The 43,829-nt window shown below is 41.7% G+C and carries 41 protein-coding genes and 2 pseudogenes (1 of these 43 only partly in view); 25 read left to right on the top strand and 18 right to left on the bottom strand.

The annotated features are described in order from the left end of the window. From IM475_RS14285 to IM475_RS14255, 7 genes are all read left to right on the top strand, one after another. The coding region (locus tag IM475_RS14285) for a thiamine pyrophosphate-binding protein (RefSeq protein WP_287727991.1) at positions 1–1,792 on the top strand (1,792 nt) is incomplete at its 5' end. A gap of 56 nt (positions 1,793–1,848) precedes the next feature. Beyond that, the gene (locus tag IM475_RS14280; RefSeq protein ID WP_004163421.1) at positions 1,849–2,673 is read left to right on the top strand and encodes an aldolase/citrate lyase family protein; all 825 of its coding nucleotides are present in this window, start codon (positions 1,849–1,851) and stop codon (positions 2,671–2,673) included. Continuing rightward, a complete protein-coding gene (locus IM475_RS14275) occupies positions 2,648–3,331 on the top strand; it encodes an SDR family NAD(P)-dependent oxidoreductase (protein WP_287660336.1) in 684 nt (227 codons plus the stop codon). Before IM475_RS14280 ends, IM475_RS14275 begins: the two co-directional genes overlap by 26 nt. Before the next feature lie 25 nt (positions 3,332–3,356). Beyond that, positions 3,357–4,421, top strand: coding sequence for an AroB-related putative sugar phosphate phospholyase (cyclizing) (locus IM475_RS14270; protein ID WP_287727990.1), 1,065 nt, complete (start codon positions 3,357–3,359; stop codon positions 4,419–4,421). 59 nt (positions 4,422–4,480) lie between these two features. Then, a complete protein-coding gene (locus IM475_RS14265; RefSeq protein WP_287660338.1) occupies positions 4,481–4,906 on the top strand; it encodes a GtrA family protein in 426 nt (141 codons plus the stop codon). Further along, positions 4,903–5,835 carry a glycosyltransferase family 2 protein gene (locus IM475_RS14260; RefSeq protein WP_287660339.1) on the top strand — a complete coding sequence of 311 codons (933 nt, stop codon included), beginning with the start codon at positions 4,903–4,905 and terminating at the stop codon, positions 5,833–5,835. The genes IM475_RS14265 and IM475_RS14260 overlap by 4 nt, the downstream gene beginning before the upstream one ends. A gap of 33 nt (positions 5,836–5,868) precedes the next feature. Next, the gene (locus IM475_RS14255) at positions 5,869–7,581 is read left to right on the top strand and encodes a glycosyltransferase family protein (RefSeq protein WP_287660340.1); all 1,713 of its coding nucleotides are present in this window, start codon (positions 5,869–5,871) and stop codon (positions 7,579–7,581) included. Between the two features lie 339 nt (positions 7,582–7,920). Here IM475_RS14255 and IM475_RS14250 read toward each other — a convergent pair. Beyond that, positions 7,921–8,078, bottom strand: a pseudogene (locus tag IM475_RS14250) (ISKra4 family transposase); the annotation flags it as partial. Positions 8,079–8,204: 126 nt separating this feature from the next. On the opposite strand from IM475_RS14250, the pseudogene IM475_RS22990 reads away from it, so the two are divergent. Continuing rightward, a pseudogene (locus IM475_RS22990) lies at positions 8,205–8,479 on the top strand (hypothetical protein). A 186-nt stretch (positions 8,480–8,665) separates the two neighbouring features. Here the strand turns inward: IM475_RS22990 and IM475_RS14240 are convergent. Both IM475_RS14240 and IM475_RS14235 read right to left on the bottom strand, forming a co-directional pair. Beyond that, complete coding sequence (locus tag IM475_RS14240; RefSeq protein ID WP_287660341.1) at positions 8,666–9,061, bottom strand: hypothetical protein; 396 nt, start codon at positions 9,059–9,061, stop codon at positions 8,666–8,668. A 286-nt stretch (positions 9,062–9,347) separates the two neighbouring features. Then, positions 9,348–9,662 carry a hypothetical protein gene (locus IM475_RS14235; RefSeq protein ID WP_002786368.1) on the bottom strand — a complete coding sequence of 105 codons (315 nt, stop codon included), beginning with the start codon at positions 9,660–9,662 and terminating at the stop codon, positions 9,348–9,350. Between the two features lie 290 nt (positions 9,663–9,952). Between IM475_RS14235 and IM475_RS14230 the strand changes: the two genes are divergently transcribed. Further along, a complete protein-coding gene (locus IM475_RS14230) occupies positions 9,953–10,456 on the top strand; it encodes a hypothetical protein (RefSeq protein WP_002798683.1) in 504 nt (167 codons plus the stop codon). A 131-nt stretch (positions 10,457–10,587) separates the two neighbouring features. On the opposite strand, the gene IM475_RS14225 is transcribed toward IM475_RS14230, so the two are convergent. The 3 genes from IM475_RS14225 to IM475_RS14215 all read right to left on the bottom strand — a co-directional run bounded on the left by IM475_RS14225 (position 10,588) and on the right by IM475_RS14215 (position 13,074). Further along, positions 10,588–11,676 carry an isocitrate/isopropylmalate family dehydrogenase gene (locus tag IM475_RS14225; RefSeq protein WP_287660342.1) on the bottom strand — a complete coding sequence of 363 codons (1,089 nt, stop codon included), beginning with the start codon at positions 11,674–11,676 and terminating at the stop codon, positions 10,588–10,590. A gap of 440 nt (positions 11,677–12,116) precedes the next feature. Beyond that, on the bottom strand, positions 12,117–12,353 hold the full coding sequence (locus IM475_RS14220; protein WP_002779291.1) for a NifU family protein: 237 nt from the start codon (positions 12,351–12,353) through the stop codon (positions 12,117–12,119). Positions 12,354–12,426: 73 nt separating this feature from the next. Then, on the bottom strand, positions 12,427–13,074 hold the full coding sequence (locus IM475_RS14215) for a DUF3386 domain-containing protein (protein WP_072927656.1): 648 nt from the start codon (positions 13,072–13,074) through the stop codon (positions 12,427–12,429). A gap of 187 nt (positions 13,075–13,261) precedes the next feature. On the opposite strand from IM475_RS14215, the gene IM475_RS14210 reads away from it, so the two are divergent. The 10 genes from IM475_RS14210 to purF all read left to right on the top strand — a co-directional run bounded on the left by IM475_RS14210 (position 13,262) and on the right by purF (position 22,010). After that, on the top strand, positions 13,262–13,498 hold the full coding sequence (locus IM475_RS14210; RefSeq protein WP_002753114.1) for a type II toxin-antitoxin system HicB family antitoxin: 237 nt from the start codon (positions 13,262–13,264) through the stop codon (positions 13,496–13,498). After that, positions 13,491–13,733, top strand: a complete 243-nt coding sequence (locus tag IM475_RS14205; protein ID WP_002735126.1) for a type II toxin-antitoxin system HicA family toxin — start codon at positions 13,491–13,493, stop codon at positions 13,731–13,733. The genes IM475_RS14210 and IM475_RS14205 overlap by 8 nt, the downstream gene beginning before the upstream one ends. 97 nt (positions 13,734–13,830) lie before the next feature. After that, positions 13,831–15,675: an SUMF1/EgtB/PvdO family nonheme iron enzyme gene (locus IM475_RS14200; protein WP_287727989.1), complete on the top strand. Its 1,845-nt coding sequence runs from the start codon at positions 13,831–13,833 to the stop codon at positions 15,673–15,675. Between the two features lie 189 nt (positions 15,676–15,864). Beyond that, positions 15,865–16,116 carry a GUN4 domain-containing protein gene (locus IM475_RS14195; RefSeq protein ID WP_287665292.1) on the top strand — a complete coding sequence of 84 codons (252 nt, stop codon included), beginning with the start codon at positions 15,865–15,867 and terminating at the stop codon, positions 16,114–16,116. Continuing rightward, positions 16,110–16,460 carry a type II toxin-antitoxin system RelE/ParE family toxin gene (locus tag IM475_RS14190; protein ID WP_287727988.1) on the top strand — a complete coding sequence of 117 codons (351 nt, stop codon included), beginning with the start codon at positions 16,110–16,112 and terminating at the stop codon, positions 16,458–16,460. The genes IM475_RS14195 and IM475_RS14190 overlap by 7 nt, the downstream gene beginning before the upstream one ends. Before the next feature lie 30 nt (positions 16,461–16,490). Beyond that, the gene (locus IM475_RS14185; RefSeq protein ID WP_002737427.1) at positions 16,491–16,820 is read left to right on the top strand and encodes a helix-turn-helix domain-containing protein; all 330 of its coding nucleotides are present in this window, start codon (positions 16,491–16,493) and stop codon (positions 16,818–16,820) included. A 134-nt stretch (positions 16,821–16,954) separates the two neighbouring features. After that, positions 16,955–17,215 (top strand): ribbon-helix-helix domain-containing protein, encoded by a 261-nt coding sequence (locus IM475_RS14180; protein ID WP_287658660.1) that lies wholly within the window; start codon positions 16,955–16,957, stop codon positions 17,213–17,215. A gap of 2 nt (positions 17,216–17,217) precedes the next feature. Continuing rightward, a complete protein-coding gene (locus IM475_RS14175) occupies positions 17,218–17,517 on the top strand; it encodes a type II toxin-antitoxin system RelE/ParE family toxin (RefSeq protein WP_287658661.1) in 300 nt (99 codons plus the stop codon). A gap of 621 nt (positions 17,518–18,138) precedes the next feature. Continuing rightward, positions 18,139–20,409 (top strand): phosphoribosylformylglycinamidine synthase subunit PurL, encoded by a 2,271-nt coding sequence (purL, locus tag IM475_RS14170; RefSeq protein ID WP_287727987.1) that lies wholly within the window; start codon positions 18,139–18,141, stop codon positions 20,407–20,409. Between the two features lie 137 nt (positions 20,410–20,546). Further along, positions 20,547–22,010: an amidophosphoribosyltransferase gene (purF, locus tag IM475_RS14165; RefSeq protein ID WP_287658663.1), complete on the top strand. Its 1,464-nt coding sequence runs from the start codon at positions 20,547–20,549 to the stop codon at positions 22,008–22,010. 8 nt (positions 22,011–22,018) lie between these two features. Here purF and IM475_RS14160 read toward each other — a convergent pair whose 3' ends face one another. Next, positions 22,019–23,758 carry an ABC transporter ATP-binding protein gene (locus tag IM475_RS14160; RefSeq protein ID WP_287727986.1) on the bottom strand — a complete coding sequence of 580 codons (1,740 nt, stop codon included), beginning with the start codon at positions 23,756–23,758 and terminating at the stop codon, positions 22,019–22,021. Between the two features lie 290 nt (positions 23,759–24,048). Next, the gene (aroA, locus tag IM475_RS14155; protein ID WP_287727985.1) at positions 24,049–25,389 is read right to left on the bottom strand and encodes a 3-phosphoshikimate 1-carboxyvinyltransferase; all 1,341 of its coding nucleotides are present in this window, start codon (positions 25,387–25,389) and stop codon (positions 24,049–24,051) included. Between the two features lie 225 nt (positions 25,390–25,614). On the opposite strand from aroA, the gene IM475_RS14150 reads away from it, so the two are divergent. After that, the gene (locus tag IM475_RS14150; protein WP_024970938.1) at positions 25,615–26,157 is read left to right on the top strand and encodes a peroxiredoxin; all 543 of its coding nucleotides are present in this window, start codon (positions 25,615–25,617) and stop codon (positions 26,155–26,157) included. A gap of 169 nt (positions 26,158–26,326) precedes the next feature. Further along, positions 26,327–27,139 carry a hypothetical protein gene (locus IM475_RS14145; protein ID WP_287658667.1) on the top strand — a complete coding sequence of 271 codons (813 nt, stop codon included), beginning with the start codon at positions 26,327–26,329 and terminating at the stop codon, positions 27,137–27,139. A 192-nt stretch (positions 27,140–27,331) separates the two neighbouring features. Here the strand turns inward: IM475_RS14145 and IM475_RS14140 are convergent, their stop codons facing one another. Then, positions 27,332–27,496, bottom strand: coding sequence for a hypothetical protein (locus tag IM475_RS14140; RefSeq protein ID WP_287658669.1), 165 nt, complete (start codon positions 27,494–27,496; stop codon positions 27,332–27,334). 145 nt (positions 27,497–27,641) lie between these two features. On the opposite strand from IM475_RS14140, the gene IM475_RS14135 reads away from it, so the two are divergent. Continuing rightward, positions 27,642–28,982 (top strand): AAA-like domain-containing protein, encoded by a 1,341-nt coding sequence (locus tag IM475_RS14135; RefSeq protein ID WP_287727984.1) that lies wholly within the window; start codon positions 27,642–27,644, stop codon positions 28,980–28,982. A gap of 45 nt (positions 28,983–29,027) precedes the next feature. On the opposite strand, the gene IM475_RS14130 is transcribed toward IM475_RS14135, so the two are convergent. Next, positions 29,028–29,966 carry a WD40 repeat domain-containing protein gene (locus IM475_RS14130; protein WP_287727983.1) on the bottom strand — a complete coding sequence of 313 codons (939 nt, stop codon included), beginning with the start codon at positions 29,964–29,966 and terminating at the stop codon, positions 29,028–29,030. 463 nt (positions 29,967–30,429) lie between these two features. Between IM475_RS14130 and IM475_RS14125 the strand changes: the two genes are divergently transcribed. Both IM475_RS14125 and IM475_RS14120 read left to right on the top strand, forming a co-directional pair. After that, positions 30,430–31,560 carry a glycosyltransferase family 4 protein gene (locus IM475_RS14125; protein ID WP_287658674.1) on the top strand — a complete coding sequence of 377 codons (1,131 nt, stop codon included), beginning with the start codon at positions 30,430–30,432 and terminating at the stop codon, positions 31,558–31,560. A 16-nt stretch (positions 31,561–31,576) separates the two neighbouring features. Beyond that, positions 31,577–32,647 carry a glycosyltransferase family 4 protein gene (locus tag IM475_RS14120; RefSeq protein ID WP_287727982.1) on the top strand — a complete coding sequence of 357 codons (1,071 nt, stop codon included), beginning with the start codon at positions 31,577–31,579 and terminating at the stop codon, positions 32,645–32,647. A 268-nt stretch (positions 32,648–32,915) separates the two neighbouring features. Here the strand turns inward: IM475_RS14120 and IM475_RS14115 are convergent, their stop codons facing one another. From IM475_RS14115 to IM475_RS14105, 3 genes are all read right to left on the bottom strand, one after another. Beyond that, positions 32,916–33,488, bottom strand: a complete 573-nt coding sequence (locus IM475_RS14115; protein WP_104397286.1) for a BglII/BstYI family type II restriction endonuclease — start codon at positions 33,486–33,488, stop codon at positions 32,916–32,918. Between the two features lie 13 nt (positions 33,489–33,501). After that, entirely contained in the window at positions 33,502–34,455 is a 954-nt protein-coding gene (locus IM475_RS14110; RefSeq protein WP_024969612.1) for a DNA-methyltransferase, read from the bottom strand. 307 nt (positions 34,456–34,762) lie between these two features. After that, entirely contained in the window at positions 34,763–35,545 is a 783-nt protein-coding gene (locus tag IM475_RS14105) for an MBL fold metallo-hydrolase (RefSeq protein ID WP_287727981.1), read from the bottom strand. Between the two features lie 311 nt (positions 35,546–35,856). On the opposite strand from IM475_RS14105, the gene gnd reads away from it, so the two are divergent. Beyond that, positions 35,857–37,284, top strand: coding sequence for a decarboxylating NADP(+)-dependent phosphogluconate dehydrogenase (gnd, locus tag IM475_RS14100; RefSeq protein ID WP_016515095.1), 1,428 nt, complete (start codon positions 35,857–35,859; stop codon positions 37,282–37,284). A gap of 137 nt (positions 37,285–37,421) precedes the next feature. Here gnd and IM475_RS14095 read toward each other — a convergent pair whose 3' ends face one another. From IM475_RS14095 to IM475_RS14075, 5 genes are all read right to left on the bottom strand, one after another. Beyond that, complete coding sequence (locus IM475_RS14095; protein WP_287727980.1) at positions 37,422–39,083, bottom strand: GUN4 domain-containing protein; 1,662 nt, start codon at positions 39,081–39,083, stop codon at positions 37,422–37,424. Between the two features lie 111 nt (positions 39,084–39,194). After that, positions 39,195–39,680: a hypothetical protein gene (locus IM475_RS14090; RefSeq protein WP_287727979.1), complete on the bottom strand. Its 486-nt coding sequence runs from the start codon at positions 39,678–39,680 to the stop codon at positions 39,195–39,197. Positions 39,681–39,731: 51 nt separating this feature from the next. Continuing rightward, entirely contained in the window at positions 39,732–41,744 is a 2,013-nt protein-coding gene (locus IM475_RS14085; RefSeq protein ID WP_287727978.1) for a phospholipase effector Tle1 domain-containing protein, read from the bottom strand. A gap of 250 nt (positions 41,745–41,994) precedes the next feature. After that, positions 41,995–43,164: a DUF6014 family protein gene (locus IM475_RS14080; RefSeq protein ID WP_287727977.1), complete on the bottom strand. Its 1,170-nt coding sequence runs from the start codon at positions 43,162–43,164 to the stop codon at positions 41,995–41,997. A 61-nt stretch (positions 43,165–43,225) separates the two neighbouring features. Then, positions 43,226–43,829: the end of an ABC transporter ATP-binding protein/permease gene (locus tag IM475_RS14075; protein ID WP_287727976.1), read on the bottom strand. 1,466 nt of this gene lie beyond the right edge of the window; only the last 604 of its 2,070 coding nucleotides appear in the window; its start codon lies beyond the right edge, outside the window — the gene reads right to left on this strand; the stop codon is at positions 43,226–43,228.

The following is a 43,829-nucleotide window of genomic DNA, read 5'->3' as shown; positions in this document are numbered from 1 at the left end:
CGACTATATCGCCCAAACCCTTGTAGAACATGGCATCCATGATGTTTTCTTGCTGACTGGTGGTGGGGCGATGCACCTGAATGATGCTTTCGGGCGCTGTCCAGGACTATCCTACACCTGTTGCCACCACGAACAAGCTTGTGCTATGGCGGCCGAAAGCTACTATCGGTTAACCAATCGCCTGGCCGCCCTGAATGTAACCACAGGACCGGGGGGAACCAATGCCATTACCGGAGTCTATGGAGCGTGGACAGATTCCATCGGCATGATCGTTATTTCCGGACAGGTGAAATGGGAAACCGTGGTCAGAAGTACAGACTTACCCCTCAGACAATTGGGAGATCAGGAAATTGACATTGTTAAATTGGTGGAACCGATCACTAAATACGCGGTGATGGTGACAGAGCCCCAGTCAATTCGCTACCATCTCGAAAGAGCGTTACATCTGGCTCAATCTGGCCGTCCCGGTCCTTGCTGGTTGGATATCCCGATGAATGTTCAAGGAGCTAAGATTGATCCCACATCTCTACCGGGCTACGACCCTAAAGAAGATGCCATCAACTATACTACTACCAATCTAGCGGCCACCTGTGAACAAGTTATCAACCGACTGAAAACCGCCGAACGCCCGGTTATCTACGCTGGATCGGGAATTCGTTTAGGGAGGGCTTATGAAGACTTCCTGCGCTTAGTGAATACTTGGAAAATCCCCGTAGTTACAGCTTGGAACGCTCACGATCTGATCTGGAACGATCATCCTTACTATATTGGTAGGCCCGGCACGGTCGGCGATCGCCCTGGTAATTTTGCCGTCCAAAATGCTGATTTCTTATTAGTTTTAGGTTGCCGGCTCAACATCCGCCAGGTGAGCTATAACTGGGAAAATTTTGCCCGGGAAGCCTATAAGATTATCGTGGATATTGACGAATCAGAACTGAAAAAGCCAACGCTCAAGCCGGATCTACCTGTTCATGCTGATGTAGCCGACTTCTTGGCGCATTTACTGCAACATCAAGTTGAGCCAACACAACACCATCAACAGTGGCTAGACTGGTGTTTGCGTCGTAAGGAAAAATATCCCACTGTCTTACCCGAATATTGGCTAACACAAGGAGCAGTTAACCCTTATTGCTTTGCTCAAGCACTCTTTAAGGAACTCCCCCCGGGAGAAATAGTCGTGACCGGTGATGGAACTGCTTGTGTGACGACATTTCAAGCGGCATCAATCAAAGAGGGACAGCGCCTCTATACTAACTCTGGTTGTGCCTCCATGGGATACGATCTACCGGCGGCGATCGGGGCCTGTATTGCCAGTGGTAAGCGGCGAGTGATTTGTATTGCGGGAGATGGCAGCATTCAATTAAACCTACAAGAATTACAAACCCTGGTGGGATATCAACTGCCTATCAAGATTTTTGTCCTCAATAATCAAGGCTATCACTCGATTCGTCAAACTCAGCAGAATTTCTTTGCCGATAATATTGTCGGTTGTGGACCGGAAAGTGGCGTGACCTTTCCCAGTTTTGAAAAGTTAGCGGCGGCCTATGGGATTCCTTACCGACTTTGCCGAGAACATTCAACTATGCGGGAAGCTATTCAAGAAACCCTTGCCGGGGAAGGTTCTCAGATCTGCGAGGTGTTTCTTGACCTCAATCAACCCTTTGCTCCTAAGTTGTCTTCTCGTCGCTTGGATGATGGGCGCATGGTATCTTCTCCCTTAGAAGATTTATCCCCCTTCCTAGATCGGGATGAGTTTATGAGTAATATGATTGTTGCGCCCTTGACTGAATAGGTTATACTCCTTTCAAGTTCAAACTTAAAACTAGCTAACCAAGGAGCAGAAAAACTATGAACTCGATGGAAAAACGAATGGTGGAACTTTTATTGGAATTAAAGGAGAACTATAACGTTTGTGGAGTCAAGGCCGAATTTGAAGCGGAAGGCACCCGCATGGAAGAAGCAATGCGCCTCAAAGAGGTTAGTCTTACAGCCGGCTTGGGTTTAAACTTAAAAATTGGTGGCTGTGAGGCCATCAAGGATATGTTTGATGCTACTAGCTTAGGGGCTGAACGGGTAATTGCTCCCATGGTAGAAACGGCCTACGCCTTGAAAAAATACCTGAATGCGATCAATATTGGCTTTAGCAGTGATCAAAAACAAGATGTAGAATTTCTGATTAACTTAGAAACGATTACAGCTTTCAAAAACTTTGATGAAATGTTATCCTTGCCCGAAATCAAGTCTTTAAGTGGGGTGGTGATTGGGCGAGTTGACTTGTCTGGTTCTATGGGATTGACTCGTGAAGATATTAATAGCGATCAAGTCCTAGATATTGCCTTGAAAATTGCTGAAAAAGCGAAATCAGCGGGGTTAAAGGTGGTTGTAGGCGGTGGGGTTTCCGTTCATTCATTACCTTTCTTTAAAGCCTTTCCTGAAGGACATCTTGATCGCTTTGAAACCCGAAAGGTTGTCTTCCGTTGTCCGGAAGCCATCAATAACCCGGAGGAGGCTTTTTTGAAGGCGGTTGAGTTTGAGCTTATGTGGCTGAAGAATAAAAAGAATTACTATGGGGCAATTCATCGAGAAGATGATAGTCGCTTAGAAATGATGGAAGAACGCTACCGCAGTTCAATTAATAAATTACTCTATGGTAAATCTAACAAAGCATCATAAAGCCTTGATTACTGGAGGTTCTCGCGGACTTGGGTCCGCCATGGCCTCATTATTGGAAGACCAAGGCGTTGAAGTAATTGCCCCAACACGGGATGTCTTGGATCTTTCCCGCATGGAGTCCATTGCCGCTTATATCGCTTCCGAGCAGGGGACGGGGTTTGACATAATCATCAATAATGCTGGGATTAATCTTCTCAATGAACTTACCCATGTCAAAGATGAGGACTGGCAAATTATGCTTCAGGTGAATTTGACTGCCCCCATGGCCCTAATTAGAGGGTTCTCTCCCTATATGAAAGCCCAAAAGTGGGGAAGGATAGTCAATATAAGCTCTATCTTTAGTTTAGTCACCAGAGAAAACCGCTCTGCTTACTCGGCAACTAAAGCAGGGTTAAACGGTTTGACCCGGACTGCGGCAGTGGAATTGGCTCCCTATGGTATTCTCGTAAACGCGGTTTGTCCGGGATATGTGGAAACCGAGTTAACCTTTGTCAATAATTCCCCTGAACAGTTAGCGGCAATTACTGCTACCATTCCCTTACAACGTCTTGCCCAACCCCATGAAATTGCCAAGCTAGTTATTTTTTTGTGTTCGGAAGAAAATACCTATCTCACCGGACAAAATCTAGTGATTGATGGCGGCTTCACCTGTAAATAAACCCTGATTTTAAGGTCTTTGAGTTATGCTAGAAATCCAAAGTCAATTTCACCCCTACTGTGTTGAAGTCAAGGAAGGCTTAAAAGATGCTTTAACACAAGCTGTTAAAGACAAGACCGTTTTTACTTTAGTTGATAGTAACGTTTTTCACCTGTACTCACAGCCAATAGAAGAAGTTTTGTCTGATCGCCCTCTCCTAAAAATAGAGGCTACGGAGGAACAAAAATCTTTTGAACGACTCACACCAATTTTTTTAAACCTCTTGGAATTAGGTTTTAGGAAAGACTGTACCTTGCTAGTAATTGGAGGTGGAGTCATTCAAGATATTGGCTGTTTTATAGCTTCCGTTTTATTTAGGGGGATTAAATGGATATTAATTCCTACTACCTTATTAGCTCAATGTGATAGTTGTATTGGCAGTAAAAGCTCCATCAATATTCAAAACTTCAAAAACCAAATCGGGACATTTTATCCCCCCCATGAGATTATTCTCGTTTTTTCTGTATTGAAGACCTTACCCTCTGATGAAATTCGCTCTGGGTTGGGGGAAATTATCAAGCTAAATTTACTGGCTGGTGAATCTGAAGTTCAACAAATGAAAATTAATCTTCAAAAACTATCGGCAGATTTTTTAGAGATTCAAAATCTAATTTTAGATGCTCTAAATATCAAGAAACGTTACATTGAGCGGGATGAGTTTGACAAGGGAATTAGAAATATTTTAAATTATGGGCATACTTTTGGACACGCTTATGAATCGGCCACTAACTATAAAATTCCCCATGGAATTGCTGTAACTTTAGGGGTGCTTACGGCTACCTTCTTTTCCGAAAGACTAGGAATGGTAGAATCGGGATATTTTGAGAATTTGCAAGAGTTTTTGAAACCTTATTATGAGCCTTATAACCAAGAGTTAACCTCCAATATTTTAGAGCTTATTTTAGGAGCAATTAAACTGGACAAGAAAAATACTGGAAGATCAATTAACTGCATCCTAACACGAGGAGAAGGTAAAATGGAGAAGGTTTCGCTAGAGTTAGAGAATCAAGTGAGACCTCTACTCAAGGAATTTTTGACAGTTATCTGTTAAAATTTGGCAACAATAATCTAATCAATAATTAATAACTTGTGGGGGAATGAACTAAGAAAATGTATCTGATCAAAAAGCATAGATTGGTTAACCTGATTAAAAAATATAAATTTGTCCGTTTCTTGCTAGTTGGCGCACTAAATACCCTGTTTAGTTATTTTTTATATGGTAGTCTTATACTGATAGGACTGAATTATAAGTACGCTGTCCTGCTGGCCACTATTCTGGGAGTTTTATTTAACTTTCAAACCACGGGAAGACTGGTTTTTGGCAGCAAAAACAACAAATTGATGTTTCGTTTTGTCTTAGTTTATGTGGTGACTTTCTTGTTGAACGTTGAGGCCCTGAGAATTGTTGATGCTATTGATATTGGCATCGAGCAAAAAACTAAGATGTTAATCGCTGGTGCTATCTTAGTTTTTCCTTTGGCTGTCATCTCTTTTATTTTAATGAAATTATTTGTTTTTAGAGAAGGATCACAATGAAAAAAATTACGATTATGACTCCTTGTTATAATGAAGAAGGAAATATTGAAGACCTTTACCTGCGAGTTAAAGAAGTCTTTAATCAGTTACCTAACTATGAGTATGAACATCTTTTTATCGATAACGCTTCCCAAGATAAAACTGTAGATGAATTAAAAAAAATTGCTCAAAAAGACCCCAGGGTAAAAGTCATCGTTAATGCTAGAAATTTTGGTCCTGTTCGTTCTGGTTACTATGGGATTCTTCAGTGTTATGGAGATGCGGTTATTCCTATTGTGGCAGATCTGCAAGATCCTCCCGAATTAATCCTAGAATTTGTCAAGAAGTGGGAAGAAGGCTATAACGTTGTTAAAGCGGTTAAAACTCCGATGAAAGAAGGAGCTTTTTTCTATTTTGCCAGACAAATTTTTTATTATTTAATGGATAATCTTTCAGATATAAGAGTTACTAGAAATTTTACAGGTTTCGGGTTATACGATCAGAAAGTCATCAATGTTCTACGAGAGATTAACGATCCCTATCCCTATTTTAGGGGACTCATTGAAGAGTTGGGTTTTGAAAGTTTCTCTTTTGAGTATCAACAACAACGGCGAAAACGGGGTATTAGTAGTTACAACTTCTATCGATACTATAGCGAGGCGATGCTGGGTATTACCAGTCACTCCCAAGTTCCCCTCAGACTGGCCACCATGTTAGGCTTTGCTTTGTCCCTCTTGAGTCTGGTAGTGGCGTTAGGTTATTTAATCGCCAAATTGTTGTTCTGGGATTATTTTCCTTTAGGAACCGCACCAATCATGATCGGACTATTTTTACTCGCTTCGGTGCAATTATTTTTTATCGGTATTATCGGTGAATATATCGGATTAATGCACATGAGAATTTTAAAAAGGCCTTTAGTTGTCGAACGAGAACGGATTAACTTTTATTAATCTATAACTGTCGAACCAATGCCCTGATTCATCATGGAAAATTTTGACTTACGCTTATCTTTATTAAATACAATAGAAAACCAATCTGGATTACCTAATCTATATAGGATAAGTCTAACCATTGTATTATTCATATTTGTCGTTCTAGCACTTTCTCCTACAATCTTCAACGAGTCGAAGATTAGTAGATTTGTCTTGCGGGTTTTCTCGGAACCTGTTTTTTTAGCGTGGACGGGGTTAGCGATTCTCGCTGGTCGTTGGCCAGTTTTACTCGCTCCCTCTATTAATTCGGATGAAAATCAATTCATTGCCGCCGCGATGACACTGGTTAAGGAGCCGGCTTTCTGGCGTTCGGTTGATACTGGTACATCGGGTCCGCTGAATATTATACCCCTGACTATTCCTAGACTATTGAATATTCGCATCGATTACGCCAGCGCTCGACTTATCGGCTTATTTTTAGTGATTCTGTCCGTTATCTTTTTTTATTACTCGCTTAAATATTTATACGATAATCGAGTCGCCCGTATTGCGACTATCCCGGTTGTTTTATTTTTCTCCTTGGCAGTCCATAGTAACTTTGTTCACTATAGCAGCGAACATTTCCCGATCGCTATTTTAAGTACTGCTCTTTGGATTACCTGCTACGTTTACACCCGCAAGTTTAGCGATCGCATGGTTTTTATCTTTGGTGCAGTTATCGGAATGATGCCCTACGCAAAAATGCAAGGTCTTCCCGTTGCGCTGGCAATCACTTTAATTTTCGCTCACATACTTTGGACCAGAAAAGAAAGTCTCCGACAATTTCTCAAAAGTTTAGCTACGCTCGCATTGGGCTTATTGCTGTTTTCTGCCATCAATCTCTTTTTTTTAATTCTTTTTTCAACGTTTGGGGATTTCTGGAGAAGCTATATCCTCCAGAATTTTTTATTTTATGCCAATCTATCGAACCTAACCTTCGGGGAAAAGTTCAGCCAATTTATATCAATGGCTAGTAGTAAACGATTAAACTCAAGTTCACTATTTCAAATTACCTCGATTTTTCTCATCGCCGCAACGATTTTGTTTTTTAGGGAAAGTATGGTGCGGCGAAAGCTATTGTTTACAAATACTTTTATCTTCTTCTTCTACAGCCTATTTATCGTAGTAGTTTCTATTTATGTCGTAGTTCGCCCCGGTAATCTTTTCCCGCATTATCTTCTTTTTCTTGTCTTCCCCTGTGGTTTTTTGATCGGTGTGGTAATCGGAGAAATTTTTAAATTGTCGGAGAATAATGCTTTTTATAAACAGATAAAGTTTTTGATATTGCTATTGATGATTGCGGCCAGCCTCCTACAGAGCTATAACTTGATCAAAAGCGAACACCCCTATCTCTCTCAACGCCAAAAATATCTTCAGGATTATCAAACTCCCCTCGTGCGGACAATCTTGCAATACGCTTCACCAACTGATTCAATCGCGGTCTGGGGCAAGAGGAATGATCTATATATCGAGACTGGACTGTATCAGGGAGTCAGAGGCAGTGCGATGGAACGGGCGCTTTATAATAATCCCGATGAGGCTTATTATCTAAAACTCTTCGCCGACGATCTATTAAAGTCAAAATCAAAGGTTTTTGTCGATGCGATGGCTGGCGAGAAGAAGATTTATCGTCACGATGCCTATCCCGAAATCGCCAATGTGATTGAAAATAACTATCGTATGGTGAATGAAGTTGAGGGCATTCGGATTTATGTGAGAAAATAGAGTAGTGAAAAAATGGTGAATAATCAAATTGATTTACGGTGGTGGCTACTTAGTAACTTGGCAAGTGTTCAATCTTTGTCAATTATTTACAGAATATCGGTAATAGTCACTTTTATTATCTTCGTTTCTGGCTCTTCGTTACTTGGTATGATTCGATCAGGGGGCATAAATCGACTAAATCCTTATCTGGCAAGAGATTTAATTGATTAGTTCGCTCTAGATCGAAAACAATTAACAAAAATCGCCAAATGTCTTTCTCTATAAGAGTTTCATTCCTTATAACCCTGTAGGTTGCATAAGACAAAACGAAGAACCGGAAATCCCCTTAAAAATAACCATAATTGGTAATTCACCCAAAATACTTTTTACTCTTTTCGTCCGACTGGCGGTTTCTTCTATACTTATTTTGATAAAAAAATACCGAGTTCTGGGTTAACACACTAGATCATTAAATCTCTGACAGTCTCCTCTATTTCTCCCAAGTTATTTGGATTGTTGCTGCCATCGAGATATATTTTGAATCGTAAGTTATAATTACTATAATCTCATTTCTCTTTCTGATCAGGTTCGAGGTTTTATAGTTTTTAACAGCTACAAGCATTAATACTCATGGCATAAGTGAGATGCTCCCTATTGCCAACGGACAGAAGGCGATCGAAAACCGACTAACCAGCATGGAAAACGGACAGAAGAATTTAGAGTTAGGGCAGTCGGGAATTAAAGGCGATATCCGAACCCTAGACGCAAAGATAGAGGGTTTAAGCTGCAAGCAGATCGAGTTAAAGTTATAGAGAACGCGACGGGGAAAACCACCGCTCTCGCCGAAAAAGTCGGGGAACTGAAAAACTGGAAACAGATCGGGGTAGTGGTGATCACCGCTTCGCTCAGTTCGATCTAGTCCTAGGTTTTAAAAATTACCCAAGAAGACAGGTAATAATTATCCCCAAAATACTCTAGGGAGTAACCTAAATAACCAACCCCAAAAAAACTCTCTGCTACACTTGAGTCAGTAGATGCACCCTGATGAAAAAGGAGAGTCAAAGAAAGCTCTCCTTTTTTTTTTGAGAAAGCAATCCGGGGGGATTTAGCCGCGGTTAGCAGGTAATTTCGCCTTGCGCGCCATGTCTTTGAAACCATTCAAACTTGGACCGGGGCGACGGCGAGACATACTAGGAGTAATCAAGTATTTTGTCGCAAATTCCACTTCTTGCGGCTCTACTTTACCGTTAGTAGCGGCTAAGGGTGTCGGTGCGCTCACAGGAGCGGCGGGAGTTTCTTTTGCTTGCTTTTCTTTCTTAACAGAAGTTTTTTTGTTTTTTTTCTCAGCTACAGGGGCGGGAGCAGACTCGACAGCAGGGGCGGGCGCTTCCACAACAGGTGGGGCTGCTGCCGTGGTTGCTGTCGCTTTTTGTTCACCATCGGTTTCTTTTAGTTCTAGGTAAAAGTCAGATTTTTTGCCACCAAAGAGATTTTTTAACATCGGGGATCACTCCGAGAGTTGGGAAAATGTAAAAGACTAAGTATTTTAAAATTTATCATTGACCGGGATCAGGCAGCAAACAAGATTATTGTCTTGGTGATTTGCCTCAAATTTTCATCTATTTTTCTCTGGATAATCCCTACCAGAGAAAGGTTTTAAAAACAAGTTAAATTTACAAAAATTAACAAAAATCAAGGATGAGAAACCCCGACGCAAACAATGGCAAAAACTGCTAGAGACGTTGCTGACAACGTCTCTAGATTATTTATTAGGGATTTGGTCGGATTTAGCCGGCCGCGGGTACACGGCTACCGCTAACTCCTGGAACAGGACCACGACGAATGTTGGTTTCCGCTTCGATGGGAACGAATTCAATATGATTGAGGAGGGTAGTAACGAAAGCAAAGAGTAAAAAAGGCAAAGAGAGGACGACGACTAACCCCACGGTAGCGAGGGCGAAAATTTGTCTAGTGCTACTCCAAAGAGCTAGAGTGGAAGCCAGAGTAAGAAAAATAACGATTAACCAAACGATTATTTGTCCGTAAATATCTCCGAAGGTGAGGGTGCAAACCATGCGATAGTTACGAAAATCCTTATCCATAACAGTAAACCCGTAGATAGTCAGTTATTGTTTTAGGGTAAGTCTATAATTGTCAGCTTGGTCAATATTTAAAGGTTTTTATAAACACTTGTTGATAAATCTTTACAATTCTGCGCCGAGCGGGTAGCCAAATCTAGAGGTAAGAGCGGTATTGTTTGGTTGCCCTTCCGGAAAACTAAGTTGATATTATAAGAATTGCTAAGAATTGCTAAGAATTACCAAAAAACTGGCCAAAATTTCGGCGAACGCTCTTTACAATTAAGTTAGAAAGGCAAGGAGGAGCAAGCCTAATGAAAACTTTTGTTGAGCGTTATTGGTCTTGGTTTAATTGGACAACCTTAGCCATGGTTGTTCTTGGTTTCTGGTTAAGTGCCAGTTTCGTCATCGATTTAATCATTATCCCCAGCTTATCCGTAGCTGGCATGATGACACAAAATGGCTTTGCCAGTGCCGGTTACTTGTTATTTGGCATTTTTAACCATCTGGAATTAGTTTGTGCGGCGATTGTGCTGTGTAGCTTTGTTGTCTTCCACCGCTATCATACCTTAATCCATCTCCCCGAACATCGATCGCTCCTATTCGCCGGTGTTCTCTTAGTAATCACCCTAATTTACACCTATTTTCTCACTCCCAATCTGAGCGCCATGGGTTTACTGGCTCCCGTTACCGCGTCGGGAATGTCGGGAGAAATGATGTCCTTGCAGATTGGTTACTGGTTTCTAGAAGTGGTTAAAGGTTTAATCGCTTTTACCCTGTTGCGCTGGTGTTGGCGAGATGCCTTTAAGTTAGCTTAACTATTAGCGGCAATATCGCGGTTATCTGAATAGTGAGGTAAGAAGCTTTCGGTATTAGGGAATAGGCAATCTTACGGCTTTTTCCCCCTTCCCTAGTCCAGTCTTAACCGGTGTTTAGATGTGCCGGCAGCTTACCCCAAAGCAGACCAAACTTCTAACTTACTGACCACGCGACGAATCACCTCATCGGTAAACTCACTCATGGTCATTTGGCCCCCTAAATCGGGGGTTTTTTTGCCCTCGTGAATAGTTTCAAAGACACTTTCATAAATTGCCCTAGAAGCTTTACGCGCTTCGCTAGTTTCGATATAACCTAACAAAGCTGCCGAGGCTAAAATCATCGCCATGGGATTAGCGATATTTTTGCCCTCTAAAGCCGGGGCCGTGCCGTGGGGAGCTTCTGCCATAATAGTTTTAACCGCTAAGGTCTCCTCATCAAATCCCAAAACTAAACTTTCGGCCCCGGCAATACTGCCATAGAGTTGCAAGACAAAATCCGATAATAAATCGCCATCGCGATTAAGTGCCGGAATCACCAAAGCTTCGCCGTCGGTTTGTAAAAGTAGGGCAAAAGTTGCATCAATTAACAGGGGTTGATAACGCACTTCCGGATGTCTTCGGGCCGCCGCGTCTAATTCCTCTTTAAACATCCCTTCGTAGGTGGCACTAACGGTGAATTTTGGGCCGCCAAATACCCGCGCCCCGGTTTTTTTGGCCTGTTGAAAGGTAAACTCGGCCACGGCGCGACTGGTAGCTCTAGAAATGCGCGAGGTGCGATAGGCAATTTCATCGCCGGTGGCAGTGGTTTCTCGCCATTCTTTGGCCCCGTAGGCATCATCAACGGCCATGCGGACAATGGCAATGGGAGAATAAACGCCCCCAATCGGACGAATGCCGGGGATACGGCGACCGATGCGGAGAATTACCTGAGAATTCATTGCTTCTCTTAAAATAGCGTTAGGACTGCCCACATCTCCTTTAATTTCTGGGGTAATGGTGGCAGCTTTGAGAGCTAATCCGGTTTTTAGAGTCGCTTCGGCGGCCTCATGAACCACTTGATTGTTACTCTGGCGACGTTGGGCTAAACTAAGATCAAAATCGGCAAAGTTAAGCGATTGACGAATTATCGAGGGTTGCAATACTCTCAGGGCTTCTAGTAATAGTTCTTCTCCAGTTTGGTCGCCGTGCATGACCACAATGGTGGGGATATTTTCAGTCATAATTTTTGAGTTTTAATAAAAATTTTCGAGTATATGTTAATGCTTAATTGGCTGGTTAATTGGCTAAAAAAGATACTTTTTACCTTAATTAATTCTGTAATTTTATCAATCTTGCAGAAAAAGATATATAATACCAAATCTGGTTATTAAAAACCGATTATTTATTCTCCCTTTTGCATAAGTGCCTCTTGCATGAGTGCCTCTTGCCTTAAACCCTAATTAATATTATGCCCGATCGCTAATTAAATTAGCAATCGGGCAGTGGTGAGAATTAATGGCTCTCCCAGGTTTGGTGGGTAAAATGTATTCTAAGATACATTCCTCCTAGCGAGGGGGTGGAACGAACCACAAAGACACAAAGGACACAAAGATCGATCGATCATATTGTAAGTTAAACTCATCACACAGAACCTAGAAGAGCCAATTAATTAACCCAAGATTTAGAAAGCTTGTTCAACTTCGGCAATTTCGGGAATCACTTCCCGGAGACGACGTTCGATGCCCATTTTTAGGGTCATGGTGGAACTGGGACAGGAACCGCAAGCACCTTGAAGACGCAGTTTGACGACTGGCCCGTCGATTTCGACTAATTCCACGTTACCACCATCCGCCATCAGGTAGGGGCGCATTTCATCTAAAACTTGTTCGACGTTATCAGGAGTCAGTGTTAAAGACATAATCAGCTTCTGGTCAGAGATTTATTACAGTGTAGTTACTTCGATCCTAACGCTTTTTGGGCGGGGATAACCCTTAAGATTCTAAAAGCTGCAGATTGATAAAAGTAAATTCTGTGGTGGATTTTTCGCCCCCCGCGTCGATTGCGTTAATCACTTGACAGGAGGGTAAATAATAATTACCGATTTTTTCGTAGGTTTCCTTAAAGTCACGTTTTCCCTTTAATTCATCGGTTTTAGCATTGCGGAAAATGGCATTATAGCGAATAGAAATATAACCTTCTCCCGTATCGAGACTTTCCTCGGTATTAATAGTAAAAGCCATCGGTCCCATGACTCGACTGACTTGACAGATTTCCTGGCCGCGGACCTTATAATTAGACCCCATCGCATCGCCGGTGACAAGAATTTCTACTGCACCGGTGGGATCATCTTGCCCGAAATTAAACTGGTTTTTGCCGTGGGAAGCCTCAAAATTGCCTCTTTTACGGTGAGTAACGATGTCGCGCATTTGATTATAGATACTTTCTTGCACTTTCTCGTCATCAATGCCCGTTACTTCCACACTATAATCGGCATTAACTTGAATTTTGCCCGTATGGACTTCCTCTCCTTGGGTGAGGATAATATCAGCAGTGTAACCGGGGAATCCTTCATCCCAAGTGTAACGGTTTTCGTAGGCGGAGCGGAAAATATCTCGGGCGTTCGTCGTGGCTACAGTCATAATCGCTTTACTTGTGTTGATAACTCCATTTATATCATTGTCGCTGATTTTTTCGCCTCTGGCCGAGATTTCTAGAAAACTAGATGAATTCCACAGCTTAGGGAAAAGTCAGTTAGAATGGGTCAATGACCAGTCCCTTGCTCGATTGCCATAAATCTAAATAAGCAAAAAATAAACATGAGCAATTATGACAAAATTAAGTCCAAAAGTTACCGCAATTATTCGTTCTGGTGAACAACAAGGATATGTAGGTGAATGCGTGGAAATTTCGATTGTCACCCAGGGAAATACCTTAGATGAGGTGGTTAATAATCTCCAAGAAGCCATTTTACTGCATTTAGAGGGAGAAGACCCCAGGGAGTTCGGTCTAGTTGCCAAACCTTCTCTACAGATTATATTTGAGTTACAGCCAGAATATGCCTAAGCTGAAACAACTATCCGGCAAAGACATTATCAAAATTCTTGATCGATTTGGTTTTACTATTCATAGTCAACGAGGAAGTCACATAAAATTGCGTCGTGTCATCTCGGAGAGAAAGGAGACTTTAACTATTCCCAATCATCGGCAACTTGATCCTGGAACCTGTTACGCTATTTTTAGGCAAGCAAGTCAATATATTCCAGAATCAGAGCTTTATCCTTACTTCTATGACTTATAGAAAAAGTTAGGTAGTTGCTCCGGGCGTATCCCGATAGTATTTGATGATCAAAAAATCGGGCTAAAATAGAAAAAACTCACCCTCAGCGACCAAGGCGATGGCAGAAGAAACAGCGAAAATCAAGCTTTATCGGAAAACCTATCAACTTCCCCAACTAAATCGCCCCGATTTATTGGTTTTGCAGGATCAGATTCAAGAAAGACAGCAACTGATTAAAACCGGAAAACGGGTCCGCAATACATGGCTAGGATTGAGGAAAAAAGAAGAACCCCTCAATTTCGAGGAAACTTTTCAAGAATTGGAAAGATTAGTCAAGGACTATAACCAGTTAATCAGATTTCTCACCGACCATAAGGATGAATACCGGCGGTTTTTCCAGTCACTGACCGAGGAAATCAAGGAGGCAGTGGCGGTTAAATGCCAGAAATTGGCAGAAACAGAGCGAAAACGCCAATCTTTGGAGAATAGCATCGGCTCGGCCGACCTGCGAGATACCCTGAGACTACAGAAACAGCAGATTTTCCGCACTGTGATTCTTGTTGGTCGCGCCAGCTTGCTCATGCTCAAGAAAATCGACCTAATCAGCGAAAGTATCCAGAAATTAGCTGAAGATCAGGATACACAAAAACAGGTTTTCTCGAAAATGATCGGCGAGTTGAACGGGTACAAACAAGTGTATCAGTTGCAGCTGGAGTTAGATAGTCTGGAAAAAGAAGCGATCGAAATGGCCAAAGTAGCCATTAATCTAGAACAATACCTAAAACCAATTATCGGGCAGTTTCAAGGCTTAATCGATCGAGTAGTGACCATTGACGGGGAACTTTCCCGCAGTGTCAGCGAAGTGGAATCCCTCGTCCAGAACATTCTTAGTTCCGAATCGGCCGTATCTTTCCGCAAAAACGAGAATCTATCGGCTAGTTTGCTCAATTTCCTCGTCACCAGCGAAGAAAAGCGCGGCCGTTTAGCGATCGCATTAGAGCGAGCCGAGCAGGAAGGATGGCAATGGACAGACGTGGAAATCCCCGACGAGGAAATCGAACTGGAAACCGCCATTCAACGCATCAACAACCATGTAATCGAGAGAGTCGGGAATTTTATCACCTCCGTCGTCGGTGATTCTCCTATTCCTCCCCCTCCTAAACTGGGGACATTACTAGGCAATAAAACTCCTTCTTCTCCATCAGATTGGATGATTCCATCTAAATCTGCTCAACCAGAGACACCCCTAGACAATAAAACTTCATTTACCGAAAACCTACCCAATGGGATAACACTAGAGATGGTGAGCTTACCAGCAGGTCAATTTCTCATGGGATCTCCTGACTATGAATCTAAAAAGCCTCCACACCAAGTTAAAGTCAACAGTTTTGCGATTGGTAAATATCCAGTCACTCAGGCACAATATGAAGCGGTAATGGGAACCAATCCCTCTAAGTTTCAAAACAATCCCCAAAATCCGGTAGAAAAGGTTAGTTGGAACGATGCTCAAGCCTTTTGTCAGAAATTGAGTCAAATAACCGGGAAAACCTATCGCCTACCGACAGAAGCGGAATGGGAATATGCTTGTCGTGCGGGAACTACTACTCGCTATTATTTCGGTGATGATGCTAATCAGTTAGGAGATTACGCTTGGCATAAAGGAAATTCTCAGGCTAAAACTCATCCTGTGGGCCAGAAAAAGCCCAATGCTTGGGGACTGTATGACATGATTGGCAATGTTTTCGAGTGGTGCGAAGACAATTCGGCCTATAACTATATCGGAGCGCCGACGGATGGCAGTGCTTGGCTGACAGATGAGCATGATTATCCAAGACTGCGGGGCGGTTCTTGGTGCTGCGATCCCTTTTTCTGCCGTTCTGCTTACCGCAGCAACTATGTCCGCGACGGCTACAGCAACGTCGACGGTTTTCGGGTGGTGTGCGGTGCTGGGAGGACTCTGTAATCCTTTTACCCTTTTTACCCTTTTTACCCTTTTTCTCTTTTTCTCTTTTTCCCGCCTAGCGGCGGGTCGATTTTTTTTTTGAGAAAATTGAGGTAGCATGAGTAGAAAACGGGTTTCTCGGAGAAACCGGTTTTCTGTGGGTTACTCAAGGGATTTAGGATAATTTGTAGTTTGAGTTAAGGTTCGTAGTTGCGCTTTAGCACTTCATGTTGTCCGCACTACAGTAACGGCAAATTTGGCTTCAGCGTCCAGAAAGAAATCTATGAGAGTCTCCGTGACACGAGAGAATATAATAGTGAAGTGTGGAAAAAGTTCGGCGATCACATCGGCTGGAAAAAAGGAGAAAATTGCTTGTCTTACTCTGACCTAATCTTTAACAAGAATGCTCCCAAAGCTCATTTCCTTATTTGTATTTTTCACATTTTTTCAAAAAAATGGTAGATAAACAACTGAAAACTGTTATCTGGATTGGAGCATCAAAAAAGGAGCTATTAGAATTTCCTGAAGAGGTTATTGATGAAGTTGGCTATATTCTTTATCGTGTTCAGAACAATCAGAATCATCCTAACATCAAAGCCTTAAAGGGCTTTAATGGTGTTTTTGAAATAGTCAGCGATTATCAAACCGATACCTATAGAACAGTTTATGCCATCAAACTAAGCAATGCTATTTTTATTCTCCATGCCTTTCAGAAAAAATCAAAATCGGGGATTAAAACACCAAAACAAAATGTTAATCTAATCAAAGAACGCCTAAAAAAAGCACAGGAGATCGCAAAAGAGTAACAATAAATAACAAAAAGGAGATAAATGATTATGACAGAATATACTATTAGTTCGGGAAACATTTTTGAAGACTTAGGCTTTGCTAATGCAGAAGAAAAACTCGCTAAAGTCAAGCTGGCTTCAGTGATTTACGATCTGATTACTGAACAAGAATTAAGCGAGCAGGAGGTCAGTCAAATTTTGGGGATTGACGAGGCTAAAATTTCTAACTTAAAAAATGGCAGATTGCAAAAATTTTCTCTTGAGCAGATGTTTGACTTTCTAGTAGCATTAGGTCAGAAGATAGAAATCTTAGTAACTCCCCAAGCCTTAGCAAACTCTAGTTTAAGTATCCAGGTCATGTATCGAAATCAATCCTAATCTAAGCGCAATCGCCGATCTCGTAAGGTGCGTTAATGTTAATGTAACGCACCTCAACTAACCTATTTTAGCTAATCCTTGTAGTAAAATAAAACAGGACACTCGACTTAACCCTTAACCTTACAAAAGTCATCATGAATATTCAACTAAAACCCAATCAAGAACAATTTATCCAAAAACAGTTAAAAAGTGGCAGATTTAATAATTCAGAACAAGTCATAGATACCGCTTTTTACTTGCTAGAAATCCTCGATGAAGATTACTTACAATGGGTAGAAGAAACTCGTCAAAAAATTGACGTTGCCATAGCAGAATTAGATAATGGAGAGGGATTAGATGGAGAAAAAGTCATAAATGATATACTCGAAAAATTTAAAAAAGCGCAACAAAAATAATTATGACTCGTTATATTATTGCGCCTTCAGCCAGTCAAGATTTAAACAAGATTGCCGATTATTTTTTAGTAGTAAATATTGAAGCAGGTGAAAAACTATTCAGAAAATTTTACGAAAAGTGTCAACAATTAGTACAATTTCCCAAGTTAGGACGCAGCTATAGTCATATTAAACCATCCTTGAGAGGTTTACCTTTAGATGGATATATTATTTTCTATCGAGTAATTAATGAAACGGTGGAAATTTTAAGAATTGTTAATGGTCGTCAAGATTTAGATGCTTTATTCTCTGAGATCAAATAAAGGTTGAATGATGCAATTACCTGTAGGAGAAAAAGAACGACTGAAAAAAGCACAGGAGATCGCAAAAGAGCAACAATAAATACCAAAAAGGAGATAAATGATTATGACAGAATATACTATTATTTCGGGAAACATTTTTGAAGACTTAAGTAGCTAGGCAGAATTAAACTTAAAACAGTGAGTTTCGTATCCTCCTTTTTGAGCGCGAGCTTCGATCCCTTGTTTAACAGTGAGCGCTAAATCGTACTCATCGGGAAAAATTTGACCTGCCAGTTCATGAGTTTTTAATTGATGCCATTCAATTTAAATAAGATTCATTTCAGAGGAATATTTGGGCAGTTGAAAGAAAAATAATCCTTGCTGCTGCCACTTATCCCAATACTCTCTGACTTGCTTAAGTAGCTGGTTATAATTAAGTTAAAAATGAATTTTAGGTTCGATTCCCCCTTAATCCCCCCTTGATAAGGGGGTGAGCTGACAACTTTTAACGCCTACCTACTTATGTCTTTAGCTTAACTTTACTAGCGCAAACCTTTTAACTTTTTTGTCCTTTACTAAGCAGTGTAACTCGATCTCATCAGACGTTATACAATAAATCTTGTCCCTCGATCGCATTGTCCCATGACTACCCCCTTCACTGCCGCAGAAATTGCCTCAGAAGGCATCAAACCCGAAGAATACGAAGAAATAGTCAAAAGACTGGGAAGACACCCCAACAAAGCCGAATTAGGAATGTTTGGCGTGATGTGGTCGGAACACTGCTGTTATAAAAACTCCCGGCCGCTGCTCAAACAATTCCCCACCACCGGCGAAAAAATTCTCGTTGGACCGGGGGAAAATGCCGGCGTAGTGGATTTAGGCGATGGATTGCGATTAGCCTTTAAAATCGAGTCCCATAATCATCCTTCTGCGGTGGAACCGTTCCAAGGTGCCGCTACTGGAGTCGGAGGCATCCTGCGCGATATTTTTACCATGGGGGCTCGGCCCATTGCTATCCTCAACTCCCTCCGTTTTGGTAACTTGCAAGATGCCCGCAATCGTCGCATTTTTGCCGGAGTCGTGGAGGGAATAAGTCATTATGGCAATAGTGTCGGCGTTCCCACGGTGGGCGGTGAGATATACTTTGATAATGCCTACAATGGCAATCCCCTAGTTAATGCCATGGCTTTAGGGCTAATGGAAACCGAGGAAATCGTCAAATCCGGGGCAAAAGGCCTGGGAAACCCGGTTTTATACGTTGGTTCTACCACCGGCCGCGACGGTATGGGAGGGGCGAGTTTTGCCAGCGCCGAATTAACCGATAAATCTATGGATGACCGGCCCGCAGTGCAAGTGGGCGACCCTTTTCTGGAAAAATCCCTGATAGAAGCTTGTTTAGAGGCATTTAAGACCGGTGCGGTGGTGGCGGCCCAGGATATGGGGGCTGCCGGGATCACCTGTTCTACCTCCGAGATGGCGGCCAAGGGAGGGGTGGGAATTGAATTAGACCTCGATAAAATCCCCGTCCGGGAAACTGGGATGGTCCCCTACGAATATCTGCTATCGGAATCCCAAGAAAGAATGTTATTTGTGGCAGCATCGGGACGAGAAGGCGAATTAATCGAGATTTTTCATCGTTGGGGACTTCAGGCTGTGGTCGCCGGCCAGGTAATTGCAGAACCGATCGTCCGTATATTATTTAAAGGGGAAATTGCCGCCGAAATTCCTGCCACGGCCCTAGCGGATAATACTCCGATTTATCATCGGGAATTACTAACAGAACCGCCAGAATACGCCCAAAAAGCTCAATTATGGGAAGATGCTACTATTCCTATTCCCGAATCCCATAACGAGATTTTATTAAAACTGCTGGATAGTCCCTCGATTGCCTCAAAACGCTGGGTTTATCGTCAATATGATCATCAAGTCCAGAATAACACTGTTATTCTCCCCGGGGGAGCCGATGCGGCCGTGATTCGCGTGCGTCCTCTGGGTGCTAATCCCGCAAATTCTCGGCGAGGTGTAGCGGCGACTACAGATTGTAATCCGCGATACGTTTATCTTGATCCCTATAACGGAGCTAAGTTGGCCGTGGCCGAAGCGGCCAGAAACCTTAGCTGTGTTGGTGCTGATCCCATTGCTGTCACGGATAATCTCAATTTCGGAAGTCCAGAGAATTCAATCGGTTATTGGCAATTAGCCACTGCTTGTCAGGGTATTGCCGAAGCTTGTCGGGAAATGAATACACCAGTAACTGGGGGTAATGTCTCTTTGTACAACGAAACCGTTGATGCAGCTGGCAGCCCCCAGTCTATTTATCCGACTCCCGTGATTGGTATGGTGGGATTAGTGCCGGATATCGGGCAAATTTGCGGCCAAGGTTGGCAAAAAGCGGGGGATTTAATCTATATTTTGGGTTTTTCCTTGCCAACTATCGGCGCATCGGAGTATTTAGCCGTTATTCACGGTTTGGTGACGGGAAAACCGCCGGTAATTGATTTTGAGTTAGAAAGAAAGGTACAAGCGGCCTGTCGTCGGGGAATTCGCGCCGGTTGGGTGAAATCTGCCCACGATTGCGCGGAGGGGGGTTTAGCCACTGCTCTGGCAGAATGCTGTATTAGTGGCCAATTAGGGGCAGAAATTGACCTTTCTTGGCAGCATCAAGGCCGTTTTGACGCGGTGTTATTCGGGGAATTAGCTAGTTGCATTATCGTCTCCGTTTCCCCCGAAAATCAGCAAGATTGGGAAGAATATCTAAAGACACAATTGGGAGACTATTGGCAAATAACCGGCAAAGTTAGCGAAAAAAGCGATAATCTTTTAATTCTTGACCAGAATAAACAACCGGCGATCGATGTTAGTCTAGAAACTGTACAGCAAGTTTGGTCAAAAGCGATCGAAAGAAGACTGTAATCTTGAGGCCGTCAGCTAGATAAGATGGCCGATTATATCGGTAAATAAAGGCTGATAGCTCATAAATAAATCGTTAAAAGAAGATTAAGATCGGTTAAGATTTTGTTACCAAAGTATTCTGCAGCCCCAACCCTCCCATGTCTAGCCATCCCGACTCATCTGTATCTTTTGCCAGTGTCGATAAGCCTGAAGAAGCCTGTGGAGTTTTTGGACTCTATGCCCCCGAGGAAGAAGTAGCAAAACTGACCTACTTCGGACTCTATGCCCTGCAACACCGAGGACAGGAATCGGCAGGTATTGCCACCTACGACGGGGAAACGGTGCATTGTTACAAAGAAATGGGCTTAGTTTCCCAAGTTTTTAGCGAAACTGTCCTTAAAACCTTGCCCGGTACTCACGCCGTCGGTCATACTCGTTACTCTACCACCGGTTCTAGCCGTCGGGCCAATGCCCAACCTGCTGTGATCGAAAGCCGTTTAGGTAAACTTTCCCTAGCACATAACGGCAATTTAGTCAATACTTTTGAGTTAAGAAATGTATTAGAAAAGCGCGGTTGCGATCTCGTCACCACCACCGACTCGGAAATGATCGCCGTCGCTATCGGCCAGGAAGTGGATAGTGGCAAGGATTGGATACAAGCGGCGATCGATGCCTTTAGCTATTGTAGCGGGGCTTATAGCCTTGTTATCGGCACACCGACGGGAATTATCGGGGCGCGGGATCCCAATGGTGTCAGACCCTTAGTAATTGGGGTTTTGCAAGAAGAAGGCAATCCCCCTCGTTATGTTTTAGCTTCGGAAACCTGCGGATTAGATATTATTGGGGCCGATTATCTGCGGGATGTGCAGCCGGGGGAATTAGTTTGGATTAGTGAAGATGGCTTATCTTCGGTGGATTGGGCCATGAAACCGGAGAAAAAATTATGCGTTTTCGAGATGATTTATTTTGCTCGTCCCGATAGCATTGTTCACGAGGAATCTTTATATACTTATCGGGTACGTTTGGGGGAACAATTAGCCAAAGAGTCGCCGGTAGAAGCAGATATGGTGATGGGAGTTCCCGATTCGGGTATTCCAGCGGCGATCGGATTTTCGCGCATTTCTGATATTCCCTACGCGGAAGGATTGATTAAAAATCGTTATGTGGGACGGACTTTTATTCAACCAACCCAACACATGAGAGAGTCGGGGATTAAGATGAAATTGAATCCTTTAAAGGATGTTTTACAGGGAAAAAGAGTTATTATTGTTGATGATTCGATCGTGCGGGGAACCACTAGCCGGAAATTAGTTAAAGCTTTACGCGATGCCGGAGCAAGAGAAGTTCACATGAGAATATCTTCTCCTCCGGTGACTCATCCTTGTTTTTATGGTATTGATACGGACAACCAAGAGCAATTAATTGCGGCAACTAAATCGGTGGCGCAAATTCAGGCACAAATCGGGGTGGATAGTTTAGCTTATCTCAGTCACGATGGGATGTTAACAGCAACGAAAGAAGATCCGAAAACCTTCTGTACTGCCTGTTTTAATGGCGATTATCCGATTCCTGTACCCGATAATGTTAAGCGATCAAAGTTGATTTTAGAAACAGTTAAATAGCCTCACAGCTAAATCCTCTGAAAACAATCGGCAATTTCTTGGGGAGTTAAAAGGAAATTAGGATAACCGGAAAGTTGTCCTAATTTTTGTGCTAATAAAACTGCTTGGGGTGGAGTTAGATAGGTTTTGGCTAAGAGATCGGTTTGATGATAAGCTTGCCGGATTGGGGCATCTAAAAGGATAGTTCCTTGACCCATAATAATTACTCTTTCGGCGTATTCTGGCATTAAATAGAGGTGATGGGTAATCACAATCACCGTTTTGCCCATCTGGTGTAATTGACGACTCACCTCTAAAATTGCCTTAGCTCCTTGGTAATCTTGGCCGGTGGTGGGTTCATCAAACACAACTATACGCGGTTCCATGGCTAAAATTGCCGCAATCACTACCCGCGCTCGATCGCCTTTCGGTAAGGAGAGAGGATGATAGGAGCGATATTCTAGCAATCCCATGGCTTCTAGACTTGCTTTCGTGCGTTGGGTGACGATTTCTGGAGGATAACCGAGATTAGTCAGGGCAAATGATACTTCTTTCTCGACAGTGGTGTTAAAAATCTGATTATCGGGATTTTGGGCTACATAACCGATCGAACGGGCTAAATCACTAACAGAAAAGCTAGTGATCGAACGTCCGTCAATCATAACTTGACCGGTGGTTGCCGAGAGAAGATTGAGAAAATGCTTGACTAAAGTGCTTTTTCCTGCGCCATTTTGACCGATAATCAGCAGATATTCCCCTTCGGCAATATCGAGGGACACATCCCGCAAAGCGGTAGTACCATCAGGATAGGTATGGCAGAGATTTTTAACGCTCAGTAGGGGGTTTAAGGGGTCAGAAACCGATGATAAGGGAGGGTTTGGTGTTATTTGATGGTAAAAGGATTTAAGCTCGTTTAAACGGGCAAAACCTCGGTCTAGGGTGACAGGAATCGACTCGATCTCGCGTAGCGAGCGCGTTGCGACCACCCCGATTTTCTGCTCGATCAAGGCAAAAGTAGTGGCCACCTGCGGGGGACGCAGGGCATTTTCCTGTAAACGTTGTACTTGGGAGTAGATCTCTGCCGGGGTTCCCATGGCTTCGATCGCACCCTCCCTTAATAGTACCAGGCGATCGGCATATTCGGCCATTTCCTCGGCCGCGTGGGAGACCATCACAATCGTGACACCGAGATGGCGATTTAACTCCTTAATGGTGGCGAAAACTTCCTGGGATCCCACCGGATCCAGTTGGGAGGTGGGTTCATCGAGAATTAACAAAGCGGGCTGAACTGCGAGAGCAGCGGCGATCGCTAATCGTTGTTTTTGTCCTCCTGATAATTCCCCCGGCGATTTTTTTTCCATTCCCTCTAACCGCACTGCCGCTAAAACTTTGGGAATGCGCGCTTTAATTTCCTCTCGCGGTAGCCGTAAATTTTCTAAGGTAAAAGCGATTTCATTTTCTATCGAAGTGGCTAAAAGTTGCGTTTCGGGATCTTCAAATACTGCCCCCACATAGCGGGCCAAGGTGCTAACGGGATGGGTTAAAGTATCTAAACCGGCTACCGTTGCATAACCAAAAAAACGCCCTCCGTAAAATTGGGGGACAATACCGTTAAGAGTTAAACAGAGAGTAGTTTTTCCTGCACCTGTGGGCCCGATAATACCTAAAAATTCTCCTCGATGAATTGCTAAAGAGATATTTTTAAGCACTAGATTGGAGGATTCGGGATAAATATAGGAAACTTTCTCTAATTGGGCGATGATTTCCATTATCGGTGGGGAATAGAAGACGGGAGTGGGGTAGATAGGGAGATATTTTTCAGGGAAATTTGAATGAGGGACGCTTCTATAGCGGTAAGCGCTTGAGTGAGATACAGACCAAGCTTTGCCTAGCATGGTTTATAGCTTGTGACACTGTACCTAATACGACTGCACACCGCTATATTTTCCGCTATTTCGATCGATGAACTCGATTATCACACAGGTGGCCCACTACTCTGTGATTTATCCTGCAATTGTACCAGTGACTCCTCGCCCACTCGCAGAAAAACTTAATATTTCTACTCTTGACAAATTTGCTGTAAGGTGCTAACAAAATCGGGGTAGGAAATGCCAGCCGCTTCAGCGCGATGGATAGTGGTGGGTTGACGGGAATTGAGGGCAGCGATCGCTAGACTCATGGCAATGCGATGATCGGTAAAACTGTCCACTTCCGTGCCGAATAGGCCCGTACCGCCGGTAATCTCTAAACCATCGGGTAATTCCCTTACTTTTGCCCCTAGGCGATCGAGTTGGGTGGCCATCACCGTCAGGCGATCGCTTTCCTTCACCCGTAGTTCCTCGGCATCCTTGATAATTGTCGTTCCTTGGGCAAAAACCGCCGCTACTGCCAAAATCGGAATTTCATCGATCAGACGGGGTATAATCTCACCAGCGATCGTGGTTGCCTGTAGTGGACTGGATTTCACCCGCAGATCCGCCACCGGTTCCCCCGTCACCACCCGTTGATTTTCGAGGGTGATATCTGCTCCCATTGCCTGTAAAACCTGTAAAACTCCGGTTCTAGTCGGGTTTATTCCCACATTTTCGATTAATAACTCGGAATTAGGCACAATTGCTCCCGCTACCAACCAAAAGGCCGCCGAACTGATATCCCCCGGTACAATCACCGTTTGTCCAGTTAAAGTGGGATAACCCGTCACCGTGACGCTATTAGTCTCCCCATCCACCTCAATATTTGCCCCAAAAGCGCGCAGCATCCGTTCACTGTGATCGCGAGATAAAGCGGGTTCCGTGATCGTGGTTTTCCCCTCCGTTAACAGTCCAGCGAGGAGAAGACAGGATTTCACCTGTGCAGAAGCGACGGGAGAATAGTAGTGGATCGGTTGCAGAGATTGCCCAGAAACGGCTAAAGGAGCCAAAGAATTGGCTTTTCTGCCCCAAATTTGCGCCCCCATTTCTTTTAGGGGTTTCACCACCCTGGACATGGGACGCGATCGCAGGGAAGCATCACCGGTAACGACAAAAAAACGGTCCCGATGACCGGCCAATAATCCTAACATTAAGCGGATCGTCGTGCCGGAATTGCCCGCGTCGAGGATTTCTAAGGGTTCCTCGAGATTGCCTAAACCCCTACCTTTAACGATCACTTTCTCGCTGTTGAGTTGGGAAATTTCCACACCCATGGCACGAAAACAACTAGCGGTACTGCAGGGATCTTCGCCCAATAATAACCCATGAATAACGGTTTCTCCTTCGGCGATCGCTCCTAACATCAGGGAGCGATGGGATATAGATTTATCGCCTGGGATGGTGATTTTTCCCCGTAATCCCGTGATTTTGGCTGGATCGATGACTAAATCTTGATGGGATTGAAGGGGGTTAAGGGTGACAATAGACATGATCGTTAGGCAGATGAAGACAAGCTCGATCTATTTTCCCCCTTTACCTCGCCCTTTCCTTGTCAAGTTATGTAAAGAATATTAAGCTAGAGTGACAGTTGATTTTCCCAGTGTGACAGGAACGAGGGAAAGGACACAAAGATCGATCGCTCCCGTATTAGGTTAAACTTATCACACCAAGAAACTGATAACTGATAACTGATAACTGATAACTGATAACTGATTATGTCTCGTCGTCAACTGTTGAGTTTTTTAATTGCAGTAATTCTGGCATTTTTTGCCCTTATTCCCGATGCTAACGCTTTGGGTGGCCCCCAACCCCCTTTAAATCAACCGGCACCCGATTTTACCCTACCGACTAACACGGGAGAAGGGAATATTTCCCTATCGGACTATCGGGGTAAATGGGTGGTTTTGTATTTTTATCCCAAGGATTTTACCCCCGGCTGTACCCTAGAAGCGCGGCGTTTTCAGCAGGATTTGCCGAAATATATGGCTAAAAATACGCAAGTTTTAGGGGTAAGTGCCGATGATGTCGATTCTCATGCGGAATTTTGTGACTCGGAGGGGTTAAAATTTCCCTTACTGGCAGATACTACCGGAGATGTTAGTAAAGCCTATGGTTCTTGGATGGGTTATGTTTCCCTGCGTCATACCTATCTTATCGATCCGCAGGGGATTTTAAAAGAGATTTATTTAGGGGTAAATCCTGCCATTCACAGCGCCGAAGTTTTAGCACGTTTAGAGGAATTACAGGCGACTTCTTGAGATAATTGGTCTTGAATCTAGAAATTATTCTGGTCGGTTAGTTACGATGATAAGCTAACTACGGTTTGCATTATCTATAGTCGTTCAATCAATCCTCATTTTCTAGATAATGGCAGCACACTCTGAACAAATGGTTCAATAATTAGACAATCAATACAGACAATAGCTTATGAATGGATCACGAACAAGTTTTCAAGCTGGTTGGTTAAATATAGAGCAGGAATTAGTTTTACTTTTAACAGCAACAATTAATATTAAAGGTATGCCGAAAGCCTATCCAAATGTTCCCGATCAAAGACAGGAAGATTACTATAATTCCCTGAAGTATTATATTAATTTTCATCCTCGTATCAAAAAAATACTATTTGTGGAAAATTCTGGTTGGCCTCTTGATCGATTGCAGGAAACGACTCAAGAAAATCCCCATAACAAACAAATTGAATTTATTTCACTAGATGCCAATGATTTTCCTCGTAATTTTGGCAAAGGTTACGGCGAAACCCTATTAATAGAGCAGGGAATTTTAAAATCAGCACTGGTCAAAGAGTCTTCTTATATTGCCAAGATAACTGGGAGAATTTACCTTCTCAATATGACCGATATTTTAGAGAGGGTTAAAAGTCCCTTTGAGTGTTTATGTGATTTTAAATGGCCGATTTGGCAACAATTACAGAACAAACAAAATAATCCTTCCTATGCGGATACTCGTTTTCTTGTCTTTAGCAAATGCTTTTATGAAAGCTACCTGCAGCCGATGCACAAAAATCATCAGCAGGGGTGTTTTTACAGTGAACATCAATATTATCAAGCTATTAATTTAGCATCACAATCGGCTAATGTTTGTAAAAGGTTTCCCGTTGAACCGAAATTTTCTGGTATTGCGGGACATTTTGGGGGAAAAGACTATAATAGTCGTTCCGAACAGTTGAAATACGCAATTCGTGTCTTGACTCGCCAAACTATGCCTTGGCTATATCTGTAAGCAACTCTTCCCGTCTATGGTATCGACGACAAATAACAATTCCATCGTTCAGAAACATGAAAAAATAAAATGACAAAGCCATCCTTAAAAGTCGGGATTTTAAAACCAAAATTTTCGATAAAAAAAATCCCGACCACGATTTTTTCATCGGTGGGGGATATAGATTAACAACCTTAACCGAGATAATCAGGACTAATTGCAATTATCGTCCTTATCACCCTTACAGTCACGGTTTTGTAAACTTAGCGGCCAAGAGGAATGGTCAAAATGGTTATCTTGACTATTAACCGCTAAAGTGTGAGGAATTGAACCTAACAGCAAGGAGACCACGACAAACAAGGTTAACGAGATTTTCATGGCTTTTACTCCCTTAGACACCATCAGGTAATTGACCTATTTTTACCATAGGGTTTTTCCTCTCGGATGTCAGTCCCATTGCCAAGAGGGAAAAAGGGGTTAACATGGAAAAAAAGGGAATATAAGTAGAATAAAGTAGAACCGGATGAAACCACAGGGATGGGACGAGTTTCTCAAACATCTAGCTAGAGAATACGGTGTTCAAGGCAAATTAAAGGAAATTTTTTTAGTTCGTTTTGCCTACGAAAATTGGCGCAAACCGGATGAGGAAATTTGGGAAATGGCCGAGGCCGCCAGCCATGAAACCTATAAAAAACAAATGACTAAAATCTATAGCTATTTCTCGGCAGATAAAGATAATGGTTGTCCCGAACTAGAATTAGGTAGTAAAGGGCCGGGTAAGTTCCAAATCCTCCGGGAATGGTTCAAAGATATCAAATATCCTGAATGGAGAAATCAACCCGTCCCGATACTAGCAGAAAAATCAGTTATAGATAGTTATATTAGCCGCCCTCCCGTCGAAAGCGACTGTTATCAAGAAATTAATCGTCCGGGGTCACTCATTCGCATTAAATCCCCCGAAAAGACTGGTAAAACTTCTCTCCTTAAACATCTGCTCGCTCAGGCAGATAGTTGGGGACACAGCACAGTTTATATTAATTGTCAAGTGGCAGAAAAGGCGATGTTTGCCAGTTTAGACCGATTTTGTCGCTGGTTTTCGGCAAATGTCAGCCGAGAATTGGGTTTAAAGCCGCAATTAGATGAATATTGGGATGAGGAACTATTTGGCAGTTTAATCAGTTGTCAAACCTATTTTCAGTCCTATCTTTTGGAACAGATTAACGGGCCGCTCTTTTTGGCCCTAGATAATTTAGACAGAATTTTCGAGTATCCCGACATCGCTAGGGATTTTCTGCCGCTTTTGCGCTGTTGGCACGAAGAAGCTAATAATTTAGAAATCTGGCAGAATTTGCGGTTAGCGATTGCTAATTCCACGGAAATCTATATTCAATTGGACGCTAATCAATCTCCCTTTAATGTCGGTCGCGCGATTAAATTACCCGGTTTTAGCCTCGAACAACTGGAAAACTTGGCTATTAGCTACGGATTGCCTAAAAATGACGATAATCAGCGTTTTCTTGGCGATTTAATTGCTCTAGTCGCTGGTCATCCCTATCTTAGCCGTTTGGCCCTGGAAGCGCGGGTGCGTGGGGAAAAAAATATTCTCCCTAATGCTGCTACCCAAGGGGGAATTTATGCGGCACACCTGCGTCATCACTGGGATAATCTGCAAAAACAGCCGGAATTATTAACAGCGATGGGGGAAGTGGTTAATTCTTCCGATAAGGGAGCGCGATTAGAACCGATTACTGCCTATAAACTGGAAAGTATGGGTTTAATTCAGTTAAAAGGCGACCTAGCCCAGCCTAGCTGTCAATTATATCAACTTTACTTCCGAGAGGAACAGACCAGCAGCGATCTCTAGTAGATAATTAGACACCGATAAGTATCTGGTGCGCTCAAAGATTGCTTAACTTGCTAAAGATTGTAGTTCGGAAGTGCCATAAACTCTCACGATTTTGTCTTGGCAGGCCGTGGCGATATAATTACCGTCGGGACTAAAACAAACCGAATAGATTTTCTGGGGATGGGGAATAGAAATAATCGCTTTTCCTGCTTTTAAATCCCATAATTTTAAGCTTTTATCATCACCACCACTGGCTAATAGTTGATTATTAGGACTAACACTAACTGAATTGATATGATCACTATGTTCGCTGAGAGTTTTTACCTCTGTACCTCTTTTAATATCCCAGATTTTAATAGTTTTGTCTTTGCTGCCACTGGCTAAAAATTTGTTATTACTGCCGAAATCTACCGATAAAATACCTCCAAACCAATCGGAATGACCTTTTAAGGTAATACTGCTCTTTTCTCCCAGATTCCAAATAATTACCGTTTTGTCATTTTCGCCGCCACCACTGGCTAAAAGTTGACCATTTTGACTAAATTTAACTGTTAGGACTTTATCGCTATGACCTTGTAATGTGGCGTGAATTTCTCCAGTTTTTGCTGACCATATTTTCACCGTTTTATCTTCACTAGCACTAGCAATAATTTCCTTATCGGGATGAACAGCTACTGCTGTAACTTTGTCTTGGTGTCCCGTTAAGGTAGAGATTAGTTCTTTAGTTTCCAGTGACCAAATTCTTACGGTTTGATCATCTCCTCCACTAACCAAAAATCCTTGACAGGGACTAAAAGCAACAGAGTTAACTCCCTTGTCCCACCAACCGGCTTTTTCATGTCCTTGTAAAATAAATTTTTGATTCTTTTGCCAATCCCAAACAATAACAGTTAACTCGTTATCTCCACTAGCCAAAAATTGACCATCTTGGGAAAAAGTTAGACATTTAACCTCACCTTCATGGCCTTCTAAGGATTTAAAAGATACTAAACGATTAAACATAGTGAAAACATTAGTTAGTTAATCAAGATTTTTCGGCATTACCCGATGTTAGTGGTTCTGTAGGGGACTACTTCATCCCTGAGATAACTTTTGAGAAATCTCCGCTCACCATAAGTACGGGGAAGCTATTCTTCTGTAATTATAACTAATTACAGCGTTTCTCGTCAAGGAGATGCAGCTAATCTAAGGATAGCCTATTAAAATAGGTCTTAGCTGATAAGTACCCGTTGACAATCATAGTAATAGGGTGGGTGAGGGGACAATAATTGAAAAAATTGCCCGATAAATTAAGTATTCGCCGTAACCTAGCCCAAAAAGGCTGCTATTCAGGGGCGCTATAGGGTAAGATTAACTATTAGGGTGGAGTTTGTTGCCGATTTTAATCTTGTCCTAAGCGAGCAAAATTGACAATTGAATCTGTAATTTTAAAAATATCTATCCCGTCAATCTCATCTAACCACAAATGCTTAAAATTTTAGTTGATGGTACACCGATAAGACAAAATCCTAGTGGAATTGGATTATATGCTTATCACCTGATTGCCGAATTAGCTAAATTACAAAACCAAGAAAACTTTTCCCTGTCCCTCTGTTTTCAACCATCGGTAAAAAACTGGCTGCGGGGTAATCTTTCTATACCCGAAAAACTGCAATCCTATCCAGAGGTTAAGTGTTTACCAATTCCCGTCAGTCTTAGCAATATTTTAACCCGATTTCCTAATCCTCTAATTCCCTATCTAGAAAACTTTCTTGATTCTCCCGATATTCTCCACGGATTGGATCATGTGGTGTATCCTTGTCGTCAGAGTCGTCAAGTTATGACTATTCATGATGTTACTTTTATGAAATATCCTGAGTTTGTCACGGGGATTGTCAAAACCTACACCCAACGCATTAAAAAATCTCTACAATGGACAGATTTAGTTATTGCTAACTCCGCAAGTACCAAACGAGATATTATTGAATATTTAGATGTGAACCCAGAGAAAATTTTTGTTACTCCCCTCGCAAGTCGTTATTCTTCCCTCCCCAATCCACCCTCATCTCTAACTATCACTAAACCCTATTTACTCTTTGTTAGTACCCTAGAACCACGAAAAAATATTATTAATCTTATCGATGCTTTTAACTATCTCAAGGACAGGTATAAATTAGACCATAATCTGATTCTGATTGGCAAAAAAGGATGGAAGTATCAACCAATTTTCGATAAAATATCTCAGTCTCCCTTTCGAGATAGTATCCAACATCTTGATTATCTTGCTGATGACTTAGTTGCAGATTATTATCAAAAAGCCGATGTTTTTGTTTATCCTTCCTTTTATGAAGGTTTTGGATTACCGGTTTTAGAAGCGATGACTTTAGGTTGTCCTGTCGTAACTGCTAATACTGCATCCTTACCCGAAGTCACGGGAGACTCGGCAATATTAATTAATCCCGATAATCCCCTAGAAATTGCTGCGGCAATCTATCAGGTGATTAGTGATACCTCTCTCCGTCAAGACTTAATCACTAAAGGAAAAAAACAAGCGGCAAAATTCTCTTGGCAAAAAACCGCACAAGCTACTATAAAAGCTTATCTTTCTCTTTTATAATAACTAGCCAATATCTATGAATAGGAATCATCAATTATTAATCAATCTCGCTTTTCTCGGTACTAAATATACTGGATTGACTACCTATACTAAAAATCTCATTCCCCAATTAGCTAACTTAAATCCTACCCTAATCACTTCTAATAGTTACCCAGATTTTAACACCTATCCTGTGTCGGCAAACCTCACCCAAGAGCAGGGAACCAAAGGCAATATTAAGCGCTTAATTTGGACAGAAACCCAACTCTATCAAACCTATCAACAATTAAAGTCTTCCCTGCTATTTACCCCCATTCCCGAAGCACCTATTTATGGAAATTGCCGCTATATTGTCACAGTCCATGATTTAATTCCCCTGCGATTTCCGAAATTTTCTCCCCTAACTTTTTATAATAAATACTATTTACCCCAAGTTCTGAAAAAAGCCACACATATTATCGCTGTTTCCCAAGCAACGGCCGCCGATATTAATAAGTTTTTTAACATACCTCTTGACAAAATAACCGTGATTCTTTCTGGATATGATTCTGATAATTTTCGTCCTCTAAATCTGGCGACTCGTCCCTATTTTCTCTATCTTGGTCGTTATGATCCTCATAAAAATCTCGGTCGTTTAATTACTGCTTTTTCCCAAATCGATTCCGAATATCAATTATTAATTGTCGGTCAATTTGACCCCCGTTTTACGCCGGCTCTACAGCAACAGGTAGAAGCATTATCAATCTCTCAACGAGTGCAATTTTTAAACTATGTTTCCTATGAAGAATTGCCGCAACTTTTAAACCAAGCAACTGCTTTAGTTTATCCCTCCCTTTGGGAAGGTTTCGGATTACCTGTACTAGAAGCGATCGCCTGTGGAACTCCTGTGATTACTTCTAATCTTTCCTCTCTCCCGGAAGTCACAGGAGATGCGGCAATTTTAATTAATCCCTATAGTATTGATGAGATGAGAGAGGCAATGCAGCAAATCGCTACTGATGAACAATTACGTCTTAAATTAAAATCCCTGAGTCGCCGACGCGCCGAACTTTTTAGTTGGGCAAAAACTGGACAAGAAACCGCCACAATTCTGCAAAGTTTTCTCTAAAAATGGTGACAAAAAAACTGATTAATCATTGCCGGATGGGTTAGACGGCAGTAAGCATTAAGTAGTTGGATAAAAGTAAAGTTAACTGTGGGGTAAGGAGTCGGTCGTCAGGAGTCAGTAAGAATTGCGGCAATTTACATTTCTTAAGATAGACAACAGAATTTATGTCCGACTACTTAAAACCGAAGGATAAGCAATCGATCCGTCGTAACCCATCTTCCCAGAATTTATGACAATAACAAAAATTTTACATATTTTTTAGTCTCTTTCATTCTGCAACACCCAATATCAGAACAGGAATATCGATATTAGAAACTCCTCGGCTTTCCAAATCCCAGACAAATTGTTCAAAATAGGATACTCCTGTGGACATTTCATCTGCAAATGATTTTACTGGAACAATTTCTATGCCAACATTAATAACTTTTAGATTCCGAAATATTGTCATTTTTGCACACACATTGTAAACCATAAACGCATATTTACCAAATTGCACCTCAACTCCCACATTGCTTTTGATAAAATCCATTTCACGAAATGCAGCTCTTTGAGATAAATGTTTCTGTATGTATTCAGGCGTATAATATTTAGTTGGGTAATTACAAGGAACTCTATATTTTTCCCACTGTCTTAGCTCAAATTCATCTTTGAAGACATTATTAAGTTCTCGGGGACTGTAAAGCAGTCTGTCTACCATCGTTTTTTCTTGACTACGTTTTGTTTTGCAATCCTCACTATTAATCGCCCTGATAATATCCTTAACTTCTTCTAATTCATTCCTGTATTCACTTTCAATAACTTCTTGACCGTTATTAAATGAATAAATACCAGCGATAATCATTGCTGTTACCTTCCTATATATTATTGTGCCATTCTTCGGGAATTTGAGCGACTTTTTCTTGGCCAGTAGGCTGATGAATAGGTTTTCCTAAAGGACGAATTTTGAGATTTCCTTGCAAATAAGCAGCGATTCTTTCCCTGGCAATTTTCACATATTCTGCTTCTTTTTCACTCCCCATCACTCGACGATTGTGCATAATACTAGCAATCAGAGAAGTTCCAACCCCGGCAAAAGGATCAAAAACCCAATCCCCCTCATTTGTCAAGGCTAAAACACATCTTTCTACTAATTCGATTGGATATTGACAAGGATGGATAGTTTTCTCTGGATGATTAGATTTAACGTTAGGAATATCCCATAGTAACTCATCCCATTCTTGTGCTAAAAACTCCCAAACATCGCTGGGATTTTTTCCTAAAGGATTACCAGAGGGTTTACCGATATTTTTACCTTTAAAATGGCGCTTACCAGGGTATTTAGCGGGGATTCTCACTGGATCAAGATTAAAGGTATATTTATCGGTTTTTGTCAACCATAAAATAGTTTCATACCTGCCAGAAAATCTTTTAGAGGTATGTAATCCATGACCAAAATGCCAGACAATTCTATTTCTTAAAAAGAAACCCATTTGTTTAAATAGCTGATAATAAAAAATATCTAAAGGATAAACTTCTCCCTCTTGAACGAAATTTCCCACCTGCCAGCAAATACTGCCATTATCTTGCAAGATTCTAGAGAATTCTCGCATAATTTTGGTTTGGGTTTCCAGATAAGTATCCAAAGAGATTTTTTTTTCGTAGTCTTTTCCTAAATTGTAGGGAGGAGAAGTAATAATCAAGCTCACAGAATTATCTGGTATAGTCTTGATAAAATTATTGCTATCTCCTTGATAAAGAATTATTTCGGCATCAGGTTGATAAAAGTCTCGCACTGATTTTGACTGAGAAAATAAGGGCAACTGATTCATAGACAATTTAGCAGAGAAGAGCCACTTTTAATTATATAGTTTTCTGGACTAAAAATCCCAAAGATTTCGGGCTGTGTAAACTGGAAGTTTTACCATCTACCACCGCAGTTATTCAGCAAGCACCAAGTATTCTTACTCATAGTACAATGGGGATGCTCCCTATTTTACATCCAATATGCAAGAGAGCCAGTTTTTTCAAACAATTAATGTTATCTGTAGCCAGCAAAGATATAACAAAAATTCTACTTTTTTAGATAAAAATCGGGAAGAAAGTTTTAACTTTTTTCTATTCTTCCCTTAACTCAGATTAGCTCAAACCCGGAACGCACTCGCCTAATTCCACCGTAAAAGGTTGCCAGGGACGAGGATCAATTACTTTTGTCGGTAAGGCATGGGATGTTAATAATTCTTGAAAAGATTCGGGACTACCCTCGGCACTTAACACCGCCATCAATAAACCTTTAAACTCGATATCACCACCGGCAGCCGTAGAAATAATATATTCGGGCTGCAAGCGTTGACAGACTGCTAAGGCGCTTTCTTGTCCTTTGATTACCGGTCCGAGGAAAGGTATTTTTAGGTCAATCAAAGGAGTGATAATCACAGCAATTTTACCCAGAGAATCGAGGCTAGGAGAATGATAACCGTGGGGTTCGTAGTAGATACTCTGATTTGTCGCTAATTCCTTGATAACATAACCATTTTCCACCAGAGTCGGCCCGACTGGAGAACCGGGGACAGCAGTAATTTCGATCGCATTGTCAAAGATATAACTAGAGCCGTGGGTTAAAGAAATGCGATGGGTATAATTGAGCGCTCGAACCACTTTTTCGGCATTGGGAGAGGCCACCACGGGAATTTGACGATCGAGTACCTGTAAAGTAGGAGGATGGGCGTGATCTTCCAAACCTTGGGAGAGAAGAATCAGATCGATATTTTCGGGAATGGCATGATTAGCGGTTTTTTTGCCCTCAAATAGCCAAGTTAAATTACCAAAAGTCAGGGAACCTACCAACCAAGGATCGAGAAGCAGGCGTTTTCCCCCGATTTCGATTAACCAAGAATTACTATCAAGCCAAGTTAACTGCATATAAGCCGAGGAAGAATGGGGATTTTCTTAATTTAATTTAACATTAGCATTAATTTTTTTGAGGAATTATGAATTATGAATTATGAATTATGAATTGGGGAGATGGGGAGCAGGGAGTTGGGAGAATAAAAAAATAATCTCCTATCTCCTGACTCCTGACTCCTGACTCCTGACTCCTATCTCCTGACTCCTGACTCCTGCCGACCGCCTCCTGATTAGTCAAGGCTTAAGAAATAGGGAAAGTTTAGCTATCTTAGGGAAAGTAGGCGCTAAAAGGGGAGGAAGAACGCATCAGCCGAGACTGAATTTCTATGACTAAACGTACCTTCGGTGTTATCGGACTAGCTGTCATGGGAGAAAATCTCGCTCTCAATGTGGAGAGTCGGGGTTTTCCCATCGCTGTTTACAATCGCACCGCCAGCAAAACTAAAGAATTTATGGAAACTCGCGCCGTCGGCAAAGATGTCAAGGCGGCCTATAGTTTAGAAGAATTCGTCCAAATTTTAGAGCGTCCCCGCAAAATTCTGGTCATGGTAAAAGCTGGCCCGCCGGTGGATGCCGTGATTGAACAATTAAAACCCCTTCTCGAAGAAGGAGATATGATTATCGATGGCGGTAACTCCCTCTACGAGGACACGGAAAGACGCACCCGCGACCTAGAATCGACCACTAAACTCGGTTTTGTCGGGATGGGGGTCAGTGGTGGCGAAGAAGGCGCTCTGCACGGTCCTTCCCTGATGCCGGGGGGTACAGAGTTCGCCTATCGGGAATTAGAGCCGATTTTAACCAAAATTGCCGCCCAAGTCGATGATGGTCCCTGTGTCACTTACGTTGGGTCCGGGGGGGCAGGCCATTATGTGAAAATGGTTCACAATGGCATCGAGTACGGCGATATGCAGTTAATTGCGGAAGCCTACGATGTGCTGAAAAATGGTCTAGGACTAAGCAATCAGCAGTTACAGGAAACTTTCGCCGAGTGGAATCGCACCGATGAGCTTAATTCTTATTTAATTGAAATTACCGCCGATATCTTTAAGTATGTTGACCCAGAAACCGGCCATCATCTGGTAGATTTAATCTTGGATTCGGCGGGACAAAAGGGAACCGGACGCTGGACAGTGTTAAGTTCCTTGGAGTTGGGGGTGCCAATTCCGACCATTTATGCTGCGGTTAATGCTCGCGTGATGTCCGCTTATAAGGATGAACGGGTGGCAGCCTCAAAAGAGTTACCCGGACCTGGGGAAACCTATCCGGGGGATGCGGCACTATTTGTGGATAAGGTGCGTGATGCTCTTTACTGCTCGAAAATGTGTTCCTATGCCCAAGGTATGGCTTTAATCGCTAAAGCTTCTCAGGAGTTTAACTATAATATCAGTCTGCCGGAATCAGCCCGTATCTGGAAGGGCGGCTGTATTATTCGCGCCGGTTTCTTGGATAAAATTCGCAAAGCTTTTGCGGAAAATCCGGGCCTGCCGAATTTGTTGTTAGCGCCGGAATTTAAGCAAAGTATCCTCGATCGCCAAGAAGCATGGCGTGAGGTGTTAGTCTTGGCTAATAAGTTGGGAATTCCCGTCCCAGCTTTTAGTTCTTCTTTGGACTATTTTGATAGTTATCGTCGGGCCAATTTACCACAAAATCTCACCCAAGCACAACGGGATTATTTTGGCGCTCATACCTATGAACGTACCGATAAACCCAGAGGTGAGTTTTTTCATACGGAATGGATGACTGAATCCTAAAGCTATCTAATATTTTCTCCCCTTTTTATTTCCAGTAAAAAGGGGAGATTTTTTTGTGATATTTTTCTGATTAAGAGTTAACTATCGGTCAAGAAATTGGTAGTGATAGCAAATCAGTTTTTAATAGGATAATGGCTTTAAAAGTCAGACAGAGGAATAATTCCACAGGCTTGAATTTTGCTGAAAACGAGGTGAAGTTGCCATAATAACCAATTGCCAACTCTCCAGAAAGCCACGGAGTTTTGATGATCAGCAACCTCGGCAGATGGATCACCAAGATTTTCCTCAAAAATCAACCAATGAACCGGTAAATGACCGAGGGGAGAATTCGGCTCTAATTGAAAGTTTAGTTGCTCATAATTGAGCCATTTACCTTCCTTCCGCCAACCTAGGCGATCGCCAAGTTTTTTTCGGGTTTCATAATCGACTAAACCACCGAGACTAGAGAAAATAGCCTGCTGAATACTAAAACCGAAATGACCATGACTATAATGAAGCCAAAGTTGATCAATTTTTTTCAGTTCCGAACAAGGTAATTGAGCAATATCTTGGGGATAAACCTCATTCCAGTAGCTCCTACCCAAAATTTTCAATAGTAGTTTAGTCGTTTGGCGATCAGCCGCTTGCCACTGTTGCTTTCTTAGCAAATCTTGTAATTGATTATAATCAAGATCCGCCGATTCTTGAGTTAAGATATTTGGGAAAGTCTGGGGATTTTTAGAAGTAGAAGATTTGTCAATATTGTTTTGAGTTAATTGAGAAACAATTATTGCCGGGGGAGTTTTTAGGATAGTGTCTTTTTGACAAGCCTCTTGTTCTGCTAAATGATGAGATAATTTATTGATGGTTTTTTCTAGGGAAATAAATTGTGCTGACCATTCACTTTCATTGAATAAGTAATCATTAAATTGATCAGAGGAAAAAGCATCTTTTAACCTTGCTTCTTTCTCGTAACCAGTCGCCAGAAAATTTAGCAAAAACTCAGAATTTATGGCTGAATCTGACGTTTCTAAGAGAGCAGGCTGAGGTGGGAAAATATTATCTACCAAATACTTAATTTCTCCAACTGTTGCATAAAATTCTTCATCCACCTTAATCACTTCTTCTATTAATAATTGAAAAGGAGCAAAATAGTCCTGTAAGTAGTTTTCAAAATTAATCGCATTTTGGGCAAGATCCGCAATTTCTTGGCGAACTCGTTGAGATTTGAGTTGATAATGATTTAATTCCTCATAAATTTTGAGTTCTTGAATAATTGCTTGTACAATTTTTTTCTGCTTTTGAGTATCCTCGGCTAATTTCTGAACTCCTTCCCCTAGTAATTTAGTTTTTCTCAACATCAAAAAAGATGTTTTTCCCAGTAGCAAAATTGCCCGAAAATTTTCCTGTTTTTCCAGCTTGAGTTGATTGAGAATATTTTGATTATTATTATTTTTAATTTCTAACTTTATTCTCTCGTAGTCTAAGATTTTCAATTCTTGATATTTTTGGGAAAATAAAATTTTGAGATTGTCACTGAGTTGGAGTAAAAAACGATAATATCCGTCTTGATAGATTTCTAGTCCATTAATTAATAAATTATAGTCTTTAATTAATAACTGAGTCTCGATCAAGATTTCTTGTTGAGTAATTTTTTCTTTTCGTTTAATAATCTTACCAAAATAGTAATGGTAGCGAACTCCTTCTTGAATTAATTTCCGACGTTCCTTGATGATTTTCTGAAAATTTTTTAAGTATCTATTTTTAAAAACAGGAAGTTGATAGCTTTGCTCATAAATGGCAATTTTTTTATAGGTCATCAGACGTTGAGAGTTCCTATTTAGCATAGCTATCTTAGACCAAAAAATTCCTCAATACTTAGCAATAATCATTCGCTGCTCCCATCTCTTGCAAGAGGGAGCAATACCTAATTAAACATTTTCAACTTCAACAACAACTGGTTCATTTTCAACAACTGGTTCATTTTCAATAACTGGTTCATTTTCAACAACTGGTTCATTTTCAACAACTGGTTCATTTTCAATAACAACTGTTTGAGGACTTTCAGGAGTTGGCTCAGTTACCGTTTCTTGCTGCTTTACTGTCTGTTCTTGATGGTCAGTCAAGTATTTTTTGGTTTTTAATTTCAGGTCATCAGTCAGAGGTAAAGCATCAATTTCAGCTAAAAGTGTTTCCAGGGATTCTTTTTTACTTCGCTCGGCGTAAAAAGCATTCAGAACCGCTTCAATTCCGTACTGAGCAATCGCATCTCCTAGGACAGTAACCAACCCCATCGCTCCAATACCCATAAAAACTACAAAGGGTTGTCCGAGGGTCAGAATTAGCACGATGACAGCAATAACAGCCGAAGCTAAATAAGCACCTGCCACTTTTTTGATAATGTTATCGAGTTCCATAAAAATCACCTCAAATTTCTAGCGAAGGATTAATTTAATTTTAAAGCAAGGTTAATCTGTCTGTTGATCGTCGTCAAGTAAAGCTTGAAGAAAAGGTTCAAGACTTTTGGGACGATAATCGGAAAAAGCCTTTAATCGTTTTACCACACTGTGATGAACAGTGACAACTTTTGTATTGAAATATCGCCATTGCTCACCTCCCAAGGCCGACAATCCTTTAACAGTATTATCGAACTTGATGGTCGGGTCTAGTTTAATTTGGAATTCCTCAGATTCAGAGGTGGTTGAGTCAAACTCTAATCCCAATTTTTTGGCTTGATTAATCATCCATTGTAACGGGTAATCGGAAAGTCCTTGATATTCTTTTTTGCCACCACCTAGACAGGTATGTTCACCCACAAATAAAACTTCTTTGACAACTTGTTCGGGATTTTCTGGATTGGCTTTGATCGGAGTGGAAGGGAAGTTTTTACGTTTTTCATCAATGGCAACAGCATGAAAAGCATTCTGGATAATCGGACTTAATTTTGTATTACTAAATTCATATTTTTTATGATAAAACTTAGCCAGGGGAAACCAAGGAGTTAAATCAGGAATACCAAAATTGCCAACTGTATCCCAACAACCTAACATCTTGACTGGAATACGATCTTGAAAATCTTCCTTTTCTGTCTCAATTTTTTTAGCATTAGCAGCACGGAATTGTTGAGCTTTGGCACTATCGGAACTAACGGTGTGGTCTCGATAGAGTTGATAAGCCAGGGGAATTTCCTTAATCTTAGAGCGTTTTAGGATTCCACATTTATCGATAAAACTAGCCAAACAACGAACGATATATGCGCCTCGACTAAAACCTAACAAATAAATTTCATCCTCGGTTGTGGGATTGTAGTTAAGGACAAGAAAACGATAGGCATCTTGAATCATTCGATCAAGGCCCCAGCCAAAAGTTTCATTCCCTAAACTTTTAATAAATTCGTTATCTTCGGGGGTGCCAGAACCTGACAAAAAGACGATTTGGGGGGTTTGATCCTCGGCAATATACTTAATAGATTCGGCGAATTTAACCACATTGGTGGGGTAAGTACTGGTAGAGTCTTCCCAAGAACCATCACAACAAATAATTAACCGTTTTTTCTGGCTTGAATAAGTGAGGATATCCGGTTGAGAAATTGCAGTTTCAGTAATCTCCTCAATTTTATTGCTGGCAAGAGCAGCTTCTGCGGCAATTATAATTGATTCTGAATTATCTTCCCGGGAAGGTTCTTGATTTTCGGATGGAGCATCCTGTTCAACCACTTCTTCTTCTTCAAGGGAGTTAAAAATTTCGTTGACCATTGTTATCCTTTTCGCACTCCTTCTAGCTTTACTGCTAGTCTGAGTTTTTGATTTAGGGATCGAGGTCGGTTTGGAGGGAAGACTATCTAGTTGCCAGGTTGTCCCATAAAGAATACCATGATTGCTATAACTTGTTTGATCCTCGGCACTGCCATTGAGTGATAAATAAGTAACTAAGCCAAGGTCATCAACTAAGGGAGATTGATACATCGCTTTTTGGATTTCTTCTTGGCTACGCGCTTGATTCCAAACAGAAAGTTCTGCAAGACAACCTTGCCAATAATGAGAGAGATTAACAGAGACTCCCAAGATGATTTTTTCAATCCCCATTAAGGCACGGTTATGACCGTTGCCACGATGCCAAATGATACCATTACGATAGATCAACATTCGGCCTGTGGTCGCATTTTTGACAAAGGCCCAATAAGTCCAATCACTATAATCCTTAAGCTTGACTTTTTTTTCAATTCGATCGAAACCTTCTTCATTTCCCGCATCCCAAAAAATCGCAGGTTTCACGGGATCGCCCCAAGGCAAGGTAATATGTAGAACGCGGTTATTTTCCCGATTAACAGCTTCTAAAAGAGTCGTTTCTGTAGCTAAATTATTTTCCCCTTTTGCCCAAAATGTAATGGTAATACTCTGATCAATATCGAGAAATCCGTGGGATAGATCCATGTGATCATCGATGCCATTAAATTTTAGTACAGAGCGTTGTTCAGCCATTGGTTTTGTCATCGACTGGGGGAAAAAGAGGGAATGCTACCGCCTAGCTTAACACATTTTAGTTATCTAGCGATATATATATAAATAAATGTGTAGGAGTCAACGACTAATATTCCAGGGCCGGCACTTGCTGTGGCCAGAAACTCAGAGGAGTTGACCCCAATCCCTATCGCCATCAATAGGATTTGGAGGGATGCTCATGGCTGATTGACATCCCTCCCCGGGCCGGTTAACAGCAAACCCTAGGTACTTATTGTAACTCTGACCAAATTCCGCGGCAGCGCTCTACAATTAGTCCCTGAAAAATTAATTGGGTTGCGGGATGAATCTCTACTTTATACAGAGCAAAAAGACCTGTTGGACTATTTAGATTCAACTCCCTTCGCGTTAGAGATAATGCTTTTGTTCGGTGCATTTCCACCGCTTTTAGTAAGCCTGGATAACTGACATTCCGCAGGGACAATTGACCATTTTTTGTGAGATAAATAGCATCATTTTGCAAGAGATATTCCAAACTGATCAAACTAGCGTGGACATCCACATCTTTTTCTAAACCCCCTAAACGGTGAGCATCTAAACCAAAGCGAATGCAGAAATTAACAGCGACTAATTTTCCCGCTTCTTCGGCAGGTAAAGCACAATCGGCAAATTCAAACCCTAAACTATCTGAGCGCCACTCCTCGACTCCGGCATAGGTATAGTTTTGAAACAGTTTATTTTTGAGTTTCAAGTCAAATCCTAACCCACTAGCATGACCCGCTTCATGGAATTGGGTATCGAGATGACGATAGCGTTCACCATTAATTTGATCCTCTAGGGGTCCTAATAGCAAATCGGCCGTTTCTGGCTCAAAAATTTTTCGGATACATTCGTAGCTAGAGCCAGAAAAGCGTCTTTTTTGCTCACTGGCATTATTTAAAGCTGGTCCCTGAACACTATTGGGAAAAGTCCACCTATGGGGAACGATAAAAGCCTCCCCCTTTTCACCTTTAACCGTGCCACAACTAGCAATTTCAGTAAAGGATAAATTTCTGGGAATCGGTTGTCTTAGACTGCCAAATTTTTCACGAGTCAAGCTTTCTAGTTGTTCGATAGAAGGTTGACTATTTTGGTGAATTTTTCCGTAAATCGCACTCAAAGTGAGTTGTCGTTCTCCCTGACGATTGATGCGATAGGGAGCAATCATCAGAAAATAACCATTTTTACCGATAAAATTCAGATTAATGAAATCTTCTGATAAAATGCTCCAGTCGTTGGTTTCTAAAGCCGCTGCTGTTTTCCACAGCCACTGAGCCGGAATTTCACAGCTATCTGCTTCCTGTTGACGCAGTTTTTTCGCCGCAATTGCAATTTTATTTTGCTCGATATCTTGGACGATTTCTTGGAACAACTGTTGTTGATTGACCAGGGTTTGATTCATTTTTTGGGTAGCTAAGTTGGTGTAATGGTTTAACGTTGTTTTTTGACCCGTCTCTCATCGGCTAAACTCTTAGCCATTTTAAGATTTTAGGGTCTTTGTCATAGCGATAGGTCAGTCCATCTTTCCCCGTAATTGATTTTCCCTGACTGGCTTTGCTTCTGATGCTACTAAGGGAATAGTCGCTTAATTCCTTCATTTGTGCATGGGAAAGTCCCTCTTCGACTTCTGTTAAGATTGTTGTCGTTGGCGATTCGGGGGGGGGTTCCCCGGCAGAATTGATTTTAGGATTGACTTCGGTTTCCTGATTCGCTAAATCTTCGAGCCTATCTTGAGAATTATCGACAGAAATATTAATAATTTCTTTCACTTTTTGTCGGCGATATTCCTCCACTGTAAGCAGTTGCCAATGGGAATTACTAGAGAGTTCTAAAACCCATTGATGATAGTTAAAGAGACTTTCCCGATGTCCGACACTAATAAAAGTTGTGTGAGTTTTCTGCAATTGCCGATATAAATTTTCCTCATTGTTTAAGTCCAAAGCACTTGTGGCTTCATCGAGGATAGTAAAACTGGGACGGGTAATCAATACCCTAGCAAAAGCCAAACGTTGTTGTTCTCCCAGGGACAAAATGTTTTCCCAAGGCTCTTCTGTATCAAAGCTATTG

Source organism: Microcystis sp. M061S2 (assembly GCF_020245605.1).
GTDB lineage: Bacteria > Cyanobacteriota > Cyanobacteriia > Cyanobacteriales > Microcystaceae > Microcystis.
Note: the sequence above shows the minus strand (reverse complement) of the source record. Positions and strands in the feature narration are given on the sequence as shown.

Coding starts and splice junctions, on each gene's coding strand:
- IM475_RS14105 (WP_287727981.1), bottom strand. CDS start 35,545: ATGCAGTTAACTTGGCTTGATAGTAATTCTTGGTTAATCGAAATCGGG.
- IM475_RS14230 (WP_002798683.1), top strand. CDS start 9,953: ATGAAAACTTTTGTTGAGCGTTATTGGTCTTGGTTTAATTGGACAACC.
- IM475_RS14210 (WP_002753114.1), top strand. CDS start 13,262: ATGACAAAATTAAGTCCAAAAGTTACCGCAATTATTCGTTCTGGTGAA.
- IM475_RS14150 (WP_024970938.1), top strand. CDS start 25,615: ATGTCTCGTCGTCAACTGTTGAGTTTTTTAATTGCAGTAATTCTGGCA.
- IM475_RS14180 (WP_287658660.1), top strand. CDS start 16,955: ATGAATATTCAACTAAAACCCAATCAAGAACAATTTATCCAAAAACAG.
- IM475_RS14125 (WP_287658674.1), top strand. CDS start 30,430: ATGCTTAAAATTTTAGTTGATGGTACACCGATAAGACAAAATCCTAGT.
- IM475_RS14080 (WP_287727977.1), bottom strand. CDS start 43,164: ATGAATCAAACCCTGGTCAATCAACAACAGTTGTTCCAAGAAATCGTC.
- IM475_RS14280 (WP_004163421.1), top strand. CDS start 1,849: ATGAACTCGATGGAAAAACGAATGGTGGAACTTTTATTGGAATTAAAG.
- IM475_RS14200 (WP_287727989.1), top strand. CDS start 13,831: ATGGCAGAAGAAACAGCGAAAATCAAGCTTTATCGGAAAACCTATCAA.
- IM475_RS14260 (WP_287660339.1), top strand. CDS start 4,903: ATGAAAAAAATTACGATTATGACTCCTTGTTATAATGAAGAAGGAAAT.
- IM475_RS14205 (WP_002735126.1), top strand. CDS start 13,491: ATGCCTAAGCTGAAACAACTATCCGGCAAAGACATTATCAAAATTCTT.
- IM475_RS14110 (WP_024969612.1), bottom strand. CDS start 34,455: ATGAATCAGTTGCCCTTATTTTCTCAGTCAAAATCAGTGCGAGACTTT.
- IM475_RS14115 (WP_104397286.1), bottom strand. CDS start 33,488: ATGATTATCGCTGGTATTTATTCATTTAATAACGGTCAAGAAGTTATT.
- gnd (WP_016515095.1), top strand. CDS start 35,857: ATGACTAAACGTACCTTCGGTGTTATCGGACTAGCTGTCATGGGAGAA.
- IM475_RS14185 (WP_002737427.1), top strand. CDS start 16,491: ATGACAGAATATACTATTAGTTCGGGAAACATTTTTGAAGACTTAGGC.
- IM475_RS14240 (WP_287660341.1), bottom strand. CDS start 9,061: ATGTTAAAAAATCTCTTTGGTGGCAAAAAATCTGACTTTTACCTAGAA.
- IM475_RS14270 (WP_287727990.1), top strand. CDS start 3,357: ATGCTAGAAATCCAAAGTCAATTTCACCCCTACTGTGTTGAAGTCAAG.
- IM475_RS14090 (WP_287727979.1), bottom strand. CDS start 39,680: ATGGAACTCGATAACATTATCAAAAAAGTGGCAGGTGCTTATTTAGCT.
- IM475_RS14160 (WP_287727986.1), bottom strand. CDS start 23,758: ATGGAAATCATCGCCCAATTAGAGAAAGTTTCCTATATTTATCCCGAA.
- IM475_RS14190 (WP_287727988.1), top strand. CDS start 16,110: ATGGTAGATAAACAACTGAAAACTGTTATCTGGATTGGAGCATCAAAA.
- IM475_RS14145 (WP_287658667.1), top strand. CDS start 26,327: ATGAATGGATCACGAACAAGTTTTCAAGCTGGTTGGTTAAATATAGAG.
- IM475_RS14120 (WP_287727982.1), top strand. CDS start 31,577: ATGAATAGGAATCATCAATTATTAATCAATCTCGCTTTTCTCGGTACT.
- purF (WP_287658663.1), top strand. CDS start 20,547: ATGTCTAGCCATCCCGACTCATCTGTATCTTTTGCCAGTGTCGATAAG.
- aroA (WP_287727985.1), bottom strand. CDS start 25,389: ATGTCTATTGTCACCCTTAACCCCCTTCAATCCCATCAAGATTTAGTC.
- purL (WP_287727987.1), top strand. CDS start 18,139: ATGACTACCCCCTTCACTGCCGCAGAAATTGCCTCAGAAGGCATCAAA.
- IM475_RS14135 (WP_287727984.1), top strand. CDS start 27,642: ATGAAACCACAGGGATGGGACGAGTTTCTCAAACATCTAGCTAGAGAA.
- IM475_RS14235 (WP_002786368.1), bottom strand. CDS start 9,662: ATGGATAAGGATTTTCGTAACTATCGCATGGTTTGCACCCTCACCTTC.
- IM475_RS14085 (WP_287727978.1), bottom strand. CDS start 41,744: ATGGCTGAACAACGCTCTGTACTAAAATTTAATGGCATCGATGATCAC.
- IM475_RS14140 (WP_287658669.1), bottom strand. CDS start 27,496: ATGAAAATCTCGTTAACCTTGTTTGTCGTGGTCTCCTTGCTGTTAGGT.
- IM475_RS14220 (WP_002779291.1), bottom strand. CDS start 12,353: ATGTCTTTAACACTGACTCCTGATAACGTCGAACAAGTTTTAGATGAA.
- IM475_RS14255 (WP_287660340.1), top strand. CDS start 5,869: ATGGAAAATTTTGACTTACGCTTATCTTTATTAAATACAATAGAAAAC.
- IM475_RS14275 (WP_287660336.1), top strand. CDS start 2,648: ATGGTAAATCTAACAAAGCATCATAAAGCCTTGATTACTGGAGGTTCT.
- IM475_RS14265 (WP_287660338.1), top strand. CDS start 4,481: ATGTATCTGATCAAAAAGCATAGATTGGTTAACCTGATTAAAAAATAT.
- IM475_RS14225 (WP_287660342.1), bottom strand. CDS start 11,676: ATGACTGAAAATATCCCCACCATTGTGGTCATGCACGGCGACCAAACT.
- IM475_RS14130 (WP_287727983.1), bottom strand. CDS start 29,966: ATGTTTAATCGTTTAGTATCTTTTAAATCCTTAGAAGGCCATGAAGGT.
- IM475_RS14175 (WP_287658661.1), top strand. CDS start 17,218: ATGACTCGTTATATTATTGCGCCTTCAGCCAGTCAAGATTTAAACAAG.
- IM475_RS14095 (WP_287727980.1), bottom strand. CDS start 39,083: ATGACCTATAAAAAAATTGCCATTTATGAGCAAAGCTATCAACTTCCT.
- IM475_RS14215 (WP_072927656.1), bottom strand. CDS start 13,074: ATGACTGTAGCCACGACGAACGCCCGAGATATTTTCCGCTCCGCCTAC.